Annotated in this window: 41 protein-coding genes and 2 pseudogenes (1 of these 43 running past the window's edge); 26 read left to right on the plus strand and 17 right to left on the minus strand. The window is 56.4% G+C overall.

The window, feature by feature from the left end:
* Positions 1-361: 361 nt before the first annotated feature.
* The 3 genes from mmuM to M8013_RS03185 all read right to left on the minus strand — a co-directional run bounded on the left by mmuM (position 362) and on the right by M8013_RS03185 (position 4119).
* Entirely contained in the window at positions 362-1294 is a 933-nt protein-coding gene (gene mmuM / locus M8013_RS03175) for a homocysteine S-methyltransferase (RefSeq protein ID WP_271266388.1), read from the minus strand.
* Entirely contained in the window at positions 1281-2684 is a 1404-nt protein-coding gene (gene mmuP, locus M8013_RS03180) for an S-methylmethionine permease (RefSeq protein ID WP_271266389.1), read from the minus strand. Before mmuP ends, mmuM begins: the two co-directional genes overlap by 14 nt.
* Before the next feature lie 247 nt (positions 2685-2931).
* Positions 2932-4119, minus strand: a complete 1188-nt coding sequence (locus M8013_RS03185) for a multidrug effflux MFS transporter (protein ID WP_271266390.1) — start codon at positions 4117-4119, stop codon at positions 2932-2934.
* A gap of 249 nt (positions 4120-4368) precedes the next feature.
* On the opposite strand from M8013_RS03185, the gene M8013_RS03190 reads away from it, so the two are divergent.
* The 5 genes from M8013_RS03190 (at position 4369) to M8013_RS03210 (ending at position 9022) form a co-directional block, all read left to right on the plus strand.
* Complete coding sequence (locus tag M8013_RS03190) at positions 4369-5478, plus strand: AI-2E family transporter (protein WP_271266391.1); 1110 nt, start codon at positions 4369-4371, stop codon at positions 5476-5478.
* 50 nt (positions 5479-5528) lie between these two features.
* A complete protein-coding gene (locus tag M8013_RS03195; RefSeq protein WP_271266392.1) occupies positions 5529-7313 on the plus strand; it encodes a diguanylate cyclase in 1785 nt (594 codons plus the stop codon).
* A gap of 144 nt (positions 7314-7457) precedes the next feature.
* A complete protein-coding gene (locus tag M8013_RS03200; RefSeq protein WP_271266393.1) occupies positions 7458-7910 on the plus strand; it encodes a GNAT family N-acetyltransferase in 453 nt (150 codons plus the stop codon).
* Positions 7911-7995: 85 nt separating this feature from the next.
* Positions 7996-8331, plus strand: coding sequence for a DUF1294 domain-containing protein (locus tag M8013_RS03205; protein ID WP_271266394.1), 336 nt, complete (start codon positions 7996-7998; stop codon positions 8329-8331).
* A gap of 61 nt (positions 8332-8392) precedes the next feature.
* Complete coding sequence (locus M8013_RS03210; protein WP_271266395.1) at positions 8393-9022, plus strand: NUDIX hydrolase; 630 nt, start codon at positions 8393-8395, stop codon at positions 9020-9022.
* A 41-nt stretch (positions 9023-9063) separates the two neighbouring features.
* Here the strand turns inward: M8013_RS03210 and M8013_RS03215 are convergent, their stop codons facing one another.
* On the minus strand, positions 9064-9303 hold the full coding sequence (locus M8013_RS03215) for a DUF2164 domain-containing protein (RefSeq protein WP_271266396.1): 240 nt from the start codon (positions 9301-9303) through the stop codon (positions 9064-9066).
* Positions 9304-9572: 269 nt separating this feature from the next.
* Here M8013_RS03215 and M8013_RS03220 point away from each other — a divergent pair, with 269 nt between their 5' ends.
* The 8 genes and pseudogenes from M8013_RS03220 to M8013_RS03255 all read left to right on the plus strand — a co-directional run bounded on the left by M8013_RS03220 (position 9573) and on the right by M8013_RS03255 (position 17258).
* Positions 9573-10799: an anaerobic sulfatase maturase gene (locus M8013_RS03220; protein ID WP_271266397.1), complete on the plus strand. Its 1227-nt coding sequence runs from the start codon at positions 9573-9575 to the stop codon at positions 10797-10799.
* Positions 10800-11178: 379 nt separating this feature from the next.
* Positions 11179-11292, plus strand: a pseudogene (locus M8013_RS03225) (type VI secretion system tube protein Hcp); the annotation flags it as partial.
* 175 nt (positions 11293-11467) lie between these two features.
* Complete coding sequence (locus M8013_RS03230) at positions 11468-11800, plus strand: DUF1493 family protein (RefSeq protein ID WP_271266398.1); 333 nt, start codon at positions 11468-11470, stop codon at positions 11798-11800.
* Positions 11801-11951: 151 nt separating this feature from the next.
* Positions 11952-12623, plus strand: a complete 672-nt coding sequence (gene paoA / locus M8013_RS03235) for an aldehyde dehydrogenase iron-sulfur subunit PaoA (RefSeq protein WP_271266399.1) — start codon at positions 11952-11954, stop codon at positions 12621-12623.
* Positions 12620-13576: an FAD binding domain-containing protein gene (locus M8013_RS03240; protein ID WP_271266400.1), complete on the plus strand. Its 957-nt coding sequence runs from the start codon at positions 12620-12622 to the stop codon at positions 13574-13576. The genes paoA and M8013_RS03240 overlap by 4 nt, the downstream gene beginning before the upstream one ends.
* Entirely contained in the window at positions 13573-15771 is a 2199-nt protein-coding gene (gene paoC, locus M8013_RS03245; RefSeq protein ID WP_271266401.1) for an aldehyde oxidoreductase molybdenum-binding subunit PaoC, read from the plus strand. Before M8013_RS03240 ends, paoC begins: the two co-directional genes overlap by 4 nt.
* Before the next feature lie 9 nt (positions 15772-15780).
* Positions 15781-16707, plus strand: coding sequence for an XdhC family protein (locus tag M8013_RS03250; protein WP_271266402.1), 927 nt, complete (start codon positions 15781-15783; stop codon positions 16705-16707).
* The gene (locus M8013_RS03255; protein WP_271266403.1) at positions 16707-17258 is read left to right on the plus strand and encodes a nucleotidyltransferase family protein; all 552 of its coding nucleotides are present in this window, start codon (positions 16707-16709) and stop codon (positions 17256-17258) included. The genes M8013_RS03250 and M8013_RS03255 overlap by 1 nt, the downstream gene beginning before the upstream one ends.
* Before the next feature lie 76 nt (positions 17259-17334).
* On the opposite strand, the gene M8013_RS03260 is transcribed toward M8013_RS03255, so the two are convergent.
* Complete coding sequence (locus M8013_RS03260; protein WP_418939521.1) at positions 17335-18360, minus strand: alpha/beta hydrolase; 1026 nt, start codon at positions 18358-18360, stop codon at positions 17335-17337.
* A gap of 194 nt (positions 18361-18554) precedes the next feature.
* Between M8013_RS03260 and M8013_RS03265 the strand changes: the two genes are divergently transcribed.
* From M8013_RS03265 to M8013_RS03285, 5 genes are all read left to right on the plus strand, one after another.
* Entirely contained in the window at positions 18555-19235 is a 681-nt protein-coding gene (locus M8013_RS03265) for a heavy metal response regulator transcription factor (RefSeq protein WP_271266405.1), read from the plus strand.
* A gap of 15 nt (positions 19236-19250) precedes the next feature.
* Entirely contained in the window at positions 19251-20660 is a 1410-nt protein-coding gene (locus tag M8013_RS03270) for a heavy metal sensor histidine kinase (protein ID WP_271266406.1), read from the plus strand.
* Positions 20661-20722: 62 nt separating this feature from the next.
* Positions 20723-21202: a (R)-mandelonitrile lyase gene (locus M8013_RS03275; protein ID WP_271266407.1), complete on the plus strand. Its 480-nt coding sequence runs from the start codon at positions 20723-20725 to the stop codon at positions 21200-21202.
* On the plus strand, positions 21180-21941 hold the full coding sequence (locus M8013_RS03280) for a carboxymuconolactone decarboxylase family protein (protein ID WP_271266408.1): 762 nt from the start codon (positions 21180-21182) through the stop codon (positions 21939-21941). The genes M8013_RS03275 and M8013_RS03280 overlap by 23 nt, the downstream gene beginning before the upstream one ends.
* 12 nt (positions 21942-21953) lie before the next feature.
* The gene (locus tag M8013_RS03285; protein ID WP_271266409.1) at positions 21954-23009 is read left to right on the plus strand and encodes an alpha/beta hydrolase; all 1056 of its coding nucleotides are present in this window, start codon (positions 21954-21956) and stop codon (positions 23007-23009) included.
* 122 nt (positions 23010-23131) lie between these two features.
* Here M8013_RS03285 and M8013_RS03290 read toward each other — a convergent pair whose 3' ends face one another.
* From M8013_RS03290 to M8013_RS03300, 3 genes are all read right to left on the minus strand, one after another.
* Positions 23132-23851, minus strand: a complete 720-nt coding sequence (locus M8013_RS03290; RefSeq protein ID WP_271266410.1) for a FadR/GntR family transcriptional regulator — start codon at positions 23849-23851, stop codon at positions 23132-23134.
* A gap of 80 nt (positions 23852-23931) precedes the next feature.
* The gene (locus tag M8013_RS03295; RefSeq protein ID WP_271266411.1) at positions 23932-25218 is read right to left on the minus strand and encodes an MFS transporter; all 1287 of its coding nucleotides are present in this window, start codon (positions 25216-25218) and stop codon (positions 23932-23934) included.
* Between the two features lie 56 nt (positions 25219-25274).
* Complete coding sequence (locus M8013_RS03300) at positions 25275-26042, minus strand: SDR family oxidoreductase (protein ID WP_271266412.1); 768 nt, start codon at positions 26040-26042, stop codon at positions 25275-25277.
* A 337-nt stretch (positions 26043-26379) separates the two neighbouring features.
* On the opposite strand from M8013_RS03300, the gene M8013_RS03305 reads away from it, so the two are divergent.
* The gene (locus M8013_RS03305; protein ID WP_271266413.1) at positions 26380-27633 is read left to right on the plus strand and encodes an enolase C-terminal domain-like protein; all 1254 of its coding nucleotides are present in this window, start codon (positions 26380-26382) and stop codon (positions 27631-27633) included.
* A gap of 422 nt (positions 27634-28055) precedes the next feature.
* Here the strand turns inward: M8013_RS03305 and M8013_RS03310 are convergent, their stop codons facing one another.
* Entirely contained in the window at positions 28056-28901 is an 846-nt protein-coding gene (locus M8013_RS03310; RefSeq protein ID WP_271266414.1) for a GGDEF domain-containing protein, read from the minus strand.
* A gap of 453 nt (positions 28902-29354) precedes the next feature.
* Between M8013_RS03310 and M8013_RS03315 the strand changes: the two genes are divergently transcribed.
* Together M8013_RS03315 and M8013_RS03320 are read left to right on the plus strand one after the other, a co-directional pair.
* Complete coding sequence (locus M8013_RS03315; RefSeq protein ID WP_271266415.1) at positions 29355-30206, plus strand: aldo/keto reductase; 852 nt, start codon at positions 29355-29357, stop codon at positions 30204-30206.
* Between the two features lie 26 nt (positions 30207-30232).
* Positions 30233-31222, plus strand: coding sequence for an aldo/keto reductase (locus tag M8013_RS03320; protein ID WP_271266416.1), 990 nt, complete (start codon positions 30233-30235; stop codon positions 31220-31222).
* A gap of 35 nt (positions 31223-31257) precedes the next feature.
* Here M8013_RS03320 and M8013_RS03325 read toward each other — a convergent pair whose 3' ends face one another.
* On the minus strand, positions 31258-32151 hold the full coding sequence (locus tag M8013_RS03325) for a LysR family transcriptional regulator (RefSeq protein ID WP_271266417.1): 894 nt from the start codon (positions 32149-32151) through the stop codon (positions 31258-31260).
* A gap of 151 nt (positions 32152-32302) precedes the next feature.
* Here M8013_RS03325 and M8013_RS03330 point away from each other — a divergent pair, with 151 nt between their 5' ends.
* The gene (locus tag M8013_RS03330; RefSeq protein WP_271266418.1) at positions 32303-32554 is read left to right on the plus strand and encodes a YdgH/BhsA/McbA family protein; all 252 of its coding nucleotides are present in this window, start codon (positions 32303-32305) and stop codon (positions 32552-32554) included.
* A 57-nt stretch (positions 32555-32611) separates the two neighbouring features.
* Positions 32612-32941 (plus strand): helix-turn-helix domain-containing protein, encoded by a 330-nt coding sequence (locus M8013_RS03335; RefSeq protein WP_271266419.1) that lies wholly within the window; start codon positions 32612-32614, stop codon positions 32939-32941.
* An 85-nt stretch (positions 32942-33026) separates the two neighbouring features.
* Here M8013_RS03335 and M8013_RS03340 read toward each other — a convergent pair whose 3' ends face one another.
* Genes M8013_RS03340 through M8013_RS03360 form a run of 5 tightly spaced genes read right to left on the minus strand, consistent with a single transcriptional unit; the run spans position 33027 to position 51145 of the window.
* On the minus strand, positions 33027-35696 hold the full coding sequence (locus tag M8013_RS03340) for a tetratricopeptide repeat-containing sulfotransferase family protein (protein ID WP_271266420.1): 2670 nt from the start codon (positions 35694-35696) through the stop codon (positions 33027-33029).
* A complete protein-coding gene (locus M8013_RS03345) occupies positions 35693-46342 on the minus strand; it encodes a beta strand repeat-containing protein (RefSeq protein ID WP_271266421.1) in 10650 nt (3549 codons plus the stop codon). Before M8013_RS03345 ends, M8013_RS03340 begins: the two co-directional genes overlap by 4 nt.
* A gap of 60 nt (positions 46343-46402) precedes the next feature.
* Positions 46403-47653 carry a beta-barrel domain-containing protein gene (locus M8013_RS03350; protein ID WP_271266422.1) on the minus strand — a complete coding sequence of 417 codons (1251 nt, stop codon included), beginning with the start codon at positions 47651-47653 and terminating at the stop codon, positions 46403-46405.
* Entirely contained in the window at positions 47643-49868 is a 2226-nt protein-coding gene (locus M8013_RS03355) for an ATP-binding cassette domain-containing protein (RefSeq protein ID WP_271266423.1), read from the minus strand. Before M8013_RS03355 ends, M8013_RS03350 begins: the two co-directional genes overlap by 11 nt.
* Positions 49868-51145 (minus strand): TolC family protein, encoded by a 1278-nt coding sequence (locus M8013_RS03360; protein WP_271266424.1) that lies wholly within the window; start codon positions 51143-51145, stop codon positions 49868-49870. The genes M8013_RS03355 and M8013_RS03360 overlap by 1 nt, the downstream gene beginning before the upstream one ends.
* Positions 51146-52165: 1020 nt before the next feature.
* Here M8013_RS03360 and M8013_RS03365 point away from each other — a divergent pair.
* The 3 genes and pseudogenes from M8013_RS03365 to M8013_RS03375 all read left to right on the plus strand — a co-directional run bounded on the left by M8013_RS03365 (position 52166) and on the right by M8013_RS03375 (position 53944).
* Positions 52166-52423 (plus strand): YjhX family toxin, encoded by a 258-nt coding sequence (locus M8013_RS03365; RefSeq protein WP_271266425.1) that lies wholly within the window; start codon positions 52166-52168, stop codon positions 52421-52423.
* Positions 52424-52456: 33 nt separating this feature from the next.
* Positions 52457-52952, plus strand: a pseudogene (locus M8013_RS03370) (SAM-dependent methyltransferase); the annotation flags it as partial.
* Positions 52953-53089: 137 nt separating this feature from the next.
* Positions 53090-53944, plus strand: a complete 855-nt coding sequence (locus tag M8013_RS03375) for a GIY-YIG nuclease family protein (RefSeq protein WP_271266426.1) — start codon at positions 53090-53092, stop codon at positions 53942-53944.
* A gap of 276 nt (positions 53945-54220) precedes the next feature.
* On the opposite strand, the gene M8013_RS03380 is transcribed toward M8013_RS03375, so the two are convergent.
* Together M8013_RS03380 and M8013_RS03385 are read right to left on the minus strand one after the other, a co-directional pair.
* Positions 54221-57259, minus strand: coding sequence for a UvrD-helicase domain-containing protein (locus M8013_RS03380; protein ID WP_271266427.1), 3039 nt, complete (start codon positions 57257-57259; stop codon positions 54221-54223).
* Between the two features lie 186 nt (positions 57260-57445).
* On the minus strand, positions 57446-57671 hold the final stretch of the coding sequence (locus M8013_RS03385) for a type I restriction endonuclease subunit R (protein WP_271266428.1). Its footprint extends 2906 nt past the window's final position; only the last 226 of its 3132 coding nucleotides appear in the window; the start codon falls outside the window, past its right edge — the gene reads right to left on this strand; the stop codon is at positions 57446-57448.

A 57671-nucleotide genomic window follows, 5' to 3' on the forward strand; every position in this document is an offset into this window, starting at 1 on the left:
TGTGGTGGTACAGCACGAAAGTGGGGGTGATCGACCTGAAGAAAAAGTCGATCACCATGGGGAAAGGGTGTTAAAAAGTGTTCACCATGTCCCCGAACACCTGTTTACCATGTCCCCGGTCTGTACAGTGGGAGAGGGCCGGGGTGAGGGCATCAGGCCGCACAACCTGTTTTTAGTCTTTGCTCCCTCTCCCCGTGTGAGAGGCCCGGGGTGAGGGCATCAGGCCGCACAACCTGTTTTTAGTCTTTGCTCCCTCTCCCTGTGGGAGAGGGCCGGGGTGAGGGCATCAGGCCGCACAACCTGTTTTTAGTCTTTGTTCCCTCTCCCCGTGGGAGAGGGAACAGATTGTGCGGGCTGGATGTCAGCACTGCACCTTCAACTGCGCAATATCCTGCGGCGTGGTCCTACAGCATCCACCAATCAGCTTCGCACCCGCCGCTAACCACTGCGGCAGATAGCCCGCCAGCGTCTCGCAGGCTTCGCCGTGATGGTGCCAGGTTTTAGTCACTGCATCGTAATGTTCACCCGAGTTCGGATAGACCACCAGCGGCAGCGTGGTCAGGCTGTGCAGGTGCTGCAGCGCAGCGGTAGTGTTTTCCAGCGCAATACAGTTGATGCCCAGCGCCACAACCTGCGGATTATTCGCCAGCACAGATACCACCTCACGCAGCGGCGTACCGTCGCTGAGGTGCTCGCTGTCACGCAGGGTTAATGAGAACCACGCCCGGGCGCGCGGGTATGCGGTCAACAGTGCCGCCAGCGCTTTTATCTCGTCAAAGGAAGGCAGCGTTTCGCAGGCCAGCAGGTCGGCACCCGCATCCAGCAGCGCTTCGACGCGCGGACGGTGGAACGCGCTAAATACCTCGGCGCTCCGTACATAATCCCCCCGGTACTCCGAACCGTCGGCCAGGTATGCGCCGTACGGCCCGACCGAGCCCGCCACCAGCAGCGTGCCGGCCTGCGGGTTTTCGGCCAGATACGCCTCGCGCGCTTTACGCGCCAGCTCAACACTTTTACCAATCAGCGCCCGGGACTGCGCTTCGTCCAGCCCGCGAGCGGCAAAACCGTCCGGCGTGGCCTGGTAGCTGGCGGTGATCGCCACCTGCGCCCCGGCGCGGAAGTAGTCCAGATGCACGGCGCGGATCAGCTCCGGGTTTTCCATTAGCACTTTCGCCGACCATAAACTGTCGGCAAGGTTACACCCGCGCGCTTCCAGTTCCGTCGCCATCGCCCCGTCCAGCACCACAAACGGCTGGCTGTCGAGGAGGGCGGTAAGCGGATTATTCTGCGACATGTTCAGGCTCCTGCGTTTTCACATTTTGAGTAAGGTAGTACGCGCCATAGCACAGGGCGACAAACGGCAGGCCGCAGTACAGGGCGATGCGCTGGGTCGGGTCGAAGGCCAGGCCAATGCAGGCCACCAGGCACAGCACAAAACCCAGTACCGGCACCAGCGGATACCACGGGGCGCGATAGTGCAGTGCCGCCAGAGGCTGGCCGGACTGCAGATGACGGCGGCGGAACACAAAATGCGACGCGCAGATGCTTATCCACACCGCCACCACTGCAAAGCCCGAAATCGCCGACAGCGCGACAAACACCGTGTCGGGGGCAATCACACTGGAGAACAGCGCCAGCACGCCACCGAGCATTGACACCGACAGCGCCGTCAGCGGCACGCCGTTTTTATTCACCCGGGCAAAGCAGCGCGGCAGCGTTTTCTCATTCGACAGCGACCACAGCATCCGCCCGGAGGCGTACAGCCCGGAGTTGGCGGCCGAAAGGATCGCCGTCAAAATCACAAAGTTCACGATATCCGCCGCGTACGGGATGCCGACCTTCTCAAACACCAGCACGAACGGGCTTTTTTCGACGCCGGCCTGCTGCATCGGGATCAGCGCCGCCAGCACAAAGACGGTGCCGATAAAGAAGATGATCAGCCGGGCGATGGTGGTCCGAATGGCTACCGGGATCACCTTGCGCGGGTTCTCCGTTTCGCCCGCGGCAATGCCGATAAGCTCGGTGCCCGAGAAGGCAAAGTTAACCGCCACCATGGTCATCAGGATCGGCAGGCCGCCGTGCGGGAACCAGCCTTCTGCGGTGATATTGCTGAGGCCCGGCGCCGGGGAACCGTCCTGCATCGGGATAAAGCCAAAGATCGCCGCCCCGCCGAGAATAATAAAGGCGATGATGGTGATCACCTTTACCAGCGAGAACCAGAACTCCCCTTCGGCAAAGAAGCGGGTCGAAATGACGTTGAGGAAGAAAATGGCGGCGCAGAACACCACGCACCAGGCCCAGACCGGCACCTGTGGGAACCAATACTGCATGCAGAATCCAGCGGCGGTAAAGCTCGATCCCAGCGCCACCGTCCAGGTGAGCCAGTAGAGCCACGCCACGGTATAGCCGGTCGCGGGCCCCAGATAGCGGGTGGCATAGACGTGAAAGGCCCCGGTTTCCGGCATCGCGACCGAGAGTTCACCGAGACACTGCATCACCAGCCACACCACCAGCGCCCCAATCGCGTAGGCCAACAACGTTCCCGCCGCCCCGGTGGTCGAAATGATGTAACCGGTATTAAAGAATAACCCTGTGCCAATCACGCCACCGAGCGAGAGCATAATCAGGTGGCGCGTTTTCATGGTGCGCTGTAGCTGCCCATTCTCGTTTTGTTGTGTTTGCATATTACCTTCTAAACGTATGGACATCTAAACATCCAAAGAAGGTATTTATACCGCGAATGTTAATCAATTACTAGCCGTGTACCAGCCGCAGGCGAGCGCGACGGGCGCTCAGTCGGGGACGGGCGTTGCGGATCACGAATAAGATGGGTCGCCATGCCATACACACCTCCTTCCAGCAGATGAGTAAAGCATGCACCGTTTCGCTGATATCGTCGGTCAGGCGAAAGTTGTATCTGTTTTCTACCAGCTAAACTCGCGGCAGGCGTCGCTGCGCCAGCAACCAGCTGGCAACGGTGAACGACGCGATGATCCACGCCATCGTCCATGGCGTGCCGTCGCTCATCGTGGCCAGCAGCAGCGAAGAGATAATCCCGCTGCCGTACTGCAATGAACCAATCAGCGCCGATGCCGCGCCCGCGTGGCCCGGCACCGCATCCAGCGCGGCGGCAGTAGAGGTGGCGGCGAGAATACCGTTCATCGAGAAGAAGACAAAAACCAGCGCCACAATCGCCACAATGCCCCCGAGACTGAACCAGACGCAGATTGCCATCACCACAGCGGCGAGGGCCGCCACGGCAGAGGCATACCTGAGCAGCGTTTCCAGGGGATGGTGGCTTACCAGCCTGCGATTGACCACGCTCATGCCCATCAGCCCGACAATGTTCAGCGCAAACAGCCAGCCGTAGTGCGCAGGGTCGACACCGAAATAGCGGATATAGACAAACGGCGAGCCGGTGATAAAGGCATACGCCGCCACGTAGTAGCAGGTCAGGATGAGGGTGAATTGCATGAACTTACGGTTACGCAGCAGCGCGCCATAGTTCCTGAACGCGCCCGCGACCGACGCTTTGACCCGCTTCTCTTCGCCCAGCGTTTCCGGGAGCCACCACAGGGAGATAAACATCAGCCCGCCAATCACCGCCAGCAGCCAGAAGATGCTGTGCCAGGTGCTGAATCTGATCAGCTGACCGCCGATAAGCGGCCCGGCAATGGGGGCAATCGCCATCACGACAACCAGCGTTGAGAGCATCTGTGCGGCGCGGGTGCGGCTGAACAGATCGCGGATCATCGCCCGCGCCAGCATCGGTCCGGTACAGGCTCCCAGTGCCTGAAAGACCCGCCAGAAGACGATATGGGTAATGTCGGTCGCCAGCGCACAGCCCGCGGATCCGATCATAAACAGCGCCATCCCGATAAACAGCGGAATGCGCCGCCCGAGGTGATCGCTGATCGGCCCCCAGATCAACTGGGCAATGGCAAAACCGACCAGGAAGCCGGTGATGGTCAGTTCGACATTACCCTGCAGTTCGGCCGCCATCATCGGCATGGCGGGGAGATAGATATCGGTGGATAACGAGGTGAACGCCATTAAGGCGCTCAGGATCAGCACAAACGGCAGACCCGTGGTGCTGACTTTTGCTGGGGGAGCAATCATAACAATCCGCTTCACAGTAACTGGACGCTAACGATACTGGAAATTGATGTTATCAATAATGCCGGGGAATCAGGATGGGGTTATGAAGAGGGTTCATCAGTACGGTCTTTTGCCCGGCGCCGCGACGCTTGCAGGGGCCTACGAAACCCGCTCATGTAGGCCGCCGCCACCCGGCAACAGGCTCAACGTAATGATAAATCATGCGAATCATTCTATAGTTAAAGCGTTTATTAATTTAAGGACGTACGTATGCGCTTTAACGGACTGACCAAAGGCTTTTTCATCCTCATTCTTTTTCTTGTTTCCTGGGCGTTTTTCGATGTGCTGGCGCCCTACTTCTCGGCCATTTTGTGGGCCACGGTGCTGACGGTCATTTTTTATCCGGTCAAAAATCGGCTGCGTATTGCGCTCGGCGATCGCAACGGACTGGCGTCGCTGCTGAGTATCGGGCTTATCTGCCTGATTGTGTTTATTCCGCTGATGGTGATCCTCTCGTCATTAGCCATTGAAATTAATCTGGTTTATAGCCGGCTTCAGCAAAGCGACACTCAATTCTCTGGGGTGGTGGCAAACCTGTTTACGCACCTGCCCGACTGGCTACGTGGCCTGATGGTGGAACACAAGCTCGATTCCGCCACCGAAATCCAAAAGAAACTGTCTGATGCTGCACTCCAGGGCGGGCAGTACCTGGCCGGCAGCGCATTCCTGATCGGTAAAGGGACTTTCGGGTTTGCGATTAGCTTCGGCATCATGCTCTACCTGCTGTTTTTCCTGCTGAAAGATGGCCCGTGGCTTATCCGCCAGATCCTCGACACCCTTCCTTTGTCCAGTTATGTGAAACATCACCTGTTCGCCAAATTCGCCGCCGTCGCCCGTGCCACGGTCAAAGGCACCGCGGTGGTCGCCGTCGTGCAAGGCGCGCTGGGCGGGATTGCGTTCTGGATTGTCGGGATCAACGGCAGCATTCTGTGGGGCGCGCTGATGGCGTTCTTGTCCCTGATCCCGGCGGTAGGGTCGGCCATTATCTGGGTACCGGCGGCCATTTACCTGTTCGCCACCCAGCAGCTGTGGCAGGGCCTGTTTATCGTCGGCTTCTTTGTGATTGTGGTGGGGCTGGTGGATAACATTCTGCGCCCGCTGCTGGTGGGCAAAGACACCAAAATGCCGGACTACCTGATCCTGATCTCCACCCTCGGTGGGATGGAGATTTACGGCATCAACGGCTTTGTGATTGGTCCGCTGATTGCCGCGCTGTTTATTGCCTGCTGGAACCTGCTCTCGGGTCGCGATCACCCCGGTAATGCCGAAGAGATTGACGAAGCCATTATCGAGGAAGGAAAAAATTCGCCCGATGTATAAGTTACCGATATTCTGGTGAAAAAAATCGCCTTGTTTAGAAGGAATTAACCGTGCGCATCGCCACCATCACGAACTGGGCTTACGGTGCCACCGTCTGTCTGACCCTTGCTTCCGGCGTGACCATGTTAATGGCCTCCAGTGCCGAAAACGTCGAACGACAGGCGGTTGAACAGCGCTACGTATTTGACCAGTTGACCGAAGAGGTGGAGGTGGATGCCTGGGCGCTTTCCGACCTGGCGCGGCTGTACGTCATCAGGCAGGATCCCGCCGTGCTGCAGTCGCACCAGCAGAAAGCGGCATCGATGGTCAAGGTTGAGCATCGGCTGCAAAAGCTGAAAGACGTGGGTGCCAGCGACGACGAGCTGGCGCTGCTGCACAAAGGTTTACAGGTTGCCGATGCGCTGCTGGATGAACAGCAGACCGCTTTCGCCCACGTTGCGCGCGGGGAGCAGGCACAGGCCATCGCGCTGATGTATGGCGATTTGTATGAGAACGAGCTTGAACAGGTGCAGAGCCAGCTCGACCATTTCCGCCAGATGCTGGACCGACGCGCCCAGGGGGCGATCCAGGATGCGGTGGAAAAATCCTACGCGCTCAGAACCCTCTCCGAAGTGATGGTCGGCCTGACCGCACTGATGTTTTTATTTGTCCTCGGGTTTATCCTCAAACGCCGGGTGCTGCACCCGGTGGTACGCCTGAGCGATGTGGTCAACCGGCTGGCGTCGCAGGATTATGCGGTCGAAACGCCGGACTATCGCCAGATCGATGAGATCGGCGATATGGCCCATGCGATCCGCATCTTTCGCGAGAACGGCCTCGTGCGTCAGCAGCTGGAGAAGGAGCGCGATGCCCACTGGGAGATCCGCGGGCTACTGGCGCGCATGACCCAGCGCCTGCAGGGCTGCGAATCGTTCGAGGATATTCTGAACGTGGCCCAGCTTTTTGCGCCGAATATTGCGCCGGGCGTCGCCGGACGGCTGTATCTTCTCGACCGGGAGCCGTGGCAGATGCGCTGCGCCGCCGAGTGGCTTAACCCGCTGGGCGAGCCCGACCCGTTCCACCCCGATCAGTGCTGGGCAGTCCGGCGCGGCCAGAGCCATCCGCCGGTCAACGGCGAGCCCGATATCGCCTGTTATCACCTGCCGGATGCCTGCGCCAGTCAGACGCTGTGCGTGCCGCTGATTGCCCAGGGCGAGGCCATTGGCCTGCTCTCTTTCCAGAATATCACCCCGGAAATGGCCCCTTCCCGCGCTTATCTTGAGCTGATGGCCGAAGCGCTGGGGCTGGCGTTGGCCAACCAGCGCCTGCGCGACGCCCTGCTGGCAAAAGCGCTGTTCGATCCGCTCACCGGACTGCGTAACCGTCACCATCTGGAAGATGCCCTGCATACCCAGATGAGCCAGGCGCAGCGCAGCGGCAACCCGATCAGTTGCCTGATGATCGACATCGATCACTTCAAGCGCATTAACGACAGACTGGGCCACGATGCGGGCGATCAGGTGCTGAAAAGCGTGGCGGGCGTTATTCAACGCTGCGTGAGCGACAAGGGAATGGCGTTTCGCTACGGCGGTGAGGAGTTTCTGGCCCTGTTGCCCGACATGGATGACGCCGCCGCCTACACCTGCGCCAGCGCGATCCACACGGCGGTACGCGGCCTGACGCTGCACTATGAGCTGACGGAAATCGGCCCGGTGGATGTGTCGATTGGTATTGCCAGCTATCCGCAGCACGCTCAGAGTGACAACCTGCTGCGCGCCGCCGACGTGGCGCTGTACCGGGCCAAAGAGCTGGGCCGCTCGCGGATTGTCAGCTTTGGGATGCTGGAGGCGGGGTGATCGGGCGCCCGTTTTATTTCTGCGAGGCGGGCAATTTACCTGCAGGGTCAGCTTCAGTTCAATGGGTTTCACAACTTTTTCGTATGAATCCTGAGTATTGCAATAACTTATACTGGAGCCTGATTCTCTGCCGGTATGATTAAAATGATAACCATCGAAAAATCTAGCCCAACCTCAAACGATTCCCTGGCGCTCATTGAGCAACTCTCCACAGAGCTTAGCGTTATTACCGGAGACAACGGTAAAAGCCACTTTGATCCACAGGATGTCTCAGGCGCAAGGGCAGTGTGGGCGATAGCAAAAGATGAATACCACCAGCCTTTAGGCTGTGGCGCTTTTCGCCCGCTGTCGGAGACGACTGCCGAACTCAAACGTATGTATTCTAATCGTGCTTACCCAGGCGTGGGTATGGCGTTACTCACCTGGCTTGAAAACGCGGCGCTGGCAATGGGTTATCGTGAACTACGGCTGGAAACGCGGAAAGTTAACACGCGCGCGGTACAGTTTTATCTCAGGCATGGCTATGTGCTTATAGACAACTATGGCCCCTATGTGGGGCGTGAGGAGGCGATTTGCTTCGCAAAATGGTTAGCCTGACGCGATTTAGCCACGCGGATTACTCACCCTATGGAATCAGGTATCATTGCCCTCCCATAATCCTTGCTAATGCCGTTGCTGCTCTATGCGCCTCAATTACTTGTGTTATTTTCTGTTGCTCCTTGCCGCCGCTGGCAGCGCCTTCCTGCCCTACCCTTTTGCGACCTGGTGCCTGCTCGTCAGCGTGCTGACGCTGCTCATCTACGGTGCCGACAAACTGGCAGCCCGCAAGGCCTGGCGCAGAGTGCCTGAATCGACATTGTTACTGTGTGGATTTGTGGGCGGATGGCCCGGCGCGATAATCGGTCAGCAGCTGTTTCGCCATAAAACCCAGAAACAGCCGTTTAAGACCTGGTTTTGGGTAAGCGTGATCCTGAATATCGTGGTGCTACTGGCCGCCTGGCGATACTCCGCTTTCTGATGTGGGGGGGTTGTCTTTCAGGGTTAGCATTATATGCTGGAAACACTGAACCGGAGGCTAAATGACTGACCCCATTAACGATCATGAACTGACAGAAATTTCCCAACGCCTGCAGGCGCTCGCGCAGACCGGGCTCACCTACGCCAGAGATGTCTATGACCGGGAGCGGTATGACAGCCTGATGCTGATCGCTGAACGACTGTTATCAGCCCGCTTTGATCTGTCGGAAGAGATGCTCAAAACCCTGCATAAAAACGAGACCGGCTACACCACCCCTAAAACCGACGTACGCGCCATCATCCTTCGGGAAGGCAAGCTTTTACTGGTGCGTGAGAGCGATGACGGAGGCTGGAGCCTGCCGGGCGGCTGGGCCGATGTCGGGGACAGTCCGTCCGTGGCGGTTATCCGTGAAGTGCAGGAAGAGACGGGTCTTGACGTTAACGTCAGTCGCCTGCTGGGGGTCTGGGACCGCAATCTGCACGGGCATCCCCCTTATCCCTGGCACGTCTATAAGATGATTTTTTTATGTGAGGTGACGGGCGGCGAGATCGCCATCAGCCATGAATCGCTGGATATCGGCTTTTTCGATCCTGACTGCCTGCCGGAACTGTCCCTGACCCGGATCGTGCCTGAGGAGATCCACGCCAGCATCCGTACCGCCCGCGAAGGTGGCCCAACCTATTGTGACTAACGGTCATTTCGTCAGCCGCACCTTGCAGGGTGCGGCCATCTTCAGACGATCTTCTTCAGCTCTATCTCTTCCTGGATCCGTTCGCTGTACGCCTGATGGGTGCGGATCGCTTCGTCGATGCCCGCGTTGTAGATAGCAATCCCCAGCGTCTCGATCACGTAGTCGGTGAAGAACTCCGCGTCGAACTGCTCGAGTTCTAAATCAAAGTGCTCTTCGCAGTAGGCCACCAGCTTGCTTCTGATCGCCTCCCGCTCGTTTACATCCAGTTTGATATCCGCCATCACGCATCCTTAATCGGTTTCTTCAGCACGGCTTCGCCAGGCTCATTTTAATCAGCATCACGCCCGGCATGCCACAGGAGATCGCCACAATGAGCTTCTGAACTTTAAAGCCACATTATTTATCTGGTTATCTGGCGCCGGATAGGTTGCAATGGTCACCGCAAGCAGACGGCTCAAGCCTGACATTTACCCGTCGTCATGCCAAAACGAAGCACATTAAACATATTTAATATCAATATATTAATGCCGTTTTTATCCAGGGAGGGAAAATGAACCGTCCATTTCATCTGATGGCCAAACCGGTCAGCTACCAGTGCAATATCGCCTGTGAGTACTGTTTTTATCTGGCAAAAGATCAGGGCACGTTGAAGCCACGCAAAGCCGCGCGCCATATGGATGACGCCACGCTTGATGCTTATGTTCGCCAGTATATTGCCGCCCATCCGGGCCGGGAGGTGGAGTTCACCTGGCAGGGTGGGGAACCGACGCTTGCCGGGATCGCGTTCTACGAAAAGGCGCTGACGCTGCAGCAAAATTATGCCGACGGGAAATCGATCCGCAACAGCATTCAGACCAACGGGGTGCTGATCAACGAGGCGTGGGCGCAGTTTCTGGCGGCGAACAACTTTTTGGTCGGGCTGTCGGTGGATGGTCCCGCCTGGCTGCACGACCGTTACCGCAAAACCCGCAGCCAGCAGTCGGTGTTTGAACAGGTCGTTCAGGCGATGCACCTGCTGAAAAAACATCAGGTTGATGTCAACGTGCTGACAGTGGTGAACAACGTCACCGCGGAACATCCGCTGGAGATTTATCAGTTTCTCACCCGGGAACTGGGCGCGGAGTTTATCCAGTTTATTCCGGCCGTGGAGCAACGCCCCCTGAACGAGAAATATGGCGAGCTACTGTATCCGCAGTCGCTGACGGGCGGGAGCGTCACCGAGTGGTCGGTATCGGGCGAGCAGTGGGGACGGTTTATCACCAGCGTGTTTGATGCCTGGGTACGCCAGGACGTCGGGCGCGTCTTTATCCAGCTGTTTGACAGCGCGCTGGCCGCGTGGCTTGGCGAAAAACCCTCCCTGTGCGTGATGCAATCATCCTGCGGTTTTGGCCTGCTGGTTGAGCAGAATGGCGATGTCTACAGCTGCGATCACTACGTGTATCCGCAGCACCGGCTGGGAAATGTGCGCCGCGAGAGTCTGGCGAAAATGGCGAACGGCAAGCAGCAGCGCAAATTTGGGCTGGCGAAAACGCACCTTACGGCAGAGTGCGGACGCTGCGAATGGAAATTTACCTGTCACGGCGGCTGCCCAAAACATCGGATCCACCCGTCTGGCGAGCGCTGGCATAACCACCTGTGTGCCGGCTATAAAGCCATGTTTAGCCATATGGATCCGTATATGCGCTTTATGGCGGAGCAGATCCGCCAGCGGCAGCCACCCGCCAGAATTATGGAGGTGGCTGCCAGCATTGCTCAGGTAAATGTCGCGGCGGGATAAGGCTAGCACTGCGGATGGTGCAGCCGCTAACGCGTTTACGCCAGGTGTGGGCGTGATGCTGAAGGAGAACTTAAAAGAAAATAATTAACTCTTCCCGTAAAAGGTAAATTCAATATACGCACAGGATATCTAACTCAAAACAAATTCACCTGCCCTATTATCTGCCTCACACATTAAAAATATAAACACTAAAACATCAAGAATGGTTAATGAAATTTATTCATGCTATAACAGCCCAACCAATATAACTCAAACCTATAGCCACCATCGCTTAAAAATAATCATTACCAACCTTTCACAAATAATTAAAATGCCTCAACGGCATTCTATTAAAAAATAACAACAATGGCTATTACCGGTAATTTGTGGATCTATGATGACGATGGCAGCACCTGAGGACAAAAACAACAATCATCTGGAAACTGTTGAATGACGTCATGAGAAAATTACCTGGAAGCGTTGTGATAGTAATGTAATATTCAAGGATGCATGAATCGAGCGCCAAACTGCATAGGAGAGTGAATGGATACTGTTGAAGAAATTAATAACACCTATTTCTACAAGTTATGTCAAAAAACAAAAGAATGATATTGCGTGATGCAAAAAACCAACAAACTCGCTGCTGTTATTGCCCGTCCCAAAGACCGGATACCCTGGACATATTTCTGATGAGTAGCATTCAAAACAAAGTATTAATGCTCTTTCGGCAAGAAATTCCCGGCTATCTTGACGGCAGTGGTAAAGAGGTCCCTCTGGAACTCGATTCAGATTTATTTGATGCTCCTGGTGACGATCTGCATGATGCCCTGAATGCGTTTGAGAAAGCCTTTAATGTGGACCTGTCGGCTGTCAGGTGGTCTTGTTATTTTCCCTGGCAAAATACCCCTTTGCTGACGCGATGGTTTACAGCAAAGCGGGAAGATATCGATGCTAAACGCCAGCCTTTGACCGTCAGGATGTTTGCTGAATCAGCCGCCGCCGGAAGATGGCTGTTTCACTGATACGGTTTATCTCACTCTCCGGTCATCACGCCCATCACCATTTAAGAATAATCCCACTCACTTCGCCGACTATGCTTAACGTTTAAAAAACAGACAGCATCGCTGCCCCCCTTCTGCTTCTTTTTCCCCTTTTGAATACCGGAGGCCTGGTATGAGCAACCAAGGCGAACATCCTGATGACCATCAGGCGAATTTCAATCTGAGCCGTCGGACGCTACTCAAAGTGAGTGCGGCCACAGCGGCGACAGTGGCGGTTTATCCGCATTCTGCGCTGGCCGAAGGCGAACCCGCCGTGACGCCAGCGCCGGAGATCCTGCCCCTGACGCTGCGCGTCAACGGCCAAAGCCAGCAGCTGGAGGTGGATACCCGTACCACGCTGCTGGATGCGCTGCGTGAAAATTTGCATCTGACGGGCACCAAAAAAGGCTGCGACCACGGGCAGTGCGGGGCCTGTACCGTGCTGGTGAATGGCCGCCGGCTTAATGCCTGCCTGACGCTGGCGGTGATGCATCAGGATGCTGACATCACCACCATTGAAGGGCTGGGTACGCCTGACCATCTGCATCCGATGCAGGCGGCGTTTATCAAGCATGATGGTTTTCAGTGCGGCTACTGCACGTCGGGGCAAATCTGCTCCTCGGTGGCGGTACTGCAGGAAATTAAGGACGGCATTCCCAGCCACGTCACCCTTGACCTGGTCTCGCCGGTGGAAATGACGGCAGATGAAGTGCGTGAACGGATGAGCGGCAATATCTGCCGCTGCGGCGCGTATGCCAACATTCTTGCCGCCATCGAAGACGCTGCCGGGGGGCTTAAATCATGAAAGCCTTTACCTATGAGCGCGTAAAAACTCCGGCCGAGGCCGCCGCCAGTGCCCAGCGCACGCGCGGGGCAAAATTTATCGCCGGAGGCACCAATCTGCTCGACCTGATGAAGCTGGAGATCGAGACCCCGACCCACCTGATCGACGTCAACGGTCTGGGTCTGGACAGCATTCCCGCCACCGATGAGGGCGGCCTGCGCATCGGCGCGCTGGTGCGTAACACCGATCTGGCGGCCGACTCCCGCGTGCGGCGTGACTATGCGGTGCTGTCCCGGGCGTTACTTGCCGGGGCCTCCGGCCAGCTGCGCAATCAGGCCACCACGACGGGCAATCTTCTGCAGCGCACTCGCTGCCCCTATTTTTATGACACCAACCAGCCGTGCAATAAACGCCTGCCCGGCAGCGGCTGCGCGGCGCTGGAAGGCTTTAGCCGTCAGCATGCCGTGGTGGGCGTCAGCGAGGCGTGCATTGCCACCCATCCGAGCGACATGGCGGTCGCCATGCGGCTGCTGGATGCGGGAGTAGAAACCATTGCCCCGGACGGCAAGGCTCGCACCATCCCGGTGGCGGATTTCTATCGCGCGCCGGGCAAAACGCCCCATCTCGAAACCACACTCACGCCAGGTGAGCTTATCGTCGCCGTTACCCTGCCGCCGCCCGCGGGCGGGAAACACATTTACCGTAAAGTGCGCGATCGCGCCTCCTACGCTTTTGCACTGGTCTCGGTGGCGGCGATTGTTCAGCCGGACGGCAGCGGACGCGTGGCGCTGGGCGGCGTCGCCCATAAGCCGTGGCGAATGGCCGAGGCCGATGCCCAACTGCCGAATGGCGCGCAGGCGGTGTATGACGCGCTGTTCGCCAGCGCGCACCCGACGCCTGAAAACGCGTTCAAATTAACCCTGGCGAAGCGCACGCTTGCCTCCGTGCTGACAGAAGCGAGGGCTCAGGCATGAAATTTGATAAACCGGCAGGGCAAAACCCGATTGACCAGTTGAAGGTGGTCAGCCAGCCGCACGACCGTATCGACGGCCGGCAAAAAACCACCGGCACGGCGCACTACGCCTACGAATGGCATCAACAGGCGCCCAATGCCGCCTATGGCTACGTCGTCGGTTCGGCGATCGCCAAAGGGCGGATCACCGCCCTCGACATCGATGCCGCAAAAAATGCGCCGGGTGTGTTAACGGTGATCACCGCCAGCAACGCGGGCGCACTCGGCAAAGGGGATAAGAATACCGCCACGCTGCTGGGCGGCCCCACCATCGAACACTATCACCAGGCCGTGGCGCTGGTGGTTGCCGAGACCTTCGAGCAGGCGCGTGCGGCGGCGTCGCTGGTGCAGGTGACCTATCGCCGTGACAAAGGCGCGTACTCGCTGACCGAGGCGAAACCCACCGTCACGCAGCCGCCAGACGACACCCCCGACAAAAATGTGGGGGATTTCGAGGCGGCGTTTGCGGCGGCGGCAGTGAAGCTGGACGCCACCTATACCACGCCCGACCAGAGCCATATGGCGATGGAGCCGCATGCGTCGATGGCCGTCTGGGAGGGGGATCGCGTGACCGTCTGGACCTCGAACCAGATGATCGCCTGGTGCCGCGCCGATCTGGCGACAACGTTGAAGATCGCCCCCGAGAACGTGCGCATTCTGTCGCCGTACATTGGCGGCGGGTTTGGTGGCAAATTGTTCCTGCGCAGCGATGCCCTGCTGGCGGCGCTGGCGGCCCGCGCGGTGCAGCGCCCGGTTAAAGTGATGCTGTCGCGACCGGCGATTGCCAATAACACCACCCACCGCCCGGCCACCCTTCAGCACATCCGTATCGGTACCGATTCGGCGGGGAAAATTACCGCCATCGCCCACGATAGCTGGTCCGGTAACTTGCCCGGCGGCACGCCGGAGACTGCGGTTCAACAGACCGAACTGCTCTACGCCGGTGCCAATCGCCATACCGGCCTGCGGCTGGCAACACTGGATCTGCCCGAGGGCAACGCCATGCGCGCCCCTGGTGAAGCGCCGGGCCTGATGGCGCTGGAAATCGCCATTGATGAGCTGGCAGAAAAAGCCGGCATCGATCCCGTTGAGTTTCGCATCCTCAATGATACCCAGGTCGATCCGGCCAATCCGCAGCGCCCTTTCTCGCGCCGACAGCTGATTGAGTGCCTGCGAACGGGGGCGGAACAGTTCGGCTGGAAGGATCGCCATACCACGCCCGGCCAGGTGCAGGACGGGCGCTGGCGGGTGGGTATCGGCGTGGCGGCCGGTTTTCGCAACAACCTGTTAGAAAAATCCGCCGCGCGGGTGCATCTGGATGCCGACGGCAAAGTGACGGTCGAAACGGATATGACCGACATCGGCACCGGCAGCTACACCATCATTGCCCAGACCGCGGCCGAGATGCTCGGCCTGCCGCTGGAAAAGGTGGCGGTGCATCTGGGGGATTCCAGTTTCCCGGTGTCGGCCGGTTCCGGCGGGCAATGGGGCGCGAACACCTCAACTGCCGGGGTGTACGCCGCCTGCATCAAGCTGCGCGAAGCCATTGCCGCGAAGCTGGGATTTGATCCTGACCAGGCGCAATTTAGCGACGGGAAGATCACCAGTGGGACGCAGAGCGCGAACCTTGCCGAGGCGGCCGCTAATGGTCGGCTGACCGCCGAAGACAGTATCGAGTTTGGCGATCTGGCGAAGCAGTATCAGCAATCGACCTTTGCCGGGCATTTTGTCGAGGTCGGCGTCGACAGCGATACCGGGGAGGTGCGGGTGCGGCGAATGCTGGCGGTGTGCGCCGCCGGACGGATCCTGAACCCAAAAACCGCCCGCAGCCAGGTGATTGGCGCGATGACCATGGGACTGGGTGCCGCGCTGATGGAGGAGCTGGCGGTAGATACGCGGCTGGGCTATTTCGTTAATCACGATATGGCAGGGTATGAAGTCCCGGTCCATGCCGACATCCCCGAGCAGAAGGTGATTTTCCTGGAAGATACTGACCCGATCTCCTCGCCGATGAAAGCCAAAGGGGTGGGCGAGCTCGGCTTATGCGGGGTGGGCGCTGCGATTGCCAATGCGGTGTATAACGCGACGGGAGTGCGAGTGCGGGACTATCCCATCACCCTCGATAAGCTGATCGGCTCCCTGCCGGACGTGGTGTAAGGAGGAACGATGCCCCACTCTTTTTCTGGCCTGGCTGACCTTCGCCAGTGCACCCCGCAACCGGCGTTTTTGACCGATGACAGCAGCGAAATACTGCGCTTTGCGGTCGAGGCCCTGATGTCCGGCCAGGCGGCGGCGTTGGTGACGCTGGTTGCGATCCGCGGCGGCGCGGCGCGATCGCTGGGGGCGCAGATGGTGGTGCGCGAGGACGGCCAGTATTGCGGTTTCGTCTCCGGGGGTTGCGTTGAATCGGCGGCGGCGTTTGAAGCGCTGGAGGTGATGGCCTCCGGCCGGGATCGCGAGGTGTGCTATGGCGAAGGATCGCCGTGGTTCGACATTGTCCTGCCCTGCGGAGGCGGGATTACGCTTACCATTCATAAACTGCGCTCGGCGCTGCCGCTGCTGGCGGTACTTAATCGTCTGGAACAGCGCCAGCCCGCGGGGCTGCGCTACGTCCCGCGTACCCAACGGCTCTCCTGCCTGTCTGCGCTCACCCGCACCGGCTGGTATCACGACGGTTTCGAGATGGGCTTTCAGCCGGACGTGCAGCTGATGATCCTCGGGCGCTCGCTTGAAGCCCAGGCGACGGCGGAGCTGGCCGCCGCGGCGGGCTATGACATTGTGGCCTCCGAACCGTTGCCTGTGCCGATAGATGCGGACACGGCGGTGATCCTGCTGTGCCACGATCTGGATCGCGAGCTGCCCGTCCTGCAGGCCGCGCGCGACGCGCATCCGTTTTACGTAGGCGCGCTCGGCAGCCAGCGCACGCACGCGCTGCGCAGGCAAAAACTGCGCGATCTCGGCTGGCGTGATGAGGAGATCGCGCGGATCAAAGCGCCGATTGGCATCTTCCCGAAAGCCCGGGATGCACGCACGCTGGCGCTGTCGATCCTGGCGGATGTGGCGGCGGCGCGCCTGCATCAGGGCGAAGAATAATGGCCTCGCCGGTGGTGATTATTCTGGCGGCCGGACGCGGCGAGCGGTTTCTTGCCTCTGGCGGCATGAGCCATAAACTGGATGCACTGCTGGGCGGAGAGTCTGTGCTGACGCGGGTGATTCAGGCGGTCGAGGCCGCCAGTCTGCCGTGGCATCTCGTCCGGCCAGCGGGGGGAACCGCAGGGATGGGGGCGTCCATTGCGCTTGGCGTAAGCGCCACGGCGCAGGCGCCGGGATGGTTAATCCTGCCAGCCGACCTGCCATTGATTCAGCCCGACTCTTTGCTGCGCGTCGCCGCCAGTCTTGCGGATAACGCGATTGTTGCTCCCCATTACCAGCAACGCCAGGGCCATCCGGTAGGCTTCCGGCGCGAATATGGTCCGGCGTTACAGGCGCTGTCAGGCGATACGGGCGCAAAAGCGATCCTGACGCGCGCCCGCCAGCGGGGAGAGGTTCAGGATATTTCCCTCTGCGATTACGGCATCGTGCACGACATCGATACCCTCGCCGATTTAGAGACGGCACGGCAGGTTTATGAATTTCATTCATAGCACCTATTCACCGGACGTAATTATCTTTCCGATCCCTTTCGCTATGCTGGCATCATCGCCTGACGCGCCGTGAGCGCTAGATATTCTTATCGAAGAAGGTATCCAGCTTATTCATCGCCTGGTCAACGTAGCGAGGAACCCAGTAGGTTTCGATATGCGTTGCGCCGTCGATCAGAAACAGCTCTTTGTTCTGGGTCCCGGTGGCCAACTTGTAGGCACTTTCGGTCATGTACAGCGAGTCCGCTTTGGTCCCGGCCATCATGAGCAGCGGCTGGTTGATGAGATCCATGTTGCTTTGGGCATCAAAACGCATCAACTCCAGCAGGCTGCTGGTGGTATAGCGGAACGTTGAATTGGGATGGGCGTGCGTTTTCCAGTAATACGCGTAGCCCTGGCGATAGAGATCGAACGGCAGTTTGGCAATTTGTTCATCGGTCAGATTGGCATCACCGGAATAGCTGACTTCACCGGTAGCGGCTTCTTTGGCGCGCGCCTCGCTGGCCAGCGTCAGACGTTGCTGAACAGTGGCGAGCTGCGAGTCCTGATAACCGTTGCGACGCACGCGACCGGAGTCAAACATGCTCAGCGTCGCCAGGGCTTTAAAGCGCTTATCCGTCTGGGCGGCCTTCAGTGAATAGCCCCCGCCGCCACAGATGCCCAGCAGGCCGATACGGGCGGTATCAACCCCGGGATACTGGCTGATGTAATCCGCCATACCGTGGATATCCTCGATGCGGTTGGCGGGTTGATCCACGCTGCGAGGCATACCGCCGCTGGCGCCCTGATAAGCTGCATCGGCGGTAATGGTGATGTAGCCGTGTTCGGCCAGACGCTGCGCATACAGCCCGGCAACCTGCTCTTTCACGCCGCCATTCGGATGGGCCACTACCACCGTCGGGTATTTTTTGGCGGGGTCGTAGCCAGCCGGGGTATAGACGTTGGCCGCAATCTGGATGCCGTGCAGATCGTATTTCACCGGATGGATGTTGACCTTACCTGCCACATTCTCAGTAATGGCGCCGTCGTAGACGAGGGTAAACGGGTTCTTCTTGTAATCGGCGGCGTTGACTGTCGTGACGCCAGCCATTGCCGTCAGCAGCATGGCGGTGAATAGATTGAATTTCATGGTCATTCCCAATAAGTGATGATGTGTGGCCTCAGATTAGGAACCGAGGACTGTCACCAGGGTGACGGCTGGATAACATTTTTGTCAGGAAACGGTCAGCTTGATGTTGGTGAGGAGGCGGTATTCTCATCGGATAAAACGCACACACAGAGCAGGATGGGACAGACGACATGCGCTTACTTTTAGTCGAAGATGAAGAAAAAACATCGACCTATCTCAGCCGTGCGCTGGGTGAGTCCGGGTTTACGGTCGATGTCTCAGCGAACGGCATAGAAGGCCTGCATTACGCACTGGAGTTCGACTACGACGCGATCGTGCTCGATGTGATGCTGCCGGGCATGGATGGCTACCGGGTGCTGGAAGGCCTGCGGGCCACTAAACAGACCCCGGTGCTGATGCTGTCTGCCCGCGGCTCAGTTGACGAGCGCGTCAAAGGGCTTCGGCTGGGCGCGGATGATTATCTGCCAAAACCGTTCTCGCTGATTGAGCTGGTGGCGCGAATTCAGGCCCTGGTGCGCCGTCGGACAACCGATGGCGCCGATATCACCCAACTGCACATTCACGATCTGCATCTCGATCTGCTGGCTCGCCGGGTATTTCGTACCGGCGCGCGGCTGGAACTGACGGCAAAAGAGTTTTCATTGCTGAGCCTGCTGGCTCGCCATCAGGGGGAGATCCTGTCAAAAATGATGATTGCCGAGCAGATCTGGGACATGAATTTCGACAGTGATGCCAACGTGGTGGAAGTCGCCATTAAACGCCTGCGGGCCAAAGTGGATGCCCCGTTCGACGTGAAATTACTGCATACCGTGCGCGGTATGGGTTACGTCCTCGAAGTGCGGCCCGCATAAGTGAAGGAGACGAGCATGTTCAAGCGCGCCATTTCGGCTCATCTGGCTCTGATGTTTGCCTTATCCGCCCTGCTGATTGTTTCCGTCATCGGCATTCTGCTGCGTAGCTCCCTGCATGACTCGCTGCAAAAGCAGATGCACAACGAACTGCTGTTTCGGGAAGCGTTGATGAGCCCGTGGATCACCGCGCGAACCTCGGCCGAGGGCTGGTCGGTGCTGGCCAATAAATTCACCGTATTAACCAACTCTGAAGGCGAGCGGGTTCGCTACTGGATCGTGAGCGATAACCCCGCGTTCAGCGTAGGCGGAACGCCACCGGTCGGGGTTCAGTGGTCGGCGTTGCAGGAAGGCTTTAACAAAGTGCCCGGCGCATCGGACGGCGCATGTGCCCTTTTCCTGCTGGTGAAAACGATCCCCGCGAACGGCGAAAGGCCGGCGCTGCGCTACGTGGTGGCGATCGATTCCACGCCCTACATGGGCACGCTGGAAGCGTTCACCCGTACCCTGCTGATTATTGTCGCGCTGGGGGTATTTATCGTCGCGCTGCTGGGCTACGTGGTTTCACGCATCGGCCTGCGTCCGGTGGTCGCGCTGAGTAAACAGGCGCAGCATCTTGCCCCGGGCGATCAAGCCCAGCGCCTGGACACCACCGCCTTACCGCAAGAATTACAGCAGCTTGCCTCATCCTTTAACGGCGTGCTGGAGCGCCAGCAGGTCGCCTGGCGGCAGCTCGAAAGCTTTAACGCCGACGTGGCCCATGAACTGCGTACCCCGCTGACCAACCTGATTGGGCAGACGCAGCTCGGGCTGTCGCGCCGACGCTCATATGAAGAGCTGGAAGAGCTACTGGGCTCTAATCTCGAAGAGCTGGAGCGCATGACCTCGATCGTCAACGACATGCTGTTCCTGTCCCATGCCCACGCGGGTGAACATGCCTCCCAGCTGACGCGGGTCTCCCTGCGCGAAGAGACGCTCAAAACGGCGGAATATGTCGAGCCTTCGTTGGCGGAAAAACAGCTGTCGCTGGACGTCGAAGGTGATGTGTCAGCTTACATTGATCGCCGGTTGTTCCACCGCTCTCTCGCCAACTTACTCGAAAACAGCGCCAGGCATTCGCTAGCCAACAGCACCATTACCGTACGCTTAAGCCAAAAGAACAATCAGGCCTGCGTGGAGGTATCGAACCCAGGCGACCCCATTGCACCGGGGCATTTGCATCGGCTGTTTGAACGCTTTTATCGGGTGGATTCGTCACGCGCGAAAAGCGATACCCATCACGGGCTGGGGCTGTCGATCGTCCGTGCCGTCGCCATTATGCACCGGGGCGATGTCTTTGCGCGCAGCGAGAAAGGTATCAACACCTTTGGCCTGACGTTCGCATTATCTGAGCAAACTGACACCATTGTCAGGGGATCGTCAGCCTGACGACATCCTCCCCTCTTTAGAATCATGCAGGCCTTCCCCTTTTAACGATAAGGACGCTTTGCATGATTCGACATTTACGTTACCTCGGGCTGTTACTGCCCCTCTTTACCTTTTCCAGCTGGGCTGCGGAGCAACCTGCCGCCGTCCATATCGCCCCCGCCGGCAGCCAGAACGCGGTGAACGGGCCTGCGGAGAATTTTACCGGGCGTGTCCGGGTTGATCCGCTGTTCAGGGCGGATAACGACATTGCGGTGTCAGGTGCCTACGTCACCTTTGAGCCAGGGGCGCGTTCCGCCTGGCATACGCACCCGGCAGGTCAGCGGCTGATTGTGACGGCCGGCGTGGGGCTGACGCAGCAGGAAGGCCAGCCGGTACAGACGATTCGCACAGGCGATGTTGTTTCGTGCCCTGCCGGGGTTAAACACTGGCACGGCGCAGCACCGGGCAGCGCCATGACTCATCTGGCCATTACCGGCAATGTGGATGGCAAAAACGTGGACTGGATGGAGAAAGTGACAGATGAACAATACCACGCCCATTAAGGCACTCACTGCAGCGGTACTGCTGACCCTGGGGCTGAGTGTCGCGGCACAGGCGGTACCCACACCGAAAGAGGCCACACAGATGAGGACACACAGCGTTTCAGAAACATTATCAGCACGCCAGCAGGCGATCCCGCTGATTGCGGCATCGATGGCCAGCAGCCAGATGGATAAGCTGAATGCCGCGCTAAATCAGGGTCTGGATGCCGGACTCACGATCAACGAAACGAAAGAAATTCTGGTCCAGCTGTATGCCTATACCGGCTTCCCGCGCAGCCTGAATGCGCTGAATGAGCTGATGAAGGTGGTTGAGGCGCGCAAGCAACGCGGTATTCAGGACCTGGAGGGCAAAGAACCCACCCGCCCGATCCCCGTTGGGGATGAACTGCGCCGCGTGGGCACCGAAAATCAGACCACCCTCTCTGGCGCCCCCGTAAAGGGGCAGCTGTTTGATTTTGCTCCGGTGATTAATCAGTTCCTGCAAACGCATCTGTTCGGCGATATTTTTGCCCGCGATAACCTCGACTGGCAAAGCCGCGAGCTGGCCACGGTGGGCGCACTCGCCGCCACGCCGGGCGTGGAATCTCAGCTGCTGTCGCATATGCGCGCCAGCCTGCGGGTCGGGCTGACGGCGGCGCAGCTGCGCCAGCTGGCACAGGTTCTGCGTGATGGGGGTGACAATGAGGCCGCCACGCGGGCAGACAGCGCGCTGCAACAGGCACTGGCCGCACATCAATAAAGGAGAAAGAGCGTGAAAATACTGTTAAAAACGTTGGCGCTGTGCGTGATGGCGGGCAGCATGGTGGCGCAGGCCGAGCCCCTGGTGATTCAGGAACAGGGCAGCTTTTCGGCTGGCGGGACGGTAATCACCGCCGCAGGCACCTTCGATGCCAAAAAGCCGCTGGAGCCTGCCGGGCAAACGTATCACGGCGATCATGCTTCTGTGTTCTATCAAATCCCGGAAAATCCCCACACATACCCAATCGTCATGCTGCACGGCGCGGGCCAGTCCTCCCGCACCTGGCAGACAACGCCAGACGGTCGTGAAGGCTTCCAGAACATCTTCCTGCGACGCGGGTTCTCAACTTATGTTGTCGATCAACCCCGGCGCGGCGCTGCGGGTCGCAGTACGGTTGATGCAACCCTAACGGCAAAAGCCGATGAGCAGCTGTGGTTCAACCAGTTCCGCGTCGGTGTCTGGCCGGATTATTTTAAAGACGTGCAGTTCTCACACGATAAAGCGGCGTTGAATCAGTACTTCCGCCAGATGACGCCGAACACCGGGCCCTTCGATCTCAACGTGATTTCGGACGCCATGTCGGCGGTGGTGGATAAATCCGGCCCGGCGATCCTTTTCACCCACTCTCAGGGCGGCGGACCGGGGTGGTACACGGCAATCAAAAACGACAAGGTGAAAGCCATCGTCGCCTTCGAGCCGGGCAGCGGCTTTGTCTTCCCACAGGCAGAAATGCCCGCCCCGATGCCCAGCGCGTTCGACACGCTAAAAGGCGAACCGGTTCCGATGGAACAGTTTATGGCGCTGACTAAAATCCCGGTGCTGATTATTTATGGCGATAACATCCCCGATAAGCCGGTCGCTATGCCCGCTCAGGACAGCTGGCGTGTACGCCTGGCGATGGCCCGCGAGTGGCGCGACGTGGTGAACAAACACGGTGGAGATGTGACAGTAACGCATCTGCCGGAGGTCGGGATTAAAGGCAATACTCACTTCCCGTTCTCAGATCTGAATAATGTGCAGGTGGCGGATGTGGTGAGTCAGTTTTTGAAAGAGAAAAAGCTGGAGTAGGAAGCGCGAGTATTGAGCCTTTATTAATGAAGGCTCAATACAGACATCAGTTTTATCAAAGATGATGATTTTTTTCAGGATGGCAGAATATCAACGATTCCTCAGGTAGCCTGTAACGACAGCTATTTTTCCCCGGATGCAACTTTCTCTTTTATTTTTTCTATAGCAACACTATTACCTGACATCGCCTCATTGAGTACTTCGACTGCTGCGCGGGCATCGCGGTTCTTAATCGACATGTATACCTTGATATGAGCTTCCACGCTCTCAAGGGTAATACCCAGCGCACGGTTTAGCTCTTCAAGATAGTAGTAATAGATGTTTTTAATCGAATTCATTACGTTGTAGAAGACGCTATTATGCGATGCTTTAACAATCGCCAGATGGAACTCGTAATCCGCTTCAGAGTATTTTTTATAGTCGCCCTTGTTAATAAGCATCTTGTTCAGCGCTTCTTCAAGCTCGCGAATATCATCATCGGTGGCATGCGTCACCGCCAGTTCCACGCATTTGAACTCTACGGTCTGGCGGAAAATCATCATGTCGTGAAATTCTTCACGGCTGAGATGCATGATGGGGTGGGGATCGTTATTCAACATCTGCGGGGTGAAGTTTTCGCTCACGTAGCTGCCGCTGCCCTGTCGCGTCACCACTATCCCCAGATCACGAAAGCGCTGAACCGCGCTACGTACGCTGACACGGCTAACGCTAAAAGACGAGGTTAGCTCCGCTTCTGAAGGCAAGCGACTCCCCGGGGCCCAACTTCCGTCCAGAAGTTTGCCGCATATCTGATCATAAACTTCATTAACAACATTCTGTTTTTGAATGGATTTTATGGACAAGATGGATATCCGCAGTCAGTTCAGGAACGTTATACAATATAACATTTTTAAGTTCAAAGCGCCCCGAAGGGCGCATGAAGTTAACAAGTTTGTACTTTAGGTTGCGTCGATGCTTTGCTGCTAAACGAAGTGAGTGACGTGATGATGACCGCCAGAACCAGGGAGCTCCCCATAAAGACGTAAGATGCGCCAGGGCCGCCGGTTATTCCATTCAGATAACCCACAATCCATGAGCCGACGAACGAACCCAGTGCGCCGAAACTCACGATAAATGCCATTGCCCCAGCCATGACATTACGCGGGATCATATCGGGTATCGCGGCAAAGAATGGCCCATAAGGAGTATACATCGCCCCCCCAGCAATCATCAGAAGAACATAAGAGAGCCAGAAATTGGATGTACCGACTGTAAATGATCCGATAAAGCAGACGGCACCCAATCCTAAAAATAACAACACAATGATTTTACGGTTAAGAAACTTATCTGAATACCAGGACGCGGCCAGCATAAGTGGAACGGCTAATAAATAAGGTGCTGCTGAGAGCCAGCCCGTTGCGACAATACCCAGTCCTGACGCTGATTTCAAAATAGAAGGTAGCCACATAATGAAACCATACATCCCGATATTCCAGAAGAAGTGAATAAAGGACAGGGACAAAACTTTACCAGAGCGGAATGCTTCGCTGTAATTTTTAATTTCTTTAATATCAGTTTGCTCAGCGGCCAAAGCAGATTCAATATCTTCTTTTTCCTGAGCTGTTAACCATTTTGCATCTTTTGGTCGATCAACAAATACTACCCACCAGATACCTGCCCAGATAATTGCAGGTATGCCCTCAATGATAAACATGCCACGCCAGCCAAAAGCATCCACCAGATAACCTGACAATACCGACATCCAGAGTACTGTGATGGGGTTACCAAGGAAAAGGAAGGTATTTGCTTTGGAACGCTCTTTCTTTGTGAACCAATGACTTAAAAAAACAAGCATTGCAGGCATAACCACACTTTCAGCAACACCAAGCAGGAACCTGATGGCAGCGAGTGTTTTCACATCATGGACCATCCCGGTCGCTGTCGCTAATATCCCCCAAAGTATTAAACTCCAGAAAATAAGCTGTTTTGCACTTCTTTTTTCAGCGTAAATGCCTCCAGGGATCTGAAAGAAAAAATACCCAAGGAAGAACAACGCACCCAGTAACGAAGAAATCCCCGGCGTGATATTGAGATCTTCAGCCAGGCCGGATGCTGCACCAAACCCATAATTTGCACGGTCGAGATAGGCAAGACTATAAGTAATAAATGCCAGTGGAATCAATTTTGTCCAGCGAGCTGGCGCTAATTTTTTTTGAATATTCTGAATCATGATATTTTTCCCGCGTGTGCACTGTCGAGCGTTCTACGAACAGCAGCAGATGTAAATTACAGCACGGCCAGCCAGCCACCATCGACATAAATGATTTGGCCATTAATATAATCTGATGCTTTGGAAGATAAAAAGACAGCAGTGCCGATTAACTCTTCCGGACGACCCCACCGTTGAGAAGGGTTGCTGCTTTTCACCCAGTTGTCGAACTGTTGGTCTTCAATAAGCGCGGTATTCATGTCTGTCTGAATATATCCCGGCCCAATAGCGTTGGTTTGAATATTAAACTGCGCCCACTCCGCAGCCATTGAGCAGGTAAGCATTTTGACGCCGCCCTTTGCCGCAGTATACGGAGCGACGGTTGGTCGTGCGGCCTGGCTGGTAAGCGAGCCGATATTAATAATTTTGCCGCCATTATTGCGCGCAATCATCCTTTTAGCCGCGGCGCGGGAAACCAGAAACGTGCTGGTCAGATTGGTATCGATAACTTTTTGCCAGTTCTCCAGCTCCAGCTCCACCATCGGCTTGCGATACTGAATACCGGCATTATTAATCAGGATATCGACATTGATCCCCTCGGCATCCAGTTTATCAAAAGCCGCCTCAATTGCGTGTTCATCAGTAACGTCGAATGCTACACCTTGTGCGTCATAACCTTTGCTGACCAACGTTTCTACTGACTCTGCCAGCAGCGTATCGCGAATATCATTTAGGATGATACGCGCCCCCGCAGCGGCAAGGCCTTCTGCGTAAGCAAAACCCAGTCCACGTGCGGAGCCTGTTACCAGTGCCGTTTTTCCCGTTAAGTCGAATAATGCGGTCATGTTTTATCCTCATTGATGAAATATGTATGACGACTGTCTTATTCAAGGTTGTATTTTCACCATGATAAAATCAATAATGCGTATATAAATTTGTAGATTGGATCACAAACAACTTTCAAAAACCTCGCACCAAAAACACTCAAAACACTGTATTTAATGCAATTTAATTAATCACCTCAAACAAATTTAGATCGCCATCACAAAATGATTCATACGCCACACTCTGGCAAATAAAGCGTGATATAACACCATCAAGTTGTAGGACAACTTACAAATATTGATGATGTCATGCCTAACATTTTGACTTGTCATAAATTCCCTGAATTGAGGAGTGAACGTGAGTAACCTGAAAATCACTAACGTAAAAACGATTCTGACGGCGCCCGGCGGCATTGATTTGGCGGTCGTTAAAATTGAAACCAATGAACCAGGGCTGTATGGACTGGGATGCGCAACGTTTACCCAACGTATCTTTGCGGTACAAAGCGCGATCGATGAGTACATGGCACCTTTTCTTATAGGCAAGGATCCGTCCCGTATTGAGGACATCTGGCAGTCGGGAGCGGTGAGCGGTTACTGGCGTAATGGCCCGATCATGAACAATGCGTTGTCCGGCGTGGATATGGCACTGTGGGATATCAAAGGTAAGCTGGCGGGGATGCCGGTTTATGAACTCCTGGGCGGCAAATGCCGCGATGGTATCCCACTGTACTGCCACACCGATGGCGGCGATGAAGTGGAAGTGGAAGATAACATCCGCGCCAGAATGGAAGAAGGCTACCAGTATGTTCGCTGCCAGATGGGGATGTATGGTGGTGCGGGGACCGACGACCTGAAACTGATCGCCACACATCTTGCGCGTGCGAAGAATATCCAGCCGAAACGTTCACCGCGAAGCAAAACACCCGGGATCTACTTTGACCCGGATGCCTACGCAAAGAGCGTCCCGCGTCTGTTCGACCATCTACGTAACAAGCTCGGCTTTGGTATCGAATTTATCCATGATGTGCATGAGCGCGTCACCCCGGTGACCGCCATTAACCTGGCAAAAACGCTTGAACAGTATCAGCTTTTTTATCTTGAAGACCCTGTCGCGCCGGAAAATATCGACTGGCTGAAAATGTTGCGCCAACAGTCTTCCACGCCAATTTCCATGGGTGAATTGTTTGTGAACGTGAATGAGTGGAAGCCACTCATCGACAACAAACTGATCGACTACATTCGTTGTCATGTGAGCACCATCGGTGGCATTACACCGGCCAGGAAACTCGCCGTTTACAGCGAACTGAACGGTGTGCGTACCGCATGGCACGGACCTGGCGATATTTCACCGGTTGGCGTCTGCGCCAATATGCATCTTGATTTGAGCTCACCTAACTTTGGTATTCAGGAATACACCCCCATGAACGATGCGCTGCGCGATGTTTTCCCGGGGTGCCCGGAGATAGACCGCGGCTATGCTTATCTGAACGATAAGCCGGGCCTGGGTATCGATCTTGATGAGGCCGAAGCGGCAAAATATCCGTGCGAGGGTGGGATACCATCCTGGACAATGGCACGAACGCCTGACGGTACGGCATCAAGACCGTAAAAGAAGATTAAAGTTTCTCTCGAATAGGCTCTTACATTTCAAGGCCCGCTCCTGGCACGGGGCGGGCTGACTGACTGGGCAGAGGGTCCGATCTGAGCATAAAGCGAACTTTACCCCGAGTTCAATTGACGCGGGCATTGCCTCTGAAGGTAAGGCTTTTTCATCACGGCGCACAGGAGGGTTTATGGGCTGCACATCAATAAAAAATCGCTGTGTCACATAAAAAAACGGCAGGGTGACATCTCATCCCTGCCGTCGAATCGAATAGCTTAATTTTTCAGCGATTATAGAGAGTTTTTTTGTGATGTAAATCACATTTTTATCTAATACAAAACTCTCCGCTTACTCTATTCCTGTGTATTTTACGACTGACACTGAAAGGCCGGAAATAACCTTAATGTCAGGAGGATATCTGAACAGGGTTAAGATACAGACCTTTCATTGCCGGCCAACTCAATTCTGTTTCGTCCGTTTTCCTTTGCCCGGTAGAGCGCCATGTCGGTTTTTTTCATTAACGACTGCTGGCTTTCTCCAACTTTCCGGAAAGCAACCCCGATACTGACGGAGATACCCTGACCATCATCCAGTCTGATGTTCCGGGCATTCCTGCAGATGGATTCTGCATAGCGAATCACCTCATATCGGGAAAGCCCCTCGCCGATTACCGCAAATTCCTCGCCACCGATACGGAAAACTTTCAGTGCAGGCCCACTGATATCCGCCAGCTGTCCGCCGAATCTGGACAAAACCCCATCACCGGCATCATGTCCCCACCGGTCATTGATGTGCTTAAAAAAATCAATATCGATGATCATCATGGAAAGCTGTGTACTGGTCGTGCTGCTGAGGGTTTCCACAAAATAACGCCGATTCGGAAGCCGGGTGAGTTCATCATGCAGGGCGCTGGTCTGCGCCACGGAAAAACGTGAATTCATCCGCATGATGATGCAATAGACGCTAATAACGGTGAGAAGCATTCCGGACAGCTTTAACACATCCTCGCAGAAGTAGCCCACCCATCGCGGTTGACTGACTATTTCATCCAGCACATCGAATGCGCCTGCAGCGATCCAGAGTATGAGGCCGTTAATCGCTCCGCTCAGAGGACGTCCGTCAACGAAAACACAGGCAACATTCCACAAGGTAAAAATCAGGAGCAGCAGGAAGAAGAGATCAATATATAACCCCGGACTGAACATGATTTCACGGAAGGTGCCCAGTGGGGAACCTGCGCTGATGGCCACAATGCCAGCAGTGGTGAGTGCCATGCAGGCCCGGAGTATAACCGCCACCCTGAAGCGAACGGATGAAGACTGCAGCATATTGAATTTCCGTAGTGGTGGATGATGTTTAAAACCAGGCTCCATAGAGACGGTGTTTTCGTGTGTCAGTTTGACGCACCACACCGGACAGGCTCGCTGCGATCGGGACGGTTGTCAGGGAAACAGGTAACTCAAAAGTACCTCTGTCAGTTAGAGGCGTAAACCCATGATTACCGAAATATTGTCACACCCGGACGACCTCTTTAGTTACCAGAACGGGTAACAAAGGAAGTCGGTTCCCTCCGCCTTCTTGCCGGGTTTTAACTCACAGCACAAAGCCGACCGTCACTCCCTTTAAATTAATGAACCCACCTAATAAACCCTAGCGAATTACCCCCTCTAATCAAATAAATCCTTCTGCGTTATGCTTTTCCCACACAACAGCTGAAGGATAACCTCATGCAAACGGTAAAACTGAACAACGGTATCGACATGCCCCTACTGGGCTTTGGTGTTTTTCAGATGACGGATGCCGCCGAGTGCGAGCGCGCCGTGATTGATGCCATCAAGACGGGTTATCGCCTGATTGATACCGCCGCCTCCTACCTGAACGAAACCCAGGTCGGGAACGCGCTGAAACAGAGCGGTATCGCACGTAATGAACTGTTTGTGACCACCAAACTGTGGCTGCAGGATACGAGCTACGAGGGTGCGAAAGCGCAGTTCGAGCGTTCATTGAACCGCCTGCAGCTGGACTATGTTGACCTGTATCTGATCCACCAGCCTTACGGTGATGTCCACGGTGCCTGGCGTGCCATGGAAGAGCTGCAGCAGGCCGGCAAAATTCGCGCGATTGGCGTCAGTAACTTCCACCCTGACAGACTGGCCGACCTTATCGCCTTCAACAAAGTGGCCCCTGCGGTAAACCAGATTGAGGTCAATCCCTTCAACCAGCAGCTGCATGCCGTGCCGTGGATGAAAAGCCGGGGCATTCAGCCAGAAGCCTGGGCCCCCTTTGCAGAAGGTAAAAACGGGCTGTTCCAGCATCATGAATTAACCGCGATCGGGCAAAAATACGGCAAGAGCGTCGGCCAGGTTGTTCTGCGCTGGATCTTCCAGCGCGGCATCGTGTCGCTGGCAAAATCGGTGCGTAAAGAACGGATGGAAGAGAACATTAACATTCTCGATTTCTCGCTTTCGGCAGACGATATGCAGCAGATTACCGCGATTGATACCGCCACCAGCGCCTTCTTCTCGCATCGCGATCCGGCCAGAGTGGAATGGCTGGCGGGCCGCAAACTCGACGTGTAAGCCACGACCAAAGAGGAACTCATCAGATGCAAAAACGTTATCTGGGTACATCCGGGCTCGAAGTCTCGGCGCTTGGACTTGGCTGCATGGGGCTGAGCCACGGCTACGGCCCGGCGACAGAGACCCGCCAGGCTGTCGAACTGATTCGTGCCGCAGTTGAACGTGGCGTGACCTTCTTCGATACCGCCGAAGTGTATGGCCCGTTTATCAATGAAGAGGTTGTCGGTGAGGCGTTAAAACCGTTTCGCGACCGCGTGGTGATTGCCACCAAATTTGGGTTTACCTTCGGTGCGGACAACAAGCAGCAGGTACTGAACAGCCGCCCGGAGCATATTCGCGAGGCCGTTGAGGGATCGTTGCGCCGCCTTAAAACAGACGTGATTGATCTGCTGTATCAACACCGTGTCGATCCCGACGTCCCCATTGAGGATGTTGCCGGGACGGTGAAAGACCTGATTGCGGAAGGTAAGGTTAAACATTTCGGTCTTTCCGAAGCGGGTGCGCAAACCATTCGCCGTGCGCATGCCGTACAGCCGGTGGCCGCCCTGCAAAGCGAATATTCCCTGTGGTGGCGCGAGCCTGAACAGGCGATCCTGCCGCTGCTGGAGGAGCTGGGCATTGGTTTTGTGCCCTTCAGCCCGCTGGGCAAAGGCTTCCTGACCGGATCGATTACCTCCGGCACCACTTTTGGCGCGGATGATTATCGCCGTTCGGTGCCGCGTTTCGCCGCACAGGCGATTGCCGCCAATGAAAAGCTGGTGGCGTTGCTGGGTGAACTGGCTGCCGGGAAAGGGGTGACCTCTGCGCAAATCGCGCTGGCATGGTTGCTGGCACAAAAACCGTGGATCGTGCCTATCCCGGGGACCACCAAACTGCACCGGCTCGAGGAAAACCTGGGCGCCGCAGATATTGTCCTTTCACAGGATGATTTACTGCAGGTCACTCAGGCGCTGGAAACGGTGAAAATCGTCGGCGATCGTTACTCGCCTGAGCACCAGGCGCGCGTAGGCCGTTAACGTGCAAGCGGGTCTGCGATGAGATCGTGGACCTGCTATTCCGGGCAGCGAAGCGCTTCGATCATCAGCGCGAACGCGTGGGGATGCTGCTTGCGGCTGGGATAATAGAGGTAGTATCCGGGGAATGTCGGGCACCAGTCCTGCAGAACCTGAATAAGCTCTCCTGACTTTATATAATCCAGGACTCTGTCCTCCGGGATACAGGCGATGCCAAAACTGGATAAAGCCGCATCAATCCTTTCCGCCTGCAGATTAAACGTCACCTGCCCTTCAACCCTGACCCGTAGCGGCTTCCCTTCCCTCTCAAACTCCCAGTGATAAACGCCACCGGCAGTCGGCAAGCGCATATTGATGCACCGATGATGTTGTAGTGCGTGTGGCGTTTCAGGAACCGGATTGAGGGCAAAATAGTCTGGCGATCCCACCACCGCCATCCGCATATCCGGCCCAATCCTGACGGCGATCATGTCCTTATCCACGCTTTCGCCCAGGCGGATCCCGGCATCGAAACGCCCCTCAACAATGTCGACAAAGCCGTTATCGACCACCAGTTCGACCGTGATTTCCGGGTATTGTCTGAGGAAGGGTTTTAGCTTCGGCCAGACCTGACTTCGCGCAGCATGCTCGCCCGCAGATAACCGGATATTACCGGAAGCGGTGCCATTCAGTTGCACAACCGACGCCAGCTCCTGCTCAAGATCGGCAAAGCGCGGTTCAAGGCAGGCAATGATCCTCTCGCCCGCTTCTGTGGGGGCAACGCTGCGGGTGGTACGGGTCAAAAGACGGATGTTTAACCGTTCTTCCAGCGCTTTCATGGCATGGCTAAGCGCCGACTGGGACACACCCAGCTTGCCTGCCGCTTTGGTAAAACTCCGCTCCCTGGCTACCACCAGAAAGATCTGCAGTTCATTGAAGTTTTCTTTAAGCATGGGCTGTTTCCTATTTAGCGCCGTTACTGACAATGCTGTCATATCGCCGTCAGTCTGCTGACAGGCGGGATCGGTATAGTGCCAGATAAGGTCATGGCGAAGCATCCATGGCGGACACAACCTGATGCCGATATTTAGAGAGGTAAACAACATGAAAGCAACACTCGCAACGGTCCTTTTCATGGGGTTCATGACGGTGAATGCCGCATCTGCTGCCGAACACACTAACGATACCGATGGCAAAGAGAAAATCGGCGTGGTATCCGCCAGCAATGCTTACACGCTGAATGAATTATCGAACGACCTGTCTCGCAAGGCCGCGGAACAAGGGGCCACCAGCTACAAAATACTGTCGGCTACCGGTAAGAATCGCCTGCACGGTGTGGCAGAAATCTATAAATAAACCGTTATTGTCCTGTCGGGGATGATGTCATAACCCTTTCATAATGAGCGTCAATTTATGTTAAGAACAGAAGGCATCATCGATGAGATAACGTTATGGATAGATTCGAACTTACATAAACCGCTGAAGATCGAGGATGTCGCAGCCAGGGCGGGCTACTCTAAGTGGCATCTTCAGCGGCTTTTTATGCAGGTTAAAGCCGTGAGTCTGGGTAAATATATTCGCGATAAAAAGCTAAGGCTGGCAGCGAGAGACCTGGTCGAGACTAATGAGTCGATTATGGATATCGCCTGTAAATACGGATTTGACTCTCAGCAGACGTTTACCCGGGTGTTTTCAAATAATTATCAGTTGCCGCCGTTGCGATATCGCAATGTTAAGCGGTGAAAGGTAGCACCAACGGCGCCGCATGCTCCCCCTCACCCCAGCCCTCTCCCCAAAAAGGAGAGGGAGCCGTCCGTGCCGTTATTAATTAAAACGACACCGTCGCGGAGGTGCGAATGGAAAAGCCCAGCGGAAGGTCTTCATCCGCCACGCTGTCATCCCTACTGACGGAGCGCGCCCTTAACCTCTGCGCTTTTTCCGGCTGCTCCGCGAGTTCGTATGCCTGCGCCAGATCGCGTCGCCAGTTGGCATTCCATGGGCAGGCCTGGTGTGCCTTTTCCATATGCTCAATGCCATCCGCCAGGTGCCCTTTATGCACGCAAATCAGGCCCACCATGAAATGCGCGGTCGCGTGTTCGGGCACGTGGTGCAGCAGGCGTCTGAAGAGCATCTCGGCTTCATCAAGCTTCCCCTCGCGATAGCGGGCGATGCCATCGGTCTGCATTCCTGGTACCGGCAAGCTCACCATCTCAACAGGCTCATGCACGATCTTTGCGTTGGTCCCCGCGATCAGCGGCGGCAGAAAGTCCGCGTAACGCCGCCAGCGTTCGCGCGCCGTCTGATAGATCGGCTGACGCACCTGCCACACGCTGGCGGTCTTGACCGGCCTGTCCAGTTCAGAGGTGTCGAGCACCTGCGGCTCCCAATCCACGCCGATATAATCCAGCATCCGACGCGCCTCGCGCTCCGGCTCAGAGACCACGTCCTCGTAGCGCACCTCGAGAATGTCGCCGGGGAACAGCTGGTTCCAGTGGTGCATCATCAGGTTGTGGTCGGCCAGTTGTTCACCAATCCACTGCAGGTCATAGGCGAAGCCCATCCCGCCATGCTTCGCCGCATAGTCGGTGAAGTAATTGGAGATAGCGATATCGCGCGGGTCACGGCGCACGGAGATTATCCGCGCATTCGGGAACAGCAGCTTGATAAGACCGATGTTCTCGAAATTGTGTGGCAGCTTGTCCACCACATGCAGGACCTCAGACGCGTCTTCGGGCACGGTTTCCCGCAGTTCCTTGAGCAGGCTGGCGGTGATACCCGCCACGACATCGGCCGACAGATCGTCGACACAGTCCGGGTAATGACGTCCTGATCCGGTATTCCGTTCCCAGTTTTCCAGCCGGGCGATGGTGCTGGGGATCACCCCGAGTTCGCCCGCGCCGTGGATGTGGCTGTGTCCCGCCAGGATCTGTTCGACCAGCGTGGTACCGGAACGCGGCATCCCCAGAACGAACACCGGCAGCGTTGAATCGTTGCCGATGCCGCGTCGGTTTTCATAGAGCGAACGGCTGAAAGCATGACGGATACGCGCGCAGCCCTGGCGGTGTGCAACCGGGTCGTAGCCCAGCAGTGCGCGGCTGGCCGCATTAGCTTCGTTGGCCAGGGTGAAGGCTTTGGTGTAGTCCTTGCGCTTTTCCCAGGCCAGAGCCAGCTGCAGTAGCAGTCCGGGCTGCACCGGACCGGAGAGGCCCGGCCGCCGGGCCAGGGTCTCCAGGCGAAGCAACGTCTCGTCGTCTTGCGGAAAACGTCGGGCGTTGATCAGTGCCGCATGACCGCGTGCCGGGTCGACAGCCAACACCTGTTCGAACAAGGCGACGGCCTCGTCGATGCGCCCCAGTTGCATATACAGCAGCCCCAGCCCCTGCAGGGCGAGTACCAGCTGCGGATGCGCCTGCAGTACCTCGAGGTATCGCGCCTCTGCCCCACTGTAATTCTGGTCCTGGGCATCCGCCCCGGCGAGTGCCACCTGTGCCTGCGCCAGCCACTGGTCGATCTGCGCGGCGTCTACATCGGGTGATGGCGTCAGCGCCCCGGCCTCCTCGATAGCCTGTTCGGCCATCTTACGCGCCAGCGCCGGATAGCCCTGGGTGGCGATTCTGGCCAGCTTCAGGCGCAAAGGCAGCGTCATTTTTTGCTGCTGTCCGGCCAGATGGATGGCCCGGTGCAGCAACGTCATGGCCTGAGGCAAGCGCCCCTGTAGCTCCGCCAGCTCAGCCTGCTGTTGGTAGAGGTTCGGCTGTTGCGGGTAATGCCGCAGACCACGGCGCAGCGCATCTTCCGCCTGGGCATGGCGTCCACGCTCGGCCAGACGCTGAGCATAGCCGCTCAGCAGGCCGCAGTAATCGTCCTCAGCCAGTTCAGTTTGGCATGACTCCAGCCAGGCATCCGCGCGGGCAAAGTCGTCACCGGCCAGCCACAGCTCCAGGCGCAGACCGCGCAGCTGCTGGTCATGCAGAGCCACCTGCTGTGCGGGCCAGTGCTCCCGCTCGCCTGCCCAGAAGAGGTCGGCGGCAGCCAGCGTCTCCTCGGCCTGCGGCAAGTCCGCACGTTGCAGGTAGAGACGCAGCAGTTGCTGATAGACGGCGATATCCGGTTGCAGGCGCAGACTGCGTCCATACAGAGGGATAGCCTCCTCTTCCCGTTGATGCTGCACATAGCAGGCAGCCAGACGCGCCAGCAGAAGCGGGTGGTCTGGAGCCGCTGTACGGGTGGCTTCCAGCAACGCCTGCGCTGGGTCAAATTCCCCCAGCAGCAGGTGCAAGGCGGCCAGGTCGACGCAAACGTCGACCTCCAGTGCCGTCGGGTCCAGCACCGCCAGCGCATGGCGGGCCGCCTCTGGCCGGCCCAGATGGATCTGGGCCAAAGCCAGCAGCACCTGCTCTGCCGGTGACATCACCGGCAGGCTCAGACATGCCTCATGCAGCGCCTCAAACTGCTGCATGTCGGCCAGACGGCGTAGCAACGTCAGTGAACCTGTCATGGAAACGCCAGTCCTTGCGAGGTGAGGACGCCAGCAGGCATCGCCTGCAGATACACCTGACCAAGCTGCTGATTGTCTCCATTCGGGTTTACGGCCCAGGTGCCGTTCCAGAGATCCACGTTATTACCACCACGAGAGAATTGGCCGTTTGCGTCAAGTAATGCGGCATTCCCAGAAGACGAGAACGCGGACGCCCACTCAATGGCATTCGGATGGTGAATCGTGGACCTCACTGCGCCGCCGAAGGTTCCTATAACAGGGTTGCCCGTGCCCACCAGCACTATCTTGTCGTCGGTGCCCAGATTCTGCGCGCCCGACCACATCTCGTTGTTGTCCAGCCCAGTCAGCGAAAAGTTGGTGCTGTTGACCTTGATATAGATGGTGTACGCAGTATTGGCATCAAAGACGCGTCCGTTGTGGTCAGAGCTTTGGCCCGTCGTCAGGTCGAACACCACGGTGGACGGATCCCCCATCCCGGCGAACGCCGTCGTGAAGTTCAGCCCCGTCGAGGTGCTGATCCCGGCATAGTCATTGCCCGCCGTGTCGTGCAGCGCGCCGCTGTCGATCTGGACGTGGTAGTTTGCGCCAGCCGCCAGATCCGTTGTCGGGTTAATCGTCACCGTGTTGCCGCTGATGCTGACCTGCGAACTGTCGGTGATATCGATAAACTTGCTCAGACTGCCATTGCTGTCGTTGATGAGGGTGATATGGCCGCTGCCGGCCAGCACAGCCTCGCTGAAGGTCAGCGTGAGGTTAGCGCCCGCGGCGACGCTGCCGACGTTATCCTGCGGCGTGCTGCTGGTGAGCACAGGCGCAGTGTTGTCTACCGTCAGGCCGGTACTGTCTGCCGCTGTCGCCGTGCCGTGGTTGGCCGTGGTGACCGTGACGGCGACGTTACGACTGTCTACGTGGTTAATGGCCCCGGCGGTGAGGGTGTATTGCGCCGTGTATTTCCCATCGCCCGCGATGGCATCCCCGTGGGTACCGTCGTCGTAAGCTGTCGCCGGCGTGCTGGCACCAAACTGGCTGAAGTCCATCGTCACGCTGGTCACCGCGCGGGTATTGGCGTCGCCGCTTGCCGAGTTGTCCCACACGGCGGTGACGGTGTCGCCGACCTTGTAGGTACTGCCATCTGTGCCACCAGGCGTGGAGGTGATGGCGATATGGGCATCGGTCACTGTCGGTGCCACAGGCGCATTCAGGCCGATCTGGTAGATATCACCGACGGCGTAGCCAGTCCTGTCATCTTCGATTGGATCGGAATCAAACAGCACAGAATAGGTGATGTCATAGCCGCCCGCGCCATCGGAGACGATCCGCGGATTGTACAACTGCCCGCCCTGAGGCACCGTGATACCGCTGTCGGTCACGTCACTGGTCAGCTCGCCGGTGGTTTTGGAGATAGTGACCTGGCTAAAGCCGCCGCTACCGTCAGGGAACACAAACACCAGATCCGTGCCGTTGTCATAGGCCGTGGCCGATGCCGCTTGAGAGCCGTAGAAGCCCCACATCAACTCGCCATGGATTTTTGTGTCCATCGCGCCTACGTCCACGGCGTGATAGCTCTGAGTCCCCATACCATAAACGTCGTTGCTCTGTACGTTGGTGGTGATCAGTGTGCCGTCGTTGTGGTAGAGCGTGACCTCCCAGGTCGCATTAATGTATTCCTGGCTAAAGACCGCAAATCCCCCGTTGAACGCAATGACGTTGGTCGGAGAATTCTGCTGGTTATTCCAGTTAACGCGTTGCCAGGTGCTGCCGCCGTCGAAATTGGCCGGCGTGCCGTTTTCGTCGAACTTGAAGATGAAAGCACCGATAGGCGTGCTTGTCGCCGACTGACCCGGGGTGCCGATCCAGTCGTACACCTCGGACGACAGTACATAGCTGCCATCACTCAGTGCCGTCAGCACGCCTGGCGTCAGCTGGAATTTCATCAACTGGACTGCCGGCGGGGTGACGCCGCCGAAATCTTGACTCGGGCTGTTGCCGCCGATCAGGGTCTGCGTGCCCTCGGTGAAGCTGGTTCCGCTGCCGTTGTAGTGGAAGACAGAGACGGCCTGCTGTTGGTCGGTCCCTGGGCCCATCGTCTGGTAGGAGATCGCAAAATCACCGCCATTTGCGCTGCTCTGCGCCGCAATGGTGACGCCGTAGCCAGACGTCGCCAGCTGGTTGCTGGATTGCAGGTTGCCGTTGTTGTCATAGATAGCGTAGTGGACGCTAAAGTCAGCCCAATTCGTGGCCTCCAACTGCGACCAGGCCACGACGAAGCCGCCGTTGGCCAGCGCCTTGACCTGCGTATCCCACATGGTGTAGCCAGCGGGAACGCTAATGTCCAGGGTCTTGACGACGTTGTTGTTCGCGTCCAGCACCCTGACGACGCCGTCGTACAGCGCGCCGGTCGGATCATAGGTAATACTGTCGCCGCCAATCTGCTTCATGTACTCCATGACCGTGTAGCCGTTGCTCAGCTTCTCCAGGCCAATGTTGACCGTCATTTCAGTGGACGTATCGCTGGTGCTGCCAGAGACCACCGCGCTGCCATCAAGGTTGTTACCGACTGCCACCTCTACGGTGACGGTCTGGCTGCTGTGGTTGCCCGCCGCATCGGTAGCGGTGACGATGAAGTTGTAGCTGCCGGCGACGGCGGCGCTGCTCAGCGTGACAACACCGGTGGAGGCGTTGATGTTGAACAAGCCAAGGCTATCCGGGTCCAGGCTGTAGGTGATGGCGTGGGTATCACTGGCGTTAGCGTCGTACACCTGGGTACCGGCCGCAGCACCGCTGGTAAGGGTTGAACCGATGGCAGTCGCGCCACCAGAAATCACAGGTGCCGTGTTGTCCACCGCCACGCTGCTGCCGGAGATAACAGACACATTGCCGGCCGCGTCTACGGCGTAAGCATGGTAAGTGCCGTCGGCAAGGCCCGTCAGCGCCAGCGAAGCGCCGTTGTTAGCCGTAACGGCAACGCTGTTCACCAGGTTGTCGGCGGCGTTGAGGAGGCTGTTCAGATCCGTCACCGTCACGCTGTCGCTGACCAGATAGACCATGCCCGCTTCGGTGCTCTGCACACTCACGATCTCATTGCCGTTCTCCACGCCATCCGCGTCACGGATAAGCGTGACGATCGGCGGTGTGGTATCGACAACGTTGTAGGTGACGGTCTGCGTGGTCTGATTCCCGGCGGCATCGGTGGCGGTGACAACGAATTGCGCACCGGTGGCCTTGGCCGGACTGGAGAGCAGCGTAACCACGCCAGTGCTGGCGTTGATATTGAAGTGCTGGTTGTCGCTCAGGCTGTAGGAAACGCCGTTCGCATCGGTGGCCGCTGCGGTGTAGACGGTGTCACCGACGGCAGTGCTATCCGTAATGTCGGCGGCGATGGCCGCGCTGGTGAAGACAGGTACGGTGTTATCCACCACGACGCTGCTGCCGGAGATAACAGACACATTGCCGGACGCGTCCACGGCGTAAGCGTGGTATGTGCCCTCGGTCAGACCGGCCAGCGCCAGCGCTGCGTTGGCATTAGCCGTGACGGCAACGCTGTTCACCAGGTTGTCGGCAGCACTGGTGAGGCTGTTCAGATCCGTCACCGTCACGCTGTCGTTGACCAGGTATACCGTACCGGCCTCAGAGCTTAGCACGTCGACCATCTCGCTGCCCTTCTGCACGCCATCTATGTCACGGATAAGCGCAACGCCAGGCGGCGTGGTGTCGACAACGTTGTAGGTGACGGTCTGCGTGGTCTGGTTACCGGCGGCATCAGTGGCGGTGACAATAAATTGCGCGCCGATGGCGGTGGCCGGACTGGAGAGCAGCGTCACAACGCCGGTGCTGGCATTGATGCGGAAGTGAGTGGTGTCGTTCAGGCTGTAGGTGATGCCGTTCGCGTCGCTGGCCGCAGCGGTGTAGACGGTGTCACCGGTGGAGGTGCTATCCGTAATGTCGGCGGCGGTGGTCGCGCTGGTGAAGACCGGCACGGTGTTGTCGACCTTCACGCTGCTGCCGGAAATAACGGACAGATTGCCTGCCGCATCCACGGCGTAAGCATGGTAGGTGCCGTCGGCAAGGTTTGCCGCAGAGACAGTTGCGCTCGTATTTGCAGTGACGGCAGTGCTGGCCCACTGGTTGCTGGCGGCACCCGTAATATCGCTAAGCTGACTGACCACCACATTGTCATTGACCAGGTAGACGGTGCCGCTTTCGTTGCTTTGCACGGTAGCGTGGCCGTCCTGGTTCAGCACGACGAGATTTTCGTAGGTGCTGCCGTCGGCGTTAAATTTCTGCACAAAGAGGTGGAGACCAGACATGCCGCTGGCAGGGCTGTAACCGTACCAGGTCACCATGTATTCGCCGTCTGCGCCGACCGCAGTGACCTGCGGGAAGAGGTCAAGCCTGCCAGCGGAAGCTTGCAGCTGCACGATATCGCCTACCGGGACACCACTGGCATTGAACTTCTGCGCATAAACGTCGAGATCCGGGCCGTTGGTCCCCATCCAGGTGACGACGTAGCCGCCATCGCCCAGCGCGGTGATACGAGGTAACTGGTCCTCGTCGTTGAACGTGTTGTTGTCCAGTGCGTCCAGTTGCACGGTTGCGCCCACTTTGCTACCGCCAGCATTGAACTGCTGCACATAGACAGCGTATTCATAGGAGCCGTTCGAATTACTGTATTCCATCCAGGTAACAGCGTAGCCACCGTCGGCCAGCGCGGCGATGTACGGATAGTTAAAGTCGCCACCGTTATTGCTGCTGTTGTTGCCCGAGCCGTTCAGTACGACGATGCTGCCGACTTTGGCACCGGTGGCATCGAACTGCTGCACATAGGTGCTGTTGTTGTTGTTCAAGTTGTAGTTGTTGAGCTCGGCCCAGGTGACGACATAGCCGCCGTTAACCAGCGCCGTGATCTGCGGCTGGAATTCTACGCTGTCGCTGATTCCCACCGTGGAGTCCAGCACCACTGGGGTAGAGCCGGTGCCGTTGGCATCGAACTGCTGTACGTAGATGTGGTAGTCGCCGGCGGTTTGGCCATGCCAGGTCACCACATAGCCACCGTTGTCCAGCACGGCCACCTGCGGGCTGCCGTTGTCAGAAGAGCCGGACACCCCCAGTGGCACGCTGTTGCCCACTGCGACACCGGCGTCGTCAAAGCGCTGCACGTAGACACCGCCGCCGTTGATGTACCAGGTCACGATATAGCCGCCATCAGCCAGCGTCGCGATCTGCGGGGCGACATCCTGTGTAGAAGCGGCTCCATCAAGTTTCACGGCTGTGGATATTGGGGTGCCGTTAGCGTTGAACAGCTGCGTATAGATGCTGGTTTCACTGCTGGTAGCGTCTTTGCCGTTCCATGCCACGGCATAAGCCCCGGCATCATTAATGGCCGTCACGCTGACAATACTGTCCGACGGGTTTAAGAAAAAGTTAGCCGAGCCTGTGGCGATCTGTACGGCATCACCCAGCGCCACGCCCTGGGCGTTGAGGCGCTGCGCATAGATCCCGTTGTTGCCATTGGTGTTGCCTGCCCATGTCACCAGGAAGCTGCCGTCGCCCAGCGCGGTGGTGTCAAAACTGTTGTTGTAAATGTAGCCGCCCGCCGGGCTCAACATCACCGGTCCTGACGAGCTGCCGTCGAGGGTGACAGTCGGTGCGATTTCGTCCACATCGGTGACATTGACGGTGACGGTCTGCGTGGTTGCGTGACCTGCTGCGTCAGTGGCAACAACGTTGAAGGTGTATTGCGGCGCGTGGGAGCTTTCATAGTCTGGGCTGGCGTTAAAGGTGACCGCACCCGTTGCAGCGTCGATAGTGAAATACTGCGCGTCTGCACCGTTATCCGCGTCGGCCAGGCTGTAAGTGACGTGCTCGCCACCGTCGGCGGCGTCGTTGTCAACGGCCTGTGCGGTATAGATGGCGGTACTGGCATCGCTATTTTCGACAACACTCACCGTGGCGCTGGCGTAGCTGTCGCTGATGTTGCCGGTAGTGAAGCTCGGGGCAACCTCATCAACGTTGTTGATGTCCAGCGTCACCGTCTGGCTGCTGGCATTGCCGGCGGCATCGGTAGCCACAACGGTAAAGCTGTAGCTGGCTTTGCTTTCATAATCCGGGTTGCCGGTCAGGGTGACCGCGCCGGTGATCGGGTTGATGGTCAGGCCCGCGTCGCTGTCCGCTTTCAGCGAGAAGGTCACGCCGTTGCTGATATCCGCAGTGTCGGTCGCCGTAGCGGTGTAGATCACCTGAGCTGCGCCGCTGTTTTCGTTAATTGCCGTGGCCGTTATGCCGCTGGTGATCGTCGGGGCAACTTCATCGAGATTATTGATACCCAGCGTCACCTTCCGGTCGCTGTGGTTGCCAGCCGCATCGGTGGCGATAACGGTGAAGCTGTAGCTGGCTTTGCTCTCAAAATCCGGGTCGCCGATCAGGGTGACCGCCCCGGTTTGAGAGTCAATCGTCAGCCCCGCGTCGCTGTCAGCTTTCAGCGAGAAGGTAATGCCCCCGCTGATATCCGCTGTGTCGGTCGCAGTGGCGGTGTAGACCACCTGCCCTGCACCGCTGTTTTCGTCAATCGCCGTGGCGATTGCGCCGCTGGTGATCGTCGGGGCAACCTCGTCGAGGTTGTTGATCCCCAGCGTCACCGCCTTGCTGCTGGCATTACCGGCCGCATCGGTGGCAACAACAGTGAAGCTGTAGCTGGCTTTGCTCTCAAAATCCGGATCGCCGGTCAGGGTGACCGCGCCGGTGGTTGCATCAATAGTCAGGCCTGCGTCGCTGCCCAGTTTCAGCGAGAAGGTGACGCCGTTGCTGATATCCGCTGTGTCAGTGGCCGTGGCAGTGTAAATCACCTGACCCGCACCGCTGTTCTCATCAATTGCCGTGGCGATTGCGCCGCTGGTGATGGTTGGCGCAACCTCATCAAGGTTGTTAATCCCCAGGGTGACCACTTTGCTGCTGGCATTACCGGCCGCATCGGTGGCAACAACAGTGAAGCTGTAGCTGGCTTTGCTCTCAAAATCCGGGTCGCCGGTCAGGGTGACCGCGCCGGTGGTTGCATCAATAGTCAGGCCCGCGTCGCTGCCCGCTTTCAGCGAGAAGGTCACGCCGTTGCTGATATCGCCGGTATCGGTCGCCGTGGCGGTGTAGATCACCTGACCTGCGCCGCTGTTTTCGTTGATCGCCGTGGCCATCGCGCCGCTGGTGATGGTCGGGGCAACCTCATCAAGGTTGTTGATCCCCAGCGTGACTGCGCGTTCGCTGGAATTCCCCGCAGCATCGGTGGCCACAACGGTGAAGCTGTAGCCGGCTTTGCTCTCAAAATCCGGGTCGCCGGTCAGGGTGACCGCGCCGGTGGTTGCATCAATAGTCAGGCCCGCGTCGCTGCCCGCTTTCAGCGAGAAGGTCACGCCGTTGCTGATGTCGCCGGTGTCGGTCGCGGTGGCGGTATAGATCACCTGACCTGCACCGCTGTTTTCATCAATCGCCGTGGCGGTTGTGCCGCTGGTGATCGTCGGGGCCACCTCATCGAGGTTGTTGATCCCCAGGGTGACAGCTTGATCGCTGGCATTACCCGCCGCATCGGTGGCGACAACGGTGAAGCTGTAGCTGGCTTTGCTCTCAAAATCCGGGTCTCCGGTCAGGGTGACCGCGCCGGTGGTTGCATCAATAGTCAGGCCTGCGTCGCTGCCCAGTTTCAGCGAGAAGGTGACGCCGTTGCTGATATCCGCTGTGTCAGTGGCCGTGGCAGTGTAAATCACCTGACCCGCACCGCTGTTCTCATCAATTGCCGTGGCGATTGCGCCGCTGGTGATGGTTGGCGCAACCTCATCAAGGTTGTTAATCCCCAGGGTGACCACTTTGCTGCTGGCATTGCCGGCCGCATCGGTAGCCACAACGGTGAAGCTGTAGCTGGCTTTGCTCTCAAAATCCGGGTCGCCGGTCAGGGTGACCGCGCCGGTGGTTGCATCAATAGTCAGGCCCGCGTCGCTGCCCGCTTTCAGCGTGAAGGTCACGCCCGCGCTGATATCGCCGGTATCGACCGCCGTGGCGGTGTAAACCACCTGGCCCGCACCGCTGTTTTCGTCAATCGCCGTGGCAGTCGCGCCGCTGGTGATGGTCGGGGCAACCTCATCAAGGTTGTTGATCCCCAGCGTGACTGCGCGTTCGCTGGCATTGCCCGCCGCATCGGTGGCGACAACGGTGAAGCTGTAGCCGGCTTTGCTCTCAAAATCCGGGTCGCCGATCAGGGTGACCGCGCCGGTGATCGGATCAATAGTCAGATCCGCGTCGCTGCCCGCTTTCAGCGAGAAGGTCACGCCGTTGCTGATATCCGCTGTGTCGGTCGCCGTGGCGGTGTAAACCACCTGGCCCGCGCCGCTGTTTTCGTTAATCGCCGTGGCGATGGTGCCGCTGGTGATGGTCGGGGCAACCTCATCGAGGTTGTTGATGCCCAGCGTCACCGCCTTGCTGCTGGCATTACCGGCCGCATCGGTGGCAACAACAGTGAAGCTGTAGCTGGCTTTGCTCTCAAAATCCGGGTCGCCGGTCAGGGTGACCGCGCCGGTGATCGGATCAATAGTCAGGCCCGCGTCGCTGCCCGCTTTCAGCGAGAAGGTGACGCCGTTGCTGATATCCGCTGTGTCGGTCGCGGTGGCGGTATAGATCACCTGACCCGCACCGCTGTTTTCGTCGATCGCCGTGGCGGTTGCGCCGCTGGTGATCGTCGGGGCAACCTCGTCGAGGTTGTTGATCCCCAACGTAACCGCTTTGCTGCTGGCATTGCCCGCCGCATCGGTAGCGACAACGGTAAAGTTATAAATGGCTTTGCTTTCAAAATCCGGGTTGCCGGTCAGGGTGACCGCGCCGGTGGTCGGGTTGATCGTCAGACCCGCGTCGCTGCCCGCTTTCAGCGAGAAGGTGAAGCCCCCGCTGATATCCGCTGTGTCGGTCGCGGTGGCGGTATAGATCACCTGGCCCGCGCCGCTGTTTTCGTCAATCGCCGTGGCGGTGGTGCCGCTGGTGATCGTCGGGGCGGCATCATCGAGGTTATTGATGCCCAGCGTGACCGTCTGGCTGCTGGCGTTGCCCGCCGCATCGGTGGCGACAACGGTGAAGCTGTAATTGGCTTTGCTTTCAAAATCCGGGTTGCCGGTCAGCGTGACCGCGCCGGTGGCGGCATTGATGCTGAACAGCGCGCCATCACCGGTGGTGCTCAGGCTGTAGCTAAACTGGCTTGGGTCGGTAGCGACAGCAGTCCATACGACCTGGCCTGCACCGATGTTCTCATTCACGCTGGCCGTCGTGGCGCTGGTGAAGACAGGCGCATGGGTGTCAATAATGAGGCTGAGGCCGCCAGACGTGTCAGTGGCAGCCGCTGCGCCTTTAATCAGTAACGATTGCACCTGATCGGACAGACTGCTGCTACTGCTGCCGAGTGTGATTCCGGCCGTGACGGTATCAAGGATGGTCTGGGTGGAGGCACCGGCGTTGGCTTCCGCACCGGAGAATGCCGCCAGCAGGAGGCCATATTTTTCACCGTCGCTCAGGCCATCGGTCGCGTCATAAATGCCGCCGTTGGTTGCGACGACCGTGGTGTTCATAATGCTATCCACACCAAACAGACTGCTGATGGCGGCGGACATTTCGGCCACCTGCGCGGCGCCCAGGGTGGCTGGGCTGTCAGTCGTGCCGCCGAGAGCTTCCTGAGCCTTGGTATAGGCGAGGGTGGTCAACACGTTAATATTGAGAACGAGGGTACTGTTGTCCCCGGAGATAACACCCATGCTCCAGAGCTGAGCAGAGAGGTCTTTACCGACGCCCGTCGCTTCGTCCAGGTAGTCCGCCGCACCGCCGCTGTTGACGAGCTTAACAATAACCACGCCGCTGTAACTGCCAGCCGACACGGTGACCGAGCCGTTCGGCCCCAGCGTCCCCGTGCCAATCAGCGTTTTGCCATCAGCCTGATAAATTTCGACATTCAAATCGTTACTGCTGAGCGCCGGGCCGCCGACAAAATTAAGCTCGACAGCGTTCTGCACCGCGGGTTCTCCCCCGCCGTTATCCTGCTTGCCGCCATTGTCATGGCCACCGCCGCCACTCGCCGCTGCAATCCCGACGCCGATCGCGCCACCCAGTCCGAGGACGCCGGCGAGGTAGCCCGCGTAAGAATGCGATTGAGGCAGGTAGGTGACCTGATGGCCAGTCACGAGCGAGTTGTTCTGCAGGCCGGATAAGATATTTTCCAGCCCCGGGTGGCCTGAGGTCATGCTGGCCAGCGCGTCCGGTGAACCGTGCGCATAGAAAACGTGACTGCCGTCGGCCAACGCTGCGCCTTCGGTGCTGGAAGGCGTCATCAGCTGGGTAGACGTGCCGTCAGCAGGCAGGGTGACGCTGGTATCGCTTTGCGTAAACCAGTCCTGCAGGGTCAAGGTGGTGCCATCGGCATAGTCCAGCTGCAGATCTTGCCCGTGACGCGAAGCCACTACATCATCGGCCAGCTTTTCCTGGTCATTTTCGCCTTTGCGCTTAAGCACCCGGTAAGTTTCACCCGGAGCGGCCTTGTGAATGTTGGTCTGCCCGGCCTGCAGGGAGATGTGGGTTTTACCGGTACTGAGCGTATATTGGCCTGGATTCATCGGGGTCTCGGATTTCATTATGTGTTATCTCCAATTGGGGCGAACAGGAAAATCGGGTTGCAACGACCACCTGCGGTGTCATCGCTCCTGGAATGATTCACTGAGTGTTTTACGCAAAGGTTTAAGTAAAAAGTCCATCAGCGTGCGATCACCGGTACGGATGTCGAGCTGAGATGTCATGCCCGGCAGGATGTCAAGCTGGCGGCCCGTGGTACTGCGCACGAACTGCCCTTCTTCCTGACTGCCTGACTGGCCTTGTGCATGGCTTTTCAAACGAACGTGGACGCGGTAGTAGATCTCCTCGCCACGGGGGGTGTTTTCTTTAAGGGTATCGGCCGACACATACATCACCTCCCCCTGCAATGCGCCATAGATGGTGTAATCGAAGGGATCAAGGCGAACGGTGGCCGGCAGTCCAACCTGAACGCGGGCAATATCCGCAGGCAGAACCTTAGCCTCAACGATCAGGGCATCATCGGACGGGACGATCTGCATGATTTCATCACCGGCACGTAATACCCCACCCAGCGTGGTGACGCGGACGTTTTTGACGATCCCAGGCCCCATAGCCGTAAAGACCGTATCGTGCACCTGCTGGCGACGGCCAGCCATCTGTTGCAATGTCTGGCTCAGGTCATCTTCTGCCTTGGTGAGATCGGCTCGCGAGTCATCCAAAAACTTATTGCGTCGACCCAGCAGGCGGGCACGGGCTTCATTGAGATCGCGCTGCGCGTTAAGCCGCTCGCTGGTGCTCACATCGCCAGAGCGTTCAAGCTCGTTCACCAGGTTGAGCTTCTGATTGGCTAAGTTGACGGCGGTTTGCAGCGCGGTGATATCTTCCTGCAGACTCTGACGGCGCTGCAGGAACAGGGCGCGTTCAATGTCTGCCTGCTCGCGTAATGCCGGGCCGGGATCGGAAGGGAACCGGGGAGTTGATTGTCCGGTTGATTCTGCGCGAAGTCGGGCAATACGCGCCTTGAGACCAACGATACGGGCGTCTACTTCACCCGCCGCTGCCTCAACGCGGGTGGGATCGAGGCGAGCCAGAATCTGTCCCGCCTTAACATGATCACCCTCTTTGACACCCAGCTCGGACAGTACGCCACCGTCCACGGTCTGGATTATCTGCACCCGACTGCTGGCGATAACTTCACCGTGGGCCCGTGCGACTTCATCAATGCGAAAATACATAGCCCATACGACAAAACCCAGCACCACTACGACGATGCTCCAGATGAGCCCGGCGGAGATTCGGCTATGGTGAGAGTTTTCCAGCCGATGCACGCGAGCGGCGTCAGCGATCTCGTCGTCAAACAGTTCAACGGCCATTAAGGACTCCTGCTGTATTTGATGCTTCCGGCATACGTGTTTTTACGTGCGGTACCTCAACGGTGGGCCGCGAGCCCGTAGCGCGGGCCATCAGTCCTGGCATCACCTTGTCTGGCGCACCATCGCGGACGATGGTGCCTTCCTGCACGACCAGTACGCGGGTCGCAAAATTAACGGCAGCCATCGGACGGTGAGTGGCAACGATGAGGATATCTTCTGGCTGCAGCCTGGCTTGCAATGCTTTCCAGACGCGGGTCTCCGCTTCGCCATCAAGCGAGGCCGTGGGTTCATCCAGCAGCCAGATACGGGGACGAGACATCAGCACACGTGCCAGGCCTACCAGCTGGCGTTGACCGCCAGAAAGACCTGAGCCACCTTCACTGATCGCCATATCCATCCCCAGCGGATTACTGGCAGCCACCTGATCCAGCGCCAGATCGCGGGTGACGTCCGTCAGCGTGGTGTCGCTGACTGCCCCTGCGAGCATCAGATTGCTTCGCAGCGTGCCTTTGAAGAGCTGCACCGCCTGTGGCAGATAGCCAACCTGCGCGCTGACCAACTGAGGATCTATCTCCCACAAATCGGCATCGCCCAGGCGCACGCGGCCCTCACCAGGGCGATACAGCCCGGCCAGGATCTTCAGCAACGTCGATTTACCGCCGCCAACAGGCCCTAACAGCAGAACACGTTCACCGGCGTTAAAGCGGAGTGCGGGAATATTGAGTTGTTGAACCGGAGACTGCGGAAAGGCGAAGCGCAGCTTTTCCACACTAATATGTTCTGGCAGGCGATCGGGCAACAACAGGGTCTGCCCAGGGCGGCGCTCCGTCGGTTTGCGCAGCAGGTTGTTCACCATATCCAGCGCTTCTCTGACCTGCTGCCACTGCATCAGGTACTGAACGCCCTGACTCACCGGCCCGATGACACGACCCCCGAGAATGCTGCACGCGACCATGCCGCCGGTGGTCAAATACCCGGCCTCGACGCCCCAGACGCCCACCACGATCCCCATAACATAGGCCAGCGTCGACAGACTGCCGGTGGTGTTAGTACAGAACTGGCTGAGCGATTTTTGCTGAATGCTGTAGCCGGCGATGGAATTACTGAGCGTCTGCCAGTCTTGTGCAAAACGCCAGCCCGCATGACTGGCACGCAGGGTTTCGGCACCGCGAATACTGTCGACTAACAGGCCCAGACGCTCATTGCTGCGCAGCATCTGTTGGCGCGTGAGACGGCGTAAGCGCAGACGGGTGAACAGGCCAAGCGCCAGCGCGACAGGGAGTATTCCGAGGTAAACCCAGCCGACGGGCCCACCGATCAAACCAATCAGCCCGATAAACAGCAGTGCAAACGGCAGATCCACGATCCCGAAGACCAGACCGGCAGAGACAACCTGCCGTACCGAATCCAGGGCCCCGACCTGGGCGGCCAGGGTGCCCAGACTGCCGGGCTGCTGGTCGAGTTGCAGGTGCAGCAGGTGTTCATAGACATGCTGAGAAAGGCGTTTATCCACACTGCTGGCCACGCTGTCCATCACGCGGGCTCGCAGTGTTTTGAGCAGCCAGTCCAGCCCTACCACCAGCACCATCCCCACGACCAGCGTGGTCAGAGTTGCCCAGGCCAGAGTGGGAACCACGCGATCGTAGACCTGCATCGCGAAGAGCGAGGTGGGAATGGCCAGGATGTTCACCAGCAGCGTGGCGGCGACAACCCGGGATATCCAGCGGCGGTCGCGCAACAATTCTCGCCACACCAGGCGCATGGCCGGGTTTTCGCTATCAGCGATGTTCTCTGACTGTACGTGTGCAGTCAGGCTGAACCAGAGTACCGCCGTTTCGTCACCCGCCGTCGTACCCGGCGCACCGGTCACGATGTCGTCTATCGCCAGCGTTCGGGGTTCGGCGCCTTCACGGGTCAGCGTCAGGGTATCGGTGTTCCCGCCCTCATGGTGTCGTTCGGCCAGCCACCATGTCTGTTCATGCCACATCAGTGCCGGGAGATGGCGGGGATCAAAACGCCGCCAGGGAAGCAACGCCAGCCTGACATCTTTCATCCCCGCGTCCGACAATAAACCGCGCACCTGATCCTGCGGGCGATCGGTCAACGGAGGGGCGGCCTGCGCACGCGCATACGCCTGCGTTAATGCCGCTTTATTCACCGGGGCATTTAGCTTGTCCAGCAGGGCCAGTAATTCAGAGAGAGGAACAGGTATCATCAGGGATGGCTCGCAGACGTGTTAGCTAATTGTGTGCCCGTGGGCAGGGCGCCGGAGGTATCGTCCATGCGTCCCGTGCGTGCGGCCAGGCGCAGACAGTCGCTCCGCCATGCCGATCGCACCGCGACCAGCGCTTGTTGTTGTTCGGTTAATTCGCGCACGGAGTTGAGGACGTCCAGCCAGCTTTTGTAGCCCGACTCGTACTGGCGACGGAACGATGCCAGCGTGTCGCTGAGTTCGATGACAGACTGCTCATACCCCGCGATCAGCGTCAGGTTAGCGTCACGCCGATCGAGCAACTGGCGTGTCTCAATGTCTTCGCTGTGGCGTTGTTGGGCCAGATCCTGGCGTGCGGACTCCACGCGTTCCAGCGCCGCGTTCTGCAGGCCGCGGGTCACCAGTCCCAGACCTTCCATCGTGCCGCTCACCACCACATTGATCGTATTGTCATTTCTCTGGTTGGGGATACCGGAGTAGTCGTTACGAGAGGCTTGCAGGGAGACGGTCGGCATCGATGAGGTGCGCTGACGTTCCACATCCGTTTCAGCCAGCGTAACCCCCGCTTCACGTGCTCGCACGGTCGCACTCTGTGCAAGGACTTGTTCTTGTATAGACTCATCGGCTGGCAGTTTGAGGATGCTGCCAGGCACCGGCAGATCGCTTGCGATCGGCTCCTGAGTCAGGGATAACAGCGTGGATTCGGCGGTAAGCAGGTCCGATTTGGCCTGCTCTAACGAGGAACGCGCCTGCAACCATCGGGCCTTCGCCAGGCTGACATCGGCAGAAGATGCCAGTCCCCCCTGCGCACGGCGCTGGATCTGTTCCTGCAACGCCTGATGGTTGTTAACGTTCGCTTCAGCAACGGTAAGACGCTCGCGCACACCCTGCACATTCGCATAGGCCACTGCGGTCTGTTCCAGCAATTCACGACGCGTAGCCCAGGCCGTGGCTTGCTGAGCAACGGTGTCAGTGTCGGCGTAGTCAATGGCACTGTCGATACGCCCAAAAGCCCATAACGGCTGCGATACGCTCAGCGTGGTCGAACTGGAATCATTGTAACCGGAGATTTGCCCCGCCCCCGCGCTGGCCCCAAGCGTAGGCAAACGTGCCGCGCGGGCGCTATCGGCGTTGGCCTCTTTGGAACGCACAAGCGCCTGCTGACTGGCAAGGCCAGGGTGATGGAGCATGGTGCTGCGCAGTGCGGCAAACAAACCGCCCGCCGAGGTGTCGTCAGAAATGTGGTGCGAGGGGGACGAAGGCGCCCTCGCCTGAGCCATCGTCACAGAAATGACAAAGGGTAAAGAAAGTATGATTGCAGGAAGGATCTGACAACCGTATCGACCTGGAAGAAACCCCATTGTCTGAAGGCCCTTTATTTAAGAAAGATTAAAAGACCCGCCGATCATGATTTTTCCCAGGTTATCCCGATATAACAATGATTTATAATGGCGCGGCCGGAATAACAGGTTAGAAATAAGATAAAGCTTATTGTTTTACGCAATAATTACCGATTGGTAACATTCATGTCAAGGCGTGTAATCGTGTAATAAAAGCTGTAAAAGAGGGTTAATTAAGAAGATAAGTCCACTTAACGCAAATATATTCTCGGTGAGGGGTAATATCAGCGGTGATATATGGGATAAGGCAGTGGATTATATGCCACTAGCGGAAAGTGGTAGTGGGAGGTGTTGATTGTTTGGATACGTTAGAGATTGTCGCAGCCCCTGAGGAGGGGTGACGATTTATGGCAAAGCAAGGGGGGTATTCAGGGTTGTGGCTAATGGGTTGGCCTGTTTGTATGGATCGGGTCGTTCTCAGTGCCAGACAAACCATCACACACGACCGCCCCATCACCTAAAAACACTGAAGCCAATGTTAATAACCCTGTCTACATAACTGCGGAATTAACGAAATAAACAAGGATGAGTCGGACAGACCACCTGAATTAAACCTCGCTTAACATGCCTCGCATGACCAATACATCAGCTTGTTTAGCGCTTACCTTTTATAAATAAGGTGGCATGGGCGACATTTTCACCACACGTAATCAAAATGAGGCTCTCTGAGGGATCACATTTTTCAGACCCGATCATTCCCTTACAAAAAGAAGGTGTTATCATCGGCCCGTAAATACCTTTCAACTCAACCCGAGGCTTTGATGCTGGAGAATGTAATCATCCGATAATCAGCTCCCCGACCTTTTCAGGACGGACTGATTATCAATGCGCTGAAATCGACTGCGGACACCGCTGTGTGTTTGCACATTTTGCACATGATGATTAAACAGGTTTTCCAGTATGAATTTATCCCGTCAGGAACAACGTACCCTACACGTTCTCGCCAAAGGTGGACGTATTGCGCACGCCCGCAATACGTCAGGCCGTGTCACCGCTGTTGAATGCTACAGCCGCGAAGGGCTTTTGCTTGCCGATTGCACGCTCGCCGTCTTCAAAAAACTCAAAACTAAAAAGCTGATCAAGTCGGTAAACGGTCAGCCCTACCGCATTAATACCACCGGGCTGAACAGCGTTCGCGCCCAGCCTGATAATCGCTAAGGAGCGGATTATGGATACCCCACGTATTTTACTGTTAGCGAACGCGTTCATTTTTCTCATAACGACACGGCAGGTTACGTGGCGGATGAAAATGTGACATGGCGGCATGTGTTGGCGCAACCTGGATTTCGGGCGGCGTTGCAGGGACGCTGGAATTGCTGGCGAAGAGTCTTCAACCCGGAGGGATAATTCTTATCGGCAAACCGTACTGGCGTCAGATCACCACGACGGAAGAGATAGCTCAGGCATGTGGCGTCTCGTAGGTGGCCGACTTCCTCACCCTGCCGGACCTTGTCGCTTCCTTCGATAAACAGGGCTATGACCTGGTAGAAATGGTGCAGGCAGACCTGAAAGGGTGGGACGGATACGAAGCCGCGAAATGGATGACTATGTGCCGCTGGCTGAAGGAAAACGCTGACGATACTTTGCGCAGGAGGTTTGCACGGAGCTGACGATAGCACCTAAACGCCATGTGACTTACACGCGGAAATACTTTGGTTGGGGCGTGTTTGCTTTAATTGCACAATAAATGGAGCATGCGGCATAACCCAAAGGGTTATACCGCCATTCAGTAAGGAGTGCACAACATTATGAACGCCGCGCTACGCCTGAATGGTGAAAATCTTTTATCATTGCCATTTCCGTTACTGCAATCCCAGGAGCTTTATGGACAACCCTTCCTTTCTCTATTTATTGCTTTTCCCGGCCAAAAAGATGATGAAAGTGGGTAAAGCCAACAACATCTATAACCGCGTTCAATCGCTAAGACGGTTCTGGGGCGAAGTGGATTATGAGCACTCATACCGGATTGCCTTGCCGCAGTCTGAGGTTTTTAAACTGGAAAAAATGCTACATTTTCTGTTAGCCAAATATCAGACAGGCATTGATGCTGGTGACGGTTATACCGAGCTATTTTACATCGAGGCACTAGAGCCTGCGATTAAGCATATTCACTACGTTATTGAGCATGACGTCATTAACGCTCAGTTGCAGCAGGGAATCGAAAAGCCGCAGATTAGCGCCGGTAAAAGCGCGGCACATCGCCACAGGAAAATGAAAAAGCAGTCAGATGCGATGATAAGCAACCTTATCAGGGTGACGGAACAGTTCAGCAGGATAAATCGCTTACTGCTTATCTTACTGTTTAAACAGCATCGCCTTCGTTATCAATATGATATTGAGGAGAATACCGTATTGTTTCGGATAGCGGATAACCGTACTGATCAGGGCGAAACTCTCAAGATAATGCGCATGTTTAGCTTTTTTATTGAAGACTTCAGGTACACGGGTGGAACCAACTACTGCTCGGGAGCCTGTAACAAAGGAACGATCACACAATACACCGTGCAGCTAATTTCAACCGACCACGACGCACACCCTCTGGTGGCCTATCTCGCCTCGCAAAGCGAGCGGCTGTTTAACAAGTTGCCATCGCGCTCGTCGTTATTAACTGAAGATCTGCCGATACTGGAATCGGGCCGCATTCTGCGTGAGATATTACATAGCGAGGGCGAGGCTTAAGTTAAGTATATCGCCGCAGGCTCGTCGTACTATGGCAGTCATTCACCGTTGCTAAGCAAGGGCAAGCCTGCGCACCGTCATCAAGAAATCGAAAGGAGTCGAGTCCCAAAGCTCAGGTGAAAAATCAAATCCATAACGAATTTTGAACGCGTCATCCAGCCTGTCTTTGTAATATTAAACAAAGTATCAATCTCTTCGGCTAACTCTTTTAGCATCCAACAGGAGGCTGTTACTTATACAAATTATTAGTACCCCTAATGGTATCCTCCCCCTCAATTATGAGGTCATCTCCTGCATGATCGCTGCATTCTGCTTTGCGGTGTCGACTCTCCGTTCGTACTCTTCACTCGTAATGTTTTCATAACAACAGTCTGCCTCATCCCGACGAAATCGATTACAGCCATAAAAAGCTCCACCGTCTTTGTTCTTACGCTTAACCATGGTGCCAAGACCGCAGCGCCGACAGACAATTTCAATCTCCAGACATTCCGGATTTGCACATATTCTTTGCATGCCATTGTCCATCACCATCGGTGAGCTGCATTGTTTGCAGGAACTGGCCATATAATCACAGGCTGGTGAGTGAGAGCAGACATAGAATTTCTTATCATAGCGGCTCACTTTGCCCGTTAAGGAGCCGGACTCACAATCTGGACAACTCCATTGACCGACTTCAAGAGAATCACTTTTCGTAATGAGCTGTTTACCCATTTTTGCAATCTCCTCAACAAAAGCAGAGGTATTCTGGCTATCAAAGATCATAAATACATAGTGTCGGGCACGGGTAACGGCGACATAAAATAACCGACGCTCTTCAGCAAACAGGTATGGCTCTTGCTCCGGGAGAAGAAGGTCTATCAGCTCATCATTTTCTTTGGCTGATGGAAAACTCCCTTTTTCAAGGCCAAGTAGGAGCACGTAATTTGCTTCCAGGCCTTTACTGGCATGCGCTGTTTGATATTGAATATCCAGAAGTGGAAATTCGACCATTAACGCCTTTACGTCCAGCTCCTTAAGGTCTCGCATATTTTCCAGACGATAGCGGCCGATAAGCATTACGGGGGCCCGACGGGTACTGTTAAGTCTCAATTCACGATTATGGCAACGAGCAAGCGCTCTTCTGATTTGCTGACGATAAGCCTCAGCTTTTCTTAGGTTGCGGTCGGCAATATTGATATCAGGTATTTTTTCCTGAATATCGAGCAGTTGTACTGCTGCATGTTCCACCTGTACGTGGGTCGTAATCTCTTTCTTCAACTGCGCCGGATTTCGAGTAACAAAGGTAGAGCTAAGCTCATGTATGCGATTGTTAAAGCGATAACTTTTGTCCAGAGGTAACATTTTTGCAGGCGAAAACTGATGATCAAAACGGGTAAAAAAGCGAAGGTCTGAGCCATTGAAACGATAAATGGCCTGCCAGTCATCCCCTACTGCAAACAGCCGCATATTATCCCGGGTTGCCAGTAATGCCTTTAACAACTTCCCTCGCCCACCCGAAAGGTCCTGAAATTCATCAACCAGAACATAGTCATAGCGATGATGAAATTGCCCTTCCTCAAGTGCCGTTGTTGCTTCCGAGATCATATCGCTGAAGTCCATTTCTTGTTGATCTTTGAGATGGGCTTCATAGGCATCATAGACGGGTTTAAATAACGCGATAAATGCCTGAGTGCGCCCCATATCTATACGTTGGGGTGACGCCAGCAGATCTGAAAAAGAAAATTGCCCTTCCTTGAAAAGGCTAAGAAAACGGAGAATCAGATCGATAAAGCCTTGCCACGGCGATGAACCCGAGCTTTTAAGCTCATCCAGGAGTGTGTCCGTGTCACGTAAATGCTGTGGCTCCTCCACCCGATTAAGTAAATCGAGGATATTTTCTTCCAGCGTTCCTTCACTCAACTGGTAGCTGTATAACTCTTCCAGTCGGGTTTTGTGCTGTTGATGCAGTTTCCGCTTCCAGGCTAATCCTTCAAGATATGCGGCCTGATCGACAAAGGGGGCCGTTCTCATCTCTCGATCTACGCCAAGGTATTCAATATAGGTCTTACTGCCCGGTAAGTAGAAGTCAGGCTTATACTGGCGGCGTTCTATGGTTGCTGTATTAACCTCATAGTTCGCTTCATAAGCAAAGGGGACTGAATACAAATAGAGATAGTTGGCAACCCGTAATTCGCCGACACTTTTAACCCATTGCCCGGTCAGGGTGATCAAGCGGCAGCTTTGCAGAAACTCATGATATTCTTCAATGGCATTGAAATCATATTCGCAACGACCTGGCGTGCTATAACAAACAAAATATTTAACTAGTTGGGTTTTATAATCATCGCTAAGACTTATTTCTGCTTCTAAAGTCGCTTCAATAAATTGTCGTAACTCATCATTTTGCTCAGCAAAGCGCGTAAGTGACCGCTTGACGCCAACACTTTGAGCGACAATACGATTGCCGAACGCATGGAAGGTAGTCGCTTTTAATTTATCCCCACTTTCCGGCAGTCGCTCAGCAATACGTTCAGCCATTTCCCGCGCGGCCTTGTTACCAAAGGCCAGCATTAAGATATTTTCAGGCTGAGCTAAACCCGCCTTCAACAGATATCCAGCCTTGCCTATTAGTGTCGACGTTTTTCCCGTCCCGGCACCTGCAACAACTAAAGTATGATCTTCATTCGTGACACAAGCTTTACGCTGAGGGGAACTCAAGGGTTGTGATTCGATATGATCAAAGAAAGTCTGATAAGACGATACGAGTTGTGGAATGACTCGCTCGTTGAAGTGATTTCTTCCCGACTCCGAAACATCATCCATGGATAACTTCAGCGCCAGCTGCGCAATAGGGTTATCGCCTTCTCTGGCAATAAAATCAGCATCAATAGCAAGGTCCTGCAGACGTTGTTTAACCAGAATGAGCTGCGAAAAGGAGCGCCATTCCCATGAAGAGAAATAGTGTTCACCTTTTTGATAACGTCTGACAACCTCTAGTAACTCTCGCCACTCAGCACTGTGTTGGAAAATATCCAGAGCTGCACACTGTATTTTTTGGATAAGAATTTCAAGATGTTGAAAATTGAAGCTTTTTATTCGATACGACTTGCTCGCAGTCCCCATTTCGATATCAGAGTACAACCATTTTCGAATGAGCTTAATATTTCGAATATCATCAACTGGCAATTGCACTTCCACACCATGGTGTTTGAATATCAATTGGCCCGAAGAAAGCGTTACTGTATTTGAACGTCGGCGTAAAATGCCCCACAGATCATAAAATGGATGCGTCCTGAGGTTATGTTCACTTTGTAACTGCGGGGTCAATTTGTTCATTCTTTATGAAAAAATCACACATGTAGAAGTTAAAAAAAGGATGACCGAATAAATTGGAACATTCAGCATTGCCGTCGAGTTACTCGTCATGGCTAACACGCCCGTTCAATTGAATCTACGTTCACTTTATCAGGTTCGAAAGAGGGCAATATTCAGCCCTCTCAATCTAAGTGAAGAGTGAAGGTGCTATGCCGTCCAGCTATTCGACACCACTTCCGCCTGCTTCAGGATCAGCTCTACCGCACCTGCGGTTTTATCCGGTGGATATTTGTATTTGCGCAGCGTCTGGCGCACCAGAATACGAAGCCGCGCACGCACGCTTTCACGTACCTGCCAGTCTACGGTAGTGGATTTACGCAGCTGTCGAGTGACCTCAATAGCCAGCTTTCTGAGCGTTTCATCGCCCAGTTCT

The organism is Silvania confinis (assembly GCF_025564085.1).
GTDB classification, from domain to species: Bacteria; Pseudomonadota; Gammaproteobacteria; order Enterobacterales; family Enterobacteriaceae; genus Enterobacter; species Enterobacter confinis.

What these genes read in the sequence shown, in the direction of transcription:
- mmuM (WP_271266388.1), bottom strand. Translation starts at nt 1,294, where the DNA reads ATGTCGCAGAATAATCCGCTTACCGCCCTCCTCGACAGCCAGCCGTTT.
- mmuP (WP_271266389.1), bottom strand. Translation starts at nt 2,684, where the DNA reads ATGCAAACACAACAAAACGAGAATGGGCAGCTACAGCGCACCATGAAA.
- M8013_RS03185 (WP_271266390.1), bottom strand. Translation starts at nt 4,119, where the DNA reads ATGATTGCTCCCCCAGCAAAAGTCAGCACCACGGGTCTGCCGTTTGTG.
- M8013_RS03190 (WP_271266391.1), top strand. Translation starts at nt 4,369, where the DNA reads ATGCGCTTTAACGGACTGACCAAAGGCTTTTTCATCCTCATTCTTTTT.
- M8013_RS03200 (WP_271266393.1), top strand. Translation starts at nt 7,458, where the DNA reads ATGATAACCATCGAAAAATCTAGCCCAACCTCAAACGATTCCCTGGCG.
- M8013_RS03205 (WP_271266394.1), top strand. Translation starts at nt 7,996, where the DNA reads ATGCGCCTCAATTACTTGTGTTATTTTCTGTTGCTCCTTGCCGCCGCT.
- M8013_RS03210 (WP_271266395.1), top strand. Translation starts at nt 8,393, where the DNA reads ATGACTGACCCCATTAACGATCATGAACTGACAGAAATTTCCCAACGC.
- M8013_RS03215 (WP_271266396.1), bottom strand. Translation starts at nt 9,303, where the DNA reads ATGGCGGATATCAAACTGGATGTAAACGAGCGGGAGGCGATCAGAAGC.
- M8013_RS03220 (WP_271266397.1), top strand. Translation starts at nt 9,573, where the DNA reads ATGAACCGTCCATTTCATCTGATGGCCAAACCGGTCAGCTACCAGTGC.
- M8013_RS03230 (WP_271266398.1), top strand. Translation starts at nt 11,468, where the DNA reads ATGAGTAGCATTCAAAACAAAGTATTAATGCTCTTTCGGCAAGAAATT.
- paoA (WP_271266399.1), top strand. Translation starts at nt 11,952, where the DNA reads ATGAGCAACCAAGGCGAACATCCTGATGACCATCAGGCGAATTTCAAT.
- M8013_RS03240 (WP_271266400.1), top strand. Translation starts at nt 12,620, where the DNA reads ATGAAAGCCTTTACCTATGAGCGCGTAAAAACTCCGGCCGAGGCCGCC.
- paoC (WP_271266401.1), top strand. Translation starts at nt 13,573, where the DNA reads ATGAAATTTGATAAACCGGCAGGGCAAAACCCGATTGACCAGTTGAAG.
- M8013_RS03250 (WP_271266402.1), top strand. Translation starts at nt 15,781, where the DNA reads ATGCCCCACTCTTTTTCTGGCCTGGCTGACCTTCGCCAGTGCACCCCG.
- M8013_RS03255 (WP_271266403.1), top strand. Translation starts at nt 16,707, where the DNA reads ATGGCCTCGCCGGTGGTGATTATTCTGGCGGCCGGACGCGGCGAGCGG.
- M8013_RS03260 (WP_418939521.1), bottom strand. Translation starts at nt 18,360, where the DNA reads ATGCTGCTGACGGCAATGGCTGGCGTCACGACAGTCAACGCCGCCGAT.
- M8013_RS03265 (WP_271266405.1), top strand. Translation starts at nt 18,555, where the DNA reads ATGCGCTTACTTTTAGTCGAAGATGAAGAAAAAACATCGACCTATCTC.
- M8013_RS03270 (WP_271266406.1), top strand. Translation starts at nt 19,251, where the DNA reads ATGTTCAAGCGCGCCATTTCGGCTCATCTGGCTCTGATGTTTGCCTTA.
- M8013_RS03275 (WP_271266407.1), top strand. Translation starts at nt 20,723, where the DNA reads ATGATTCGACATTTACGTTACCTCGGGCTGTTACTGCCCCTCTTTACC.
- M8013_RS03280 (WP_271266408.1), top strand. Translation starts at nt 21,180, where the DNA reads ATGAACAATACCACGCCCATTAAGGCACTCACTGCAGCGGTACTGCTG.
- M8013_RS03295 (WP_271266411.1), bottom strand. Translation starts at nt 25,218, where the DNA reads ATGATTCAGAATATTCAAAAAAAATTAGCGCCAGCTCGCTGGACAAAA.
- M8013_RS03300 (WP_271266412.1), bottom strand. Translation starts at nt 26,042, where the DNA reads ATGACCGCATTATTCGACTTAACGGGAAAAACGGCACTGGTAACAGGC.
- M8013_RS03310 (WP_271266414.1), bottom strand. Translation starts at nt 28,901, where the DNA reads ATGGCACTCACCACTGCTGGCATTGTGGCCATCAGCGCAGGTTCCCCA.
- M8013_RS03315 (WP_271266415.1), top strand. Translation starts at nt 29,355, where the DNA reads ATGCAAACGGTAAAACTGAACAACGGTATCGACATGCCCCTACTGGGC.
- M8013_RS03320 (WP_271266416.1), top strand. Translation starts at nt 30,233, where the DNA reads ATGCAAAAACGTTATCTGGGTACATCCGGGCTCGAAGTCTCGGCGCTT.
- M8013_RS03325 (WP_271266417.1), bottom strand. Translation starts at nt 32,151, where the DNA reads ATGCTTAAAGAAAACTTCAATGAACTGCAGATCTTTCTGGTGGTAGCC.
- M8013_RS03330 (WP_271266418.1), top strand. Translation starts at nt 32,303, where the DNA reads ATGAAAGCAACACTCGCAACGGTCCTTTTCATGGGGTTCATGACGGTG.
- M8013_RS03335 (WP_271266419.1), top strand. Translation starts at nt 32,612, where the DNA reads ATGTTAAGAACAGAAGGCATCATCGATGAGATAACGTTATGGATAGAT.
- M8013_RS03340 (WP_271266420.1), bottom strand. Translation starts at nt 35,696, where the DNA reads ATGACAGGTTCACTGACGTTGCTACGCCGTCTGGCCGACATGCAGCAG.
- M8013_RS03345 (WP_271266421.1), bottom strand. Translation starts at nt 46,342, where the DNA reads ATGAAATCCGAGACCCCGATGAATCCAGGCCAATATACGCTCAGTACC.
- M8013_RS03350 (WP_271266422.1), bottom strand. Translation starts at nt 47,653, where the DNA reads ATGGCCGTTGAACTGTTTGACGACGAGATCGCTGACGCCGCTCGCGTG.
- M8013_RS03355 (WP_271266423.1), bottom strand. Translation starts at nt 49,868, where the DNA reads ATGATACCTGTTCCTCTCTCTGAATTACTGGCCCTGCTGGACAAGCTA.
- M8013_RS03360 (WP_271266424.1), bottom strand. Translation starts at nt 51,145, where the DNA reads ATGGCTCAGGCGAGGGCGCCTTCGTCCCCCTCGCACCACATTTCTGAC.
- M8013_RS03365 (WP_271266425.1), top strand. Translation starts at nt 52,166, where the DNA reads ATGAATTTATCCCGTCAGGAACAACGTACCCTACACGTTCTCGCCAAA.
- M8013_RS03375 (WP_271266426.1), top strand. Translation starts at nt 53,090, where the DNA reads ATGGACAACCCTTCCTTTCTCTATTTATTGCTTTTCCCGGCCAAAAAG.
- M8013_RS03380 (WP_271266427.1), bottom strand. Translation starts at nt 57,259, where the DNA reads ATGAACAAATTGACCCCGCAGTTACAAAGTGAACATAACCTCAGGACG.